This is a genomic window from Amphiplicatus metriothermophilus (assembly GCF_900199215.1).
In the GTDB taxonomy this organism is placed as follows: Bacteria; Pseudomonadota; Alphaproteobacteria; order Caulobacterales; family Parvularculaceae; genus Amphiplicatus; species Amphiplicatus metriothermophilus.
This window is the reverse complement of sequence record NZ_FZQA01000007.1, coordinates 1-54,576: the sequence shown is the minus strand read 5'-3', so window position 1 is coordinate 54,576 and position 54,576 is coordinate 1. Positions and strand designations below refer to the sequence as shown.

Below are 54,576 nucleotides of genomic sequence, written 5' to 3'. Positions count from 1 at the left end.
GGTGCGATGGGCGAAGACCGTGACGGGCAGGCCGACGCCTTTGCGCGCCAGCAACTGGAGGCTTCTCAGCTTGTCGCGCGAGCGCGTGATGGCGACGGACTCGTTCACAGGATAAACGCCCATCACCTCGAACTGACGCAGCACCGCCGCCCCATAGAAGGTCACTGACGCGCCGATGCGCGGGATGACGGCGTCGTATTTGGGCAGATCCCTGCCCTGATAGCGCACCGAGGGCCGATGCGAGGTGATGTTGATATAGCATCGAAGATGATCGACCACTTCGATCTCATGCCCGCGCGCCGTCGCGGCCTCCGCCAGACGGCGATGGGAGTAAAGATTCGGATTGCGGCACATCAGCGCCAGTTTCATAGAGGTCTCCCGATTGAGAGCGCGCAGGATGGCGCGCTCTAACCACCACGCGCCCTCACTTGCCAAGCAGAAAAGACGCGCTCGGATCGACGATGAATCGCCGACGCAGGGCGTCGCGGCCAATGAGAAGCCGAAATCCCATCTCGTCGCGGTTCGTGAGCGACAGGTCGATGGGCCATTCCTTCTCTCCCAGCCGCAGCATCGTGCGTACGACGATGCGCTCCTCGGACTTGCCGTTAGAACTTTTGATCCGCCGCCGGTCGACGATCGGCGCCGCGCAGAAGATCTCCGGACGGCGACGCTTCTGCACGGGGTGCAGATAAAATTCCGCCCAGAGCGTTCCGTCCTCGCGCGTCATGGTCTTCACCTTGAAGGCATGGATGGCGGACGTTTTCGCGCCGGTGTCGAGCTTCGCCTTGATCCGCTCCACGCCCAGCGCCGGAAATCCCGCCCATTCCCGCCAGCCGGCGACGGCGAGCGGGGCCTTTTTCCGCCGGCGCTTTTTCGGCGCGGGCGGGTCAAATGTGGAGCGCGTGTCCAAGAGTTCTGAGGCTCGCTTCGTGGAACGCTTCGCTCTGCGTGGGGTGAGCATGAATGGTTCCCGCGATGTCCTCAAGGGTCGCGCCCATTTCGAGAGCGAGCGCGAAGGCGGCCGACAGCTCGGCGACGCCCTTGCCGACCGCGTGCGCGCCTAGGATAAGGCCGTCCCCGGCGCGCGCCGTCACGCGCACGAAGCCTTCCTCGGCCTCCGTCGCCATGGCTCGCCCGTTGGCGGAGAACGGAAAGAGCGCGCTCTCGACCTCATGGCCTTCCGCCTTCGCCTCTTCAGGCGCGAGGCCGACGGCGACGACCTCCGGATCGGTGAAGCAGACCGCCGGAACGGCGCGCCGATCCCAGCGCCGATTCCGCCCGGCGATGATCTCCGCGACCATTTCGCCCTGCGCCATGGCGCGATGGGCGAGCATCGGCTCGCCCGCGACGTCCCCGATGGCGTAGACGCCGTTCATGGAGGTCTGACACCGATCGTCGATTTTGATGAAGGGGCCGTCCATATCGAGAACGAGGTTTTCCCGTCCCCAGCCTTCGGTCAGCGGCTTGCGCCCGACGGCGACGAGAATTTTGTCCGCGGGCAACGTTTCCGTCTCGCCGTCGCCGTTTTCAATCTCGAGGCTCTTGCCGTCCTTGCCCGGCCCCTTGGCCTTGGCGCCGAGATGGACGGCGACGCCCAACGCCTTCAGGCGCTTCGTGACAGGACGGGTCAGCTCGGCGTCATAGCCCGGCAGAATCCGGTCGAGCGCCTCGACCACGGCGACCTTCGAGCCGAACTTGGCGAAGGCGATGCCGAGCTCGAGCCCGATATAGCCCGCCCCGACGACGACGAGATTCTTCGGCGGGGCGTCGAGGTCGAGCGCCTCGGTGGAGGAAATCACGTCGCCGCCGAATTTCAGAAACGGCAGCTCGACCGGCGTCGAGCCCGTCGCGATGACGACGTTCTCGGCGCGGATGGTCGTCGGGCCGTCCTTCGTTTCGACCTCGATCGTCTTGCCGTCGATGAACGTCGCCCAGCCTTCGACGACGCGAACTTTCGCCTTCTTGAGGAGCGCGCCGACGCCGCCTGTGAGTCGACCGACGATCCCGTTTTTCCATTCGACGGTTTTCGCAAGGTCGATCTTAGGCTTCGAAGCGGAAACGCCGATGGCCGCCTTGTCGGCGGAATTCATCGCCCTCTCGAATTCATCGGCGACGTGAATGAGCGCTTTCGATGGAATGCAGCCCACATTGAGGCACGTCCCGCCGAGCGCCTCCGCTTCGACTATGATCGTGTCGACGCCGAGTTGGCCGGCGCGGATCGCGCAGACATAACCGCCCGGCCCGGCGCCGACGACGAGGAGTTTGCAAGCGATATCCTTGGCCATCTCAGCTCTCTCCCGGCATCCCTGGACCGCTGAATTCCGGCGGCGAGGATTCCATTTCTGACGGCGGTGAAACTCGTCCCTTTGCGACCGCTCCAGCCACAGACGCGCCGAAGCGCGCGACGCCGTTGCAGCCTCAATCCTCAATGAAAATCATCGCCGGATTTTCCAGCAGTCCCTTGATGCGCTGGACGAACACAGCCGCGTTCCAGCCGTCGATGATGCGGTGGTCGAAGCTCGACGACAGATTCATCATCTTGCGCGGAACGAAGCCGTTACCGTCCCACTGCGGCAGCACGCGGATCTTGTTGACGCCGACGATCGCGACTTCGGGGTGATTGATGACCGGCGTAGTGACGACGCCGCCAAGCGCGCCCAGCGAGGTGATGGTGATCGTCGAGCCCGTCAGCTCCTCGCGCGTGCAGCTCCCCGCCCGCGCGGCTTCGGCGAGACGCGCAAGCTCCGCCGCGCAGTCCCACAGACCAAGCGCCTCCACATGGCGCACGACTGGCACGACGAGCCCGTTATCGGTCTGCGTCGCGACGCCCATATGCATCCCGCCATATTGATAGATAACGCCTTCGTCGTCGTCGTAGCGGGCGTTGATCTCGGGCTGCTCTGCGATGGCGCGCGCCATCGCGCGCATCAGAAAGGGCAGGAGCGTGAGCTTCGGCCTGTCGCCGCGTTCGGCGTTGAGCTTGCCGCGCAGCTCTTCGAGCGCGGTGACGTCGACCTCGTCCACGTAGGTGATATGGGGTATGCGCGATTTTGCAACCGCCATCCTTTCGGCGATCTTCCTGCGCAAACCGACGACCTTGATCTCCTTCACCGACATGTCGGGCGCGCGGGCCGCGCGCAGGATGGCTCCGCCGCCGCTTTCTATGAAGGCGTCAAGATCTTCATGGGTGATGCGGCCCGCCGGCCCCGAACCCGGCACCCGGCGCAGATCGATCCCGAGATCAAGCGCGCGCTTCCTGACCGCCGGCGCGGCGAGCGGCTTTTCGCCGGGCGGGCGCGGCAGGCCAGTCTTCGCCGGCGCGGACGGTCTGGCGGCCGCCTTTGCTGCAGAAGGCTTCGCCTCGGCAGAACGGGCAGGCGCCGGCGCAGGTTTCTTCTCGATCTTTTTCGCCGGTTCGGCTTTATCTTCATTGTCGCCTTCAGAAGGCTTATCCGCAAGCGGCGCTTCTTTCTCGCGCGTCGCCGCCTCGACAGCCGCGCCGGGGGCTTCGTTGCCTTCTCCGTCGACCTCGAGGCGGATGATCGGCGATCCGACCGCAACCACCTCGCCCACCTTCGGGCCGCGCCAGACGACCTTGCCCTCCACCGGCGAGGGAATCTCCACCGTCGCCTTGTCGGTCATGACAGAGGCGAGCACCTCGTCTTCTCGGACGTTTTTTCCTTCCTCCACCAGCCATTCGACCAGCTCGGCCTCGGCGACGCCCTCGCCGACATCGGGCAGCTTGATGACGTAAACGCCCATGCTCAGCCCTCCATGACTTTTTTGAGCGCCGCGCCGACGCGCGCCGGGCCGGGGAAATAGGTCCATTCATGCGCATGCGGATAGGGCGTATCCCAGCCGGTGACGCGGATGACGGGCGCTTCGAGGTGATAAAAACAGCCCTCCTGCACGACCGCCATCAACTCTGCGCCGAAGCCGCAGGTTCTTGTCGCTTCGTGCACGATGACGCAACGGCCGGTCTTGCGCACCGACGCCTCGATGGCTTCGAAGTCGAGCGGCACGATGGTTCTGAGGTCGATGATCTCCGCGTCGACGCCGGTCTCCTTCGCCGCCGCTTCTGCCACATGGACCATCGTCCCGTAGGCGAGCACGGTCACGTCCTCTCCCTCGCGCCGGATCGCAGCCTTGCCGAGCGGCTCGACATAATGGCCGTCCGGCACCTCGCCGAGCGGATGCTTCTTCCAGGGAGTCACGGGCTGGTCGTAATGACCGTCGAAGGGCCCGTTATAGAGGCGCTTTGGCTCCAAAAAGATCACCGGATCGTCGTCCTCGATCGCAGCGATGAGAAGACCTTTAGCGTCGTAGGGGTTCGACGGAATGACCGTCTTGAGCCCGCACACATGGGCGAACAACGCTTCGGGGCTTTGCGAATGGGTCTGGCCGCCGAAAATGCCGCCGCCGGTCGGCATGCGCACGGTCATGGGCACGGTGAAGTCATTGTTGGAGCGATAGCGGATGCGCGCGGCTTCCTGCGTGAGCTGATCGTAGGCCGGATACATATAATCGGCGAACTGAATTTCGACGCAGGGTCTCAGCCCGTAGACCGCCATGCCGATCGCCGTGCCGACGATGCCGCTTTCGTTGATGGGGCTGTCGAAGCAGCGATGCTTGCCGTATTTCTTCTGAAGCCCTTGGGTGCAGCGAAAGACGCCGCCGAAATAGCCGACGTCCTCGCCGTAGACGACCACTCGCTCGTCGCGCTCCATGCATACGTCCATGGCGCTGCGGATCGCCTCGATCATGGTCATGCGCGCCATGGCCTAGACCCCCGCTTCCTGGCGCTGACGGACGAGATGGAGCGGCATTTCCTTGTAGACGTCCTCGAACATCCTTCTTGGCGGCGGCTTCGGCCCGGAATGGAGCGTGCCGTTCTTCTCCGCCTCTTTCTGAAGCTGGGCGATCTCGCTTTCGATCTGCGCCTTGGCCTGGGCATGACGTTCTTCGGACCAGACGCCCTTGCGGATGAGATAGTTTTTCAGCCGCTCGACCGGATCGCCAAGCGGCCAGGCGTCGGATTCCTTCTGCGGACGATAGGCGGACGGGTCGTCTGACGTGGAATGCGGCCCGACGCGATAGGTGACATATTCGATGAGCGTCGGCCCATGGCCGCGGCGCGCGCGCTCGACCGCCCATTTCGCCACGGCGTAGACGGCGAGATAATCATTGCCGTCCACGCGCAGCGACGGCAGACCGAAGCCGAGGCCGCGCGCGGCGAAGGTCGCGGCCCGTCCGCGCGCGATGCCCTGATAGGTCGAGATCGCCCACTGATTGTTGACGATGTTGAGAACGACCGGAGCGCGATAGGTCGAGGCGAATACGAGGGCCGCATGGAAATCGGACTCAGCCGTCGAGCCGTCGCCGATCCAGCCGGCCGCGATCTTCGTGTCGCCTCGGATGGCCGACGCCATCGCCCAGCCCACCGCCTGCACGAACTGCGTCGCAAGGTTGCCGGAGATGGTGAAAAACCCATGCTTTTTTGAGGTGTACATCACCGGAAGCTGCCGGCCCGCGACCGGATCTTTCGAATTCGAATAGACCTGATTCATCATGTCGAGGATCGGGTAGCCGGCGGTGATGAGCAGCCCCTGCTGGCGATAGGTCGGAAAGTTCATGTCCCCTGGCGACAGCGCGCGCTGGAAAGCGCAGGCGATGGCTTCCTCGCCCAGCGAAAGCATGTAAAAGGAGGTCTTGCCCTGGCGCTGGGCGGTCAGCATTCGCGCGTCATAGGCGCGCACCGTCATCATATCGCGCAGGCCCTTAAGCGCCTCATCGTCGTCGAGATAACCCGCCCACGGACCGACCGCCTCGCCTTCCCGGTTCATCACCCGGATGATCGAATAGGCGAGGTCGTGAATCTCCTCAGGATCGACGTCGATCTCGGGCCGGCGGACCGAGCCCGCCTGAGGGATTTTCACGCCGCTGAAGTCGGGTTCGTCGCCGGGGCGAAATTCCGGCTCCGGAACATAAAGACTGAGTGGCGCGACGTCGTTCATGCGTTCACTCCCTGGGCCGATCCGCTCGCGCGCGGCGGCTTTTGTTTTATTGACGCGGCCCTGTCGACGCGAAGCCGCGGGCGCAAAGGGTCTAATCCCAGGAGCGCCGATCATGCAATGCCGGGCGGGCCTCTTTCGCAAGGCGATCGCACGCCCGGACGGCGGCAGGCGCCGGCGCGCTTGGCCTAATTCGCCAAGAGCGCACTCGGGCATGATGGAAACTGGCCGGTCCTGCGGCGCTTTTGGTCAGTTATCGCTTTCCTCGAAGCCGTATATTTCGCGCGCCGCTTCCGGCGAAATAAGTCCGGCGCGCAGGTCTTCCGCCGCAGCGGCGCGCGCGCGCGTCGTCGGATCGCCCTTGCCGCCCCCGCCCGGCGTTTCGATCACGAGTCGGCGCCCGACAGGGACGACGTCGCGGCCCATGCCGGACAGGACGGTTCCATCGTCGAGCCGCACCGCGCCAGGCGCGCCGGGCCCGCCTCCGTCGCGCCCGCGCGCGGGATGACGCACGCGCTCGAACATCTTGGAGACCGCCATCGCGCGCCTCTCGGCGTGGGCAAACTCCATCACCTGGCCGAGCCCGCCGCGAAATCGTCCCGGCCCGCCCGAGTCGGTCCGATACTCTTTGCGCCATATGAGGATCGGCGCCGTCGCCTCATTGATCTCGACCGGCGTGTTCCTGACGCCGGATGGAAACGCTGTGCAGGAAAGCCCGTCCTTGCCGGGCCGGGCGCCGGTCCCGCCAGTGTAGAACGGATTGACGACGAAAGCCTCGCCCGCGGTCTCGCCGGCCACGCCCGGCCCGCCCAGCAGAACGGGCAGGTAAAGGCACGAGGCGCCTTCCGCAGGAACCCGGTCCGGGATCGCTTTCGCCAGCGCGCCGAGCACAACGTCGGGCAGCATCTGGCCGACCGTATGGCGCGCCGACACCGCGCAGGGTCTGGGGGCGTTGAGAATGCAGCCCTCAGGCGCCGTCACTTGCACGACGCTGAGCGAGCCGGCGTTGTTAGGCGTGTCGTTCCCGACGACGCAGCGCACGCCGAAAGAAGCGTAGGCCTGGGTATAGGCGAGCGGCACGTTCACCCCGCGCGGCGATATCGGCGACGTCCCCGCGAAGTCGACTGTGATCGCATCGGCCCCGATCGTCACGGCGCAGACGAGATCGATCGGCGAATCATAACCGTCGATCCGCATGCTGTTTTCATAGGTCCCGCGCGGAAGCTTCGCGATCTCGGCGCGCATCGCGCGCGCCGAGTTCTCGATGATGAGGCGGCCGACCGCATCGAGGTCGCCGAGGCCGAATTCGTCGAGCGTTTCGAGCAGTCGCCGCGCCCCGGCGTCATTGCAGCCCGCAAGCGAGTAAAGGTCGCCGAGCGCGGCCGTCGGATCGCGCACATTGGCGCGAATGATGTCGAGCAGCGTCTCATTCGGCGCGCCGCGACGGAAAAGATAGCCGATCGGAACGAGGAGGCCTTCTTCATAGACTTGGCGCGCGTCCGGCCCGAAGCCGAGTCCGCCTACATCGGCCACATGCGACGTCGCCGCAAACAATGCGATGGGGCGGCCTTCGCGAAATACCGGCGTCACGACGGTGAAGTCGTTCAGATGGCCCGTGCCGTCCCAAGGATCATTGGTGAGGAGAACATCGCCTTCCTCTAGCCGGTCGAGCGGGTATTTTCTCAAAAAAGCGCCGACCGACGCGGCCATGGCGTTGACATGGCCCGGCGTGCCGGTGACGGCCTGGGCGAGCATGCGGCCCTCAGCGTCGAAGACGCCGGCCGAAAGATCGCCCGCCTCGCGCACGGTGGTCGAAAAGGCGGTGCGCACGAGCGTCTGCGCCTGCTCCTCCACGACGGCGAGAAGCCGGTTCCACAAAAGCTGCAGCCGCAGCTGATCGAGCGCTCCCGTCATTGTCCGCCGTTCCGCGTAAGGATGAGATTCCCGCGCGCGTCGACGCGCGCGTCATAAGCGGCCGAGATTACCGTCGTCGTCTGGTCTTCGACGATGAGCGCGGGACCCGACAGGCGCGCGCCCGGCCCAAGCCCGGTCCGTTCATAGACGCCGTAATCGAGCACGCGACCGCGGCTTGCGTCGAAAACCGGCCGCGTCTCTTCGGGCTCGGCCCGGCGCGCCGGCGCCGCGCCCGCCGGTTCAGGCAGGCGCGGAGCGGCGCCGGCGAGTCTGAGCGACCAGGTGAGCGCCTCGGCCGTCACGCCGGGCACGGCGCGCCCGTAAAGCGCGCGATAGGCCTGCTCGAAAGCCGCCGCCAGCGCGGCAAGCCCTTCCCGCAAGGCGAGGCCGCCTTCGGGAACAGGCGTCGGAATCTCATGGCCCTGGCCGCGATAGCGCATATAGGCGAGTCGGATCTCGCCGACGGGATCCTCGCCGGTGGCGGCGCGCACGACCGCCGCGGCTTCCTCGTACATCTCGGCGAACAGCGCGTCGATCGCCGCGCCGTCGAAGTCGTCGAGCCGCATCGGCCGCGAACGGACGACTTCGTAAGCGGCCGGCGCTAGCAGAAACCCGATCGCCGAGCCGACGCCCGCATCGGCCGGCACGACGATCGTCCCGACGCCGAGCTTTTCGGCAAGACGCGCCGCATGAAGGGGCGCCGCCCCGCCGAAGGCGATCATCGCGCGGGCCGCGACGTCATGACCGCCTTCAATGGCGTGGGCGCGCGCGGCTGCGGCCATGTTCTCATCGACGATCTCCGAGACTGCATAAGCGGCCATATCGTCGTCGAACTTCATCGCTGCGCCGATCTCGCGCGCGACCGCCGCGCGCGCCGCCTCGATGTCGAGCGCGATAGACCCGCCGGCGAAACGCTCCGCGGCGATTTTTCCCATCGCCGCGTCGGCGTCCGTCACCGTCGGACGAACGCCGCCGCGGCCGTAGGCGACGGGCCCCGGCTCGGAGCCGGCGCTTTCGGGTCCCACCTGAAGCCGACCCAATCGATCGACATGGGCGATGGAGCCCCCGCCCGCACCAATCTCCACCATTTCGATCACCGGAATGCGCACAGGCAGGCCCGAGCCCTTCTTGAAGCGATAGCTCCGGTCGACCTCGAAAGCGCGCGCGGTCTGCGGCTCGTAATCGTCGATGAGGCAGAGCTTGGCGGTCGTGCCGCCCATATCGAAGGAAAGGACGGAGTCGAGCGACATCGCCCGCGCGACGGCGGCGGCGAGCACCGCCCCGCCCGCGGGCCCGGACTCGACAAGGCGGATGGGGAACTTCGCCGCCGTCTCCAGCGTCGCAAGCCCGCCGCCCGACGTGATCAGCAGAAGGCCGCACGCGAATCCGGCCGCGCGCAGCGCCTGATCGAGCCGGCGCAGATAACGCTCCATCAGCGGACGGACATAGGCGTTGGCGACCGCCGTCGACAGGCGCTCATATTCGCGGATCTCCGGCGCGACCTCGCTGGCGAGCGTGATCGACAGGTCGGGCCTGACTTCGGCGAGAATCTCGGCCGTGCGTCGTTCGTGCTCGGGATTGGCGTAAGCGTGGAGATAGCCGACGGCGACGCTTTCAATTCCTTCCGCCTCGAGCGTCGACAGATGCGCGCGCACGCTGTCTTCATCCAGCGGGACGAGCGCCTTGCCGTCGCGGTTCATCCGCTCGCGGACCGGCAGGCGCAGCCAGCGCGGAACGAGCGGCTTCGGGCGGTCGATATTGATGTCGTACTGCTCGAAGCGGTTCTCGTAGGCCATTTCGAGCGCGTCGCGATGGCCTTCGGTCGTCAGAAGCGCCGTCCTCGCCCCCCGCCTTTCGATGAGCGCGTTGGTGGCGAGGGTCGTTCCGTGAATGACGAGGCCGATGTCGGCGGGGGCGAGCCCCGCTTTCTCCAGCGCCTCTTTCACGCCGCGCATGACGCCCTCTTCGGGCGCGGCGGGCGTGGTGAGCACCTTCGCCGTCACGCGCGCGCCGGCGCGTTCGAGCGCGACGTCGGTGAACGTGCCGCCGATATCGACCGCGAGCCGGGCTCTGTCCTTCATGCTTCCTCGGGCGCCGGAACGACGTAGTTGAGCGCAAGCCGTCCGCCGTCGACGTAGATCGTCTCGCCCGTGACGTAAGACGCCATGTCGCTTGCGAGAAACAGCGCGACGGCGGCGACTTCTTCCGGATCGCCGATGCGGCCCAGCGGCGTGCGCGACAGGATCTTGCGGCGCGCCGCCGCATCCCTCGCCACGGACTTCAGGATATCCGTCATGATCGAGCCGGGCCCGACGGCGTTCACCCGAATCCCATGGGGCGCCAGCTCCAGCGCCGTCACCTTGGTGAACTGCTGCAGCCCCCCTTTCGACGTCACATAGGCCGCCTGGTTCGCAATGGCGACGACGGCGTTGATCGAAGACATGTTGACGATCGCGCCGGGGATCTTTCTTTCTATCATGCTGCGCGCGGCGAGGCGGGTCAGCATGAAAGCCGCGCGCAGATTGACCCGCAGGACGCGATCGAAATCCTCCGGGTCGAGATCGAGCGCGCCGCCGGCGGCGACGATCCCGGCGTTGTTGACGAGCGTGTCGACGCGTCCGAAGCGCACGAGCGCGGTCTCGACGAGGCCGGCGCAGTCCTTGTCGTCGGCGACGTCGCAGGCGACGGCCTCGACCGCCGCACCGGTCGCGGCCGCGATGTCGGCGGCGGTTTTCTCATTCCGCCGTCCGTCGATGTCGGCCATGACGACCGCCGCGCCGCGCTCGGCGAAGGCCCGCGCCACAGCCGCGCCGATGCCCGCCGCCGCGCCGGTGACAAGCGCCGTCTTCCCTTCGAAGTTCAGATAATCCCGCGTCATCGACCGTCCTTTCCGCCCCCCGGAAGCTTAGGCCCGCCCTCCCCGCATGGGCAATGGCGGCGGATCGGAAGGGCGCAGCCCCGCCCAATATCAGCGAGACCGACCTGACTTTCGTCACGGGCGCGCTCGCGCAGGCGTCTCTAACTAGATCGTCGGGGACGAGAACCGTCCCTGAAAAACGACAGAAAAGGAGAAAAGAAAATGGCCAACGTCTTCAACAAACCGTTTCGCCGGACGGCGCTCGCCGTCCTGATCGGATCGACCCTTGCGAGCGGCGCGCCCGCCGCAACGGCCGCAGAAACCGAGATCGACGCGGACACCGCGCTGCGCGAGATCAACGCGCATCTCGACGAGAGCTACGCCCGTCTGTCCCAGCGCACGTTGCTCATCGCGGAAGCGCGTATGGCGAGTCTCGCATCCGACAGGGACGGTCAGACGAACGAAAAGCCCGCGGACGGGTCGCGCGATACCGCCGTCGCGGCGCTCGCCTACTGACCGACCCGTTCCCGCTGATCCTTCGCCGACATCGGAGAATTCGAGATGACAGCCGTACTTACAGCCCTCCTGGCGGGCGCCGTATTTCTGTGCGCCGCGCTCGCCGTCAGCGGACTCTTCACGCTGGAAAAGTGAAAGAGCAGCCGCCCAGGGAACGGCCGCGCGCCCGCGCCGCGGCCGTTCTCATACCGGGGGGTCGGCGCGCATCGGAGAAAGTCTGGAGCGGGTAGCGGGAATCGAACCCGCATCTTCAGCTTGGAAGGCTGCGGCTCTACCATTGAGCTATACCCGCGCCGGCCCCCTAGATAGACGAAATGACCGCGCGCGCAAGACCGGCTCAGGCCCCGGGCCCGCGGGGGCGGCCGACCTTGGGCGAGCGGATGTCGAAAAGAATGGCCGCGGCTCGGATCGCGAAGGTCGCAAGCGCCGCCGCGATCGCGGCCGGCCCCGTCGCCAGTCCCGCCGCCAGCAGGCCCGCGTAAACGCCGGCGCCGATGAGCGCGGCGGTCGCATAAATCTCCTCGCGCAGGATCAGCGGCGTTTCGTTGCACAGGACGTCGCGGAGGACGCCGCCGAAAGTCGCGGTGACAGCGCCCATGAAGACCGCGATGAGCGCCGGAGCGCCCGCCGCGAGGGCGGCCTGCGCCCCGATGATCGCGAACACTGCAAGGCCCGCCGCGTCGGCCCAGATGAGCGCCTTGAGCCGCGAGGCGATCGCCGGCTGGGCGACGACGGCGACCGCCGCCCCCGCCGCGCAGATCGCGATCGCGAGGGGATCGGCGATCCACCACACGGGAAACGAGCCGAGCAGCACGTCGCGGATCGTGCCTCCGCCGACGCCGGTGACGAGGCCGATCATGGCGACCCCGAATATGTCCATGTCGTTCCTGAGCGCGGTGAGCGCGCCGGAGACGGCGAAGACGAACAGGCCGATATAGCTGAGGACGACGAAAACAGGCGCAGGATCCATGAAACGATCGGCATGCGATTCAATTTCCCGCGCAAGCCAGATCGTCCCTGAAAAGCGGAATCAGTTTTCGGCGTCCCGCCTGTCCCGCGCGCCCGCTTCAAGCCGCGCGCGAATCGTCACAGCGTCCGCGCGATCAGGAGCTTCATGATTTCGTTCGTGCCGCCGTAGATGCGCTGGACGCGCGCGTCGGCGTACATGCGGCTGATCGGATATTCGTCCATATAGCCGTAGCCGCCGAAAAGCTGCAGGCATTCGTCGATGATCTCGTTCTCGAGGTCGGTGAGCAGCATTTTCGACATGGAGGCGGTCGCCGCGTCGAGCCTGCCCTCGATCAGCAAGCCGGTGCAGTAATCCACGAACACCCGCGCCATGGTCGCCTTCGCCTTTGCTTCGGCGAGCTTGAACTGGGTGTTCTGGAAGGCGATGACCGGCTTGCCGAACGCATGGCGCTGCTTGACGTAATCGACCGTCAGCTCCAGCGCGCGCTCGATCGCAGCGATGGAGAGAACGGCGATCTGCTGGCGCTCCTGTGGAAGCTGCTGCATGAGCTGGATGAAGCCCTGACCCTCCTCCGTGCCGAGAAGGTTTTCCGTGGGCACGCGCACGTCGTCGAAGAAAAGCTCGGAGGTATCCTGCGCCTTCATGCCGAGCTTCTTGAGATTGCGCCCGCGGCGAAAACCTTCAACCTCGTCGGTCTCGACAACCATCAGCGAGACGCCCTTCGCCCCTTCCCTGGGGTCGGTCTTGGCCACGACGATGACGAGATTGGCGGTCTGGCCGTTGGTGATGAAGGTCTTCTGTCCGTTTATGACGTACTGGTTGCCGTCGCGGATCGCCGTCGTCTTGACGCCCTGCAGATCGGAGCCCGTGCCCGGCTCGGTCATGGCGATGGCGCCGACGAGCTCGCCTTTCGCCATGCGGGGAAGCCAGCGCTTCTTCTGCTCCTCCGTGCCGTAATGGAGGATGTAGGGCGCGACGATGCAGTTGTGCAGCCCTGCGCCGAAGCCCTCGACGCCGGCTTTCACCTGCTGCTCGCAGAAAATCTGTTCGTGCGCGAAGGTTCCGCCGGCGCCGCCGTATTCCTCAGGCATGGACATGCACAGGAGTCCCGCCTCGCCGGCCTTCTCCCACGCCCAACGGTCGACGCAGCCCTGCTCGCGCCACTTCTCGACATGGGGGCTGAGCTCCCGGGAGAAGAACTTGTATACCTCTTCCTCGAACAGGACGAGATCGTCGGTCTTCCAGGCCGGACGGGCCGTGTCGATGACGGGCATGGCTCAACTCCTCGAACGTCGCGCCGATTGTCTCCGCACCGGCGGCGCGAGGCAATCGCCGGACGCAGTTCTCATGCGCCGGCGTCTTTCGGCCTCGTTTCTCGACCGCGCGGTCCGGGCAGATATTCGACGCCGCCCGCCGCCCGGACCGGCTGGGGAAATAGGGTCATCAGCTCGAGAACCGTTTTCGGCATGTCCGTGCTGATTCGCAGCCCCAGCTCGCGCGCTTCGTTCGCCGAGATGGGATAGTCGTGCGTCCAGGCGCCGGAAGAAAGAAGTTCGGCCGCCTGCGCGGCTTTCTCTTCAGGCATCTGATCGCTCAGAAAGTGCTTGGCCTCCGCCCTGATCTGCGCCAGCGCGCGACGCGCCACATGGGCCTGGGCGATGGTGTGATCGTCGATCTGACTGATCGGCTTATCCTCAATGATCTTGAGCAGATTGACCGCGGAAAGACCTCCGATTTGCGGATCTATCGGTCCGAGCACGGAATGCTTGCACATGACGATTTCATCGGCCGCCAATGCGATCAACGTTCCTCCAGACATCGCGTAGTGGGGTATGAAAACCGTGACCTTGCCTTTGTGATCCTCGATCGCGCGCGCGATCTGCAACGCCGCCAATACGAGCCCGCCGGGCGTGTGCAGCACGATGTCCAGCGGCATTTCCGGGTCGGTCAGATGAATCGCGCGCAGGACTTCTTCCGAATCATTGACGTCAATGTAGCGCACGAGAGGAAAGCCCAGAAGCCGCATGGTCTCCTGACGATGCACTAACAGAATCACGCGGGAGCCGCGCTGCTTTTCGATCTCGGCGATCTTGCGGGCGCGCATCGCGTTCAGCAGCCGCTGATGCAACACGGGCTGAAGCGTCGTGATGATCAGAAACAGCCAGAAGATCTCGGCTATTCCCATAAATCTCTTCTCCAATGTCGTCGCCCGTCGGGCGTAAAACCGAAAACCCCCTCATCTTGAAAATACGGCCGGTAACCGCGGGGGCGGCGGCGCAACGCCGGGCCAAGCGCCCAGCCGGCGGCGAACCCTCCGATATGCGCCCACCAGGCGATCCCGCCGGCTTCGCCTGGAATCAGCAGCGTGATCAATCCTGGAACGAGCTGCATCGCCAACCAGACCGCGCTGAAAAGAATCGCCGGCGCCTCGACGAACACCGGATAGAACAGCACCGGCACGAGCAGAACAAGCCGCGCGAACGGAAACAGCCGTACATAGCAGCCCATGACCCCCGCGATCGCGCCCGATGCGCCGAGCGCCGGAATAAGCGAGTTTGCGTTGAAGAATGCATGCGCCAGAGAGGCCGTCCAGGCGGCAATCAGATAGAATCCGAGAAAAACGCGCGATCCCAGGCGATCCTCAACCGAAGGACCAAAGATCAAAAGGGACCACATATTGAACGCCAAGTGCAGAAAACCTGCATGCAGAAAGGCGTTCGTCAGCAAAGGGTAGAACGCTTCGACCAAGGCGCCGGCTTCCAGCAAGGCGAAGAACCGGGCCGGAACAAGAGAAAAAACGTAAACGAACGTTTCCTGACCGCGCGGCGTCAGCGCGGCCTGAAACAGAAATACGGCGCAGTTCGTCGCCAGCAAGGCCCATGTCACGACAGGCGGATAGCGGTTCGCTACGCTGTCTCTAACGGGGATCATGTCACTCGAAGCCTGCGAACGGTCGACCGCGCACCTCGCCTAATCCGCATCCGTCAGTCTACGGATGAGGCTCGACGTGTCCCAGCGCCCGCCGCCCATGGCCTGCAGGTCGGCGTAGAACTGGTCGACCAGGGCCGTGACGGGAAGCCGCGCGCCGCTGGCGCGCGCCTCATCGAGCGCGATGCGCAGATCCTTGCGCATCCAGTCCACGGCGAAACCGAAGTCGAATTCGTCGGCGACCATTGTGCGCGCGCGGTTGTCCATCTGCCAGGACTGCGCCGCGCCGCCGGAGATCGCTTCGAGCACGCGCTCGATGTTGAGCCCGGCGCGGCCGGCGAAATGCATCCCTTCGGCGAGCGCCTGAAGAAGGCCGGCGATGCAGATCTGGTTGACCGCCTTGCAGAGCTGGCCGTGCCCGGACGGGCCGATATGAACGATGCGCGCCGCGTAGCTTTCCATGGCCGGGCGCGCGCGCTCGACATGCGCCGCCTCGCCGCCGCACATGATCGACAGCGCGCCTTTCTCGGCGCCCGCCTGACCGCCGGAGACCGGCGCGTCGACGAAGCCCTTGCCGGCCGCGCCGGCTTCCTCGGCGAGCCGGCGCGCGAGCGCCGGCGAGGCCGTGGTGTGATCGACGAGGACCGCGCCTTCGGGCAGGACGGGGAGAACCTCGCGCGCCGCCGCCGCCACGTCCGGATCGTCGCCGAGGCACAGGAAGGCGAGCCTGGCGCCTTCGACCGTTTCGGCGGGGCTCGCCGCCACGCGCGCGCCGTGCGCCCGACCGTGCTCCTCGTACCAGGCTTCGGCTTTGGCCGCCGTGCGGTTGTAGGCCGCGACGTCAAATCCTGCGCGCGCGAGATGACCCGCCATGGGCGCGCCCATCACGCCAAGACCCAGAAAGGCGACTTTCATTCCTCAATCTCCGGACCGGTCGCGTAGCGCCGAGCGAAATACAGGAGCGGCCGCCCCGCCGCCGCGCGAAACTTCAGCACCTCGGCGACCATGATGACATGATCGCCTGCTTCGTGCCGGCTGACGACCCGGCAGTCGAAGGCGGCGAGACAGTCCTTCAGGACCGGCGCGCCGGTCTCCCAGATCTCATATTCCTCCGGCGCGAACGGCTCGGGCGCGCGCAGGGCGTAACGCTCCGACAGATGCTGCTGGTCGGCGCGCAGGACGTTGATGGAATAGCTGTCGGCCCGCATGAAGGCGGGAAAGGACGAGGTGCGCCGCTCGATGCACCAAAGCACCAGCGGCGGGGCGAGCGAGACGGAAGCGAAAGAGTTCACCGTGATCGCCACCGGCTTCCCGTCGGGCCCGACGCAGCCGGCCAGCGCCACGCCCGTCGCGAAACGGGAAAACGCGTCTTTGAGGGGCTTGTACGGATCGCTCATCAGCTTCCTCGATTTCGCAGGTGGGCGTTCTCCCATCCGCCCAATCGTTAACGCATTGAAAAACTTGGTCTTGTGCGGGTAACACCAATCATCGAAAATACAAAGCCGCTCTCCGCACGAGGCCCGCGCGCGGCGGCGGTCCGCGCCCATTCTGGAGCCATTTCACAGCGACATCATGGACCTGGCGGCGGCAGCACCCTGGCAGATGTGGGCGACGTTTGCGATCATCCTCGTGACGATCGTCCTCTATGCGCTCGACCGCTTCTCGCTGGAGCTGGTCTCGGCGGGCTCGCTCGCGGCGTTCCTCATTCTGTTCCAGCTCGCCCCGCTGGTCGACGAGAACGGGCGGGAGCTTCTCTCCCCGCAGGTCCTCTTCTCCGGCTTCGCGAGCCCGGCGCTGATCGCCATCATGTGCCTGCTCATCATCGGGCAGGGAATCTTCCAGTCCGGCGCGATGGAGCTGCCCACGCGCTATCTCGTGGAAGCCGTCGACCAGCGCCCCGCCGTCGTCACCGTAACCATTTTCGCCCTCGCCCTCGCCATCAGCGCGTTTCTGAACGACACGCCGGTCGTCGTGATGTTCATTCCCATCGTGTCGGCGATCGCCGCGCAGGGAAAGATCCCCGCTTCGCGGCTGATGATGCCGCTGTCGTTCATCGCGCTCTTCGGCGGCATGACGACGCTGATCGGCTCGTCGACCAACATACTCGCCGCCGGCTCCTATACGGCGATCACCGGCCGGCAGATCGGCTTTTTCGACCTCACGCCCCTTGCGCTCGTGCTGGGGACGGCGGGGATCATCTATCTCGCCACGGCGGGACGGCTTTTGCTGCCGCGCCGGCTGAGCCCGGACGAAATCCGCGGCGAACGGGAAAGCAAGCAGTTCATCGCCCAGATCGAGATCACGCCCGGCCATCCGCTGGTCGGCAAGGGCGCAGTGTCGGGCCTTTTTCCGGACCTGCCGGACATCACCGTGCGCATGGTCCAGCGCGGCGGGCAGGCGATCCTGCCGCCTTTCGACAACTTCTCCTTCCGTCCTCATGACGTAGTCATCGTCGCCGCCACGCGCCAGGCGCTCACCAATCTTCTCAAATCGACGCCGGAAATCCTCGACAGCATGATGGCCGAGACCACGCTCGACGTCGAAGGCGCCGGCGCGCGCGCCCAGCAGCTCACCATGGTCGAGGCTGTGGTCGCGCCGGGCTCGCGCATGATCGGGCGCTCGATCGCTCAGATCGGCCTTCACTACCAGACCAACTGCGTCGTGATAGGCATCGAGCGGCGCAGCCGCATGATCCGCGCGCAGATGAACACCATCCGCCTCGAAGCCGGCGACGTGCTGCTGATCGTCGGGCCGACGTCGAGCGTGCAGGCCCTGCGCGCGGACCGCGATCTTCTGGTGCTCGAATGGTCGATGACCGGCCTGCCGGCGATCCGCCACGCCCGCACGGCCAGCGCGATCTTCGTGGGCGTGGTGGCGCTCGCAGCGAGCGGTCTTGCGCCGATCGCGGTGGCGGCCTTCATCGGGGCCATGGCCATGGTGGCGACAGGCTGCCTCAACGTGCGTCAGGCCTCGCGCGCCATCGACCGGCGCATCTTTCTGCTCATCGGCTCGTCCCTCGCCATGGGCGCGGCTCTCGAAGAGACCGGCGGCGCCCTGGCGATCGGCGGGCTCATCGCCATGATCGGGGAAAGCCTCGGCCCCGCCGCGCTGCTGTCGGCGATCTTCATCATCTCCGCGGCGACGACCAACGTCCTGTCGAACAACGCCACCGCCGTGCTGTTCACGCCCATCGCCGTGAGCGCGGCCAATCTCGCCGGCATCGACCCGGAGGCGGCGGTGCTGTCGGTCATCTACGGAGCCAACTGCCCCTTCGCCACGCCCATCGCCTATCAGACGAACCTGCTCGTCATGACCCCCGGCCATTACAAGTTCCGCGACTACATCGTCGTCGGCGGGCCGCTGATCGTGCTGATGTGGATCGTCTACACCATCGCCGCGCCGTTCTATTTCCGCATGATCGGCGCGATATGAGGGACGCGGGACGCATTGTTGCGGGCGCGATAATCGGCCGCTAAGACTTCCGTGACAGGATACCGCGATGCGTAACGAGGACGTCACCCGCCGTTTCGGCGTCGAAGGCGGCGAGTTTTTCGTCACCGCCCCGGCGCCGTGTCCGTATCTCCCAGGCAAGACCGAGCGCAAGGTCTTCTCCCATCTTAACGGCCCGGCCGCGCCGGCGATGAACGCCATGCTCACGCGGCGCGGATTCCGGCGTTCACAGAACATCATCTATCTCCCCGCCTGCGAGCGCTGCCAGGCCTGCGTGCCGGTGCGCGTCGTGACGGAGGATTTCGCGATCACGCGATCGCGCCGGCGCGTTCTTGCGCGCAACGCCGATCTCGTCCGCCGCATCCGGGCCCCGCGCGCCACCGGCGAGCAGTTCTCGGTGCTGCGCGCCTATCTTGACGCGCGCCACCATGACGGCGGCATGGCCGACATGACCGTGCTCGACTACGTCTCGATGGTCGAGGAGACCGCGGTCGACACCATGATCGTGGAGTATGCGCTGCGCGAGCCTTCCGGCGAGGAGCGCCTCGTCGCCGCGGCGCTCACCGACCGGCTCACCGACGGGCTCTCCATGGTCTATTCCTTCTTCGAGCCGGAAGAAGCGCGCCGCAGCCTCGGCCAGTTCATGATCCTCGATCACGTAGCGCTCGCGCGCGACTTCTCGCTGCCTTACGTCTATCTCGGCTACTGGGTCGAAGGCTCCCCCAAAATGGACTACAAGAAAGCCTTCCAGCCCCTTGAAATGCTGACCGCATCCGGCTGGGTCCGGATGGATCGCCGCAAAGCCTGATCCGCCCTCGCCCCGGGCCTTTTCCGCTGACCATGCAGGAGCGCGCCATGCCTCAGACCAGTCCCGCGGCCGTCGCCGCAAGTCTCGCGCTATTCTTCGCCGCAGGATGCGCGGGCGAGCCCTTCGGCTATGCGGAAGACCGCTGCTATGGCGCGCATAATCAGTGTCAGGCCGCCTGCGCGGATCTGCGCGACGGGCCGGCGCGCGCCGCCTGCCAGGAGCGCTGCTACGCGCAGGAGACGCAGTGCTACGCCACGGGCGACGCCGAGACGGGCTCGTCTCTCGCCGAGCAGAGCCTGATCCGGGACCTGCGCTCGCGCCGGGACAAGGAAGCCGCCTTCCAGCGCTGGAAAGCCGCCAAGGAGCGCGAGCGCGCCGAAGCGGACGCGCAAGCCGAAGCTGAAGCGCAAGCCGACGCCGCGCCGGCCCCGCAGGAAACGGAATCGCCGCAGGAATAACGCGCCGGACTTGTTCCCCGCCGCCGGGGCGGTTTAAGCGGAACAGGCGGAAGACGTCGACGGATCCGGGGCCGAACCCCGGGCCTGGTCTGCAACCGGATCGGCGGTCGGGAGGCGTTTCATGATCGGACGGCGCAAGCTTCTCGCCGGGGGAGCGCTCGGCGCGGCCGCGCTCGCATCGGGCTGCGACTGCGGCGACATCGCGAGGGGCGAGATCGGCCCCGTCGCAGGCCGGCGCCGGCGCGAACTCAAGATGGTCACCACCTGGCCCAAGGACTTTCCGGGCCTCGGGACCATGGCCGAGCGCACCGCGCGCTTCATCACCGAGATGAGCGGCGGCGCCCTGCGCGTGCGAGTCTTCGCGGCCGGCGAGCTCGTGAGCGCCTTCGAGGCCTTCGACGCGGTCTCGACCGGCGCGGCCGACCTTTATCACGGCGCGGAATATTACTGGGTCGGCAAGAGTCAGGGCTTTCCCTTCTTCACCGCCGTGCCGTTCGGCATGACCGCGACCGAGATCATGGCCTGGACGGAGTTCGGCGGCGGGCAGGAGCTGTGGGACGAGCTCGCCGCGCGCTTCCGCATCAAGCCCTTCGCGGCGGGCAACACCGGCCACCAGCTCGGGGGCTGGTTCAAGCGTCCGATCGAGTCCCTCGAAGACATGCGCGGGCTGAAGATCCGCATGCCCGGCATCGGCGGCGAGGTGCTGCGCCGCGTCGGCGCTTCGGCGGTCGCGCTCGCCGGCGGCGAGATCTATCAGGCGCTGCAGTCGGGCGCCATCGACGGGACCGAATGGGTCGGGCCCTGGAACGATCTCGCCTTCGGCTTTTACCGCGAGGCGAAATATTACTACTGGCCGGGCATTCACGAACCGGGCGCGCAGCTTTCCGTAGGCGTCAATCTCGACCTGTGGGAGGAGCTGACCCTGCAGGAGAAAACCATCATCGCCAGCGCCTGCCACCGCGCCAATCATCTCGCCATCGCCGAATACGGCCATTACAACGCCGTCGCGCTTGAGCAGCTCGTCAAGGAGCACGGCGTGGAGCTGCGCCAGACGCCTCAGGACGTCCTTCAGGCCCTCGCCGAGGCGACGCGCGCGGTGCTCGCCGAGCTCGCCGCCGGCGACGACATCACGCGGCGCATCTTCGAAAGCTACAAAGCCTCCCTCGCCCGCTCGCAGGAATGGGGCCGCATCTCCGACGAGGCCTATATGGCCGCGCGGCGGGCGGTGTTCTCGCTGTGAGGCGCGCGCGCGCTCCCTCGGCGATCCCGTCTCATCCCCCCTTTGCAGGAGGGGGAGGGAGCGAGCCGCAGGTCCGGGCCCTAACCCTCCCCCATGCAAAAGGGGGACGGGGGGGGATCCGGCCCAAGGATGAACCGTCTCAGCTGGTCCGGTCATGCTGACCCTCGTCGGCGACATGCTGAACTGGCTGGCGGCGGGGGTTCTGTTCCCGCTGATGCTGCTGCCGCTCGCAGGGCTGGCGAGCGCACGCCGGCTCGCCGGAACCGCGCTCTGGCTCGCGCTCGCCGCGGGCCTCGTCGCCGGCGGCGCCGCGTTCGCCGCGCTCGCGCCTGATCTCGCCGGTCAGGCCGCGCGCGCGCCCCTCGCCCGCCGCGCCGCCTTTTTCGCCGGCTTTCTCGCCGCCGGCGCCGTCGCGGTCGCCGCCCTCGGCGGGCCGCGCCGGGCGAGCGCGCGGCTCGCCCCGCTCGCGGGCGCGATCAGCCGCGCCGCCGGCCGGGCGGCCATGTGGCTGGTTCTGGCCATGGCGCTGGTGCAGTTCGTGGTGGTGATCCTGCGCTACGTCTTCGGCGTGAACTTTCTCGCCATGCAGGAGTCGATCACCTACATGCACGGCGCGGTGTTCCTGCTCGCGGCGGGTTATGCGCTCCTCACGGACGATCAGGTGCGCGTCGACATCTTCTACCGCGACGCCAGCCCGCGGCGGAAAGCGCTGGTCGACTTTCTGGGAACCTATCTCCTGCTGTTTCCGGCCTGCCTGCTCATCCTGTGGAGCGCCGCGCCCTATGTGGCGCAGTCCTGGGCGGTGCGCGAAGGCTCGAACGAGCAGTCCGGCATCCAGGCTGTTTTCCTTCTCAAGTCGCTCATTCCGGCCTTCGCCGCGCTGCTGGCGCTCGCCGGCTTTTCGATCGCGACGCGCGCCGGCGAGACCCTGCGCGAACGCGCCGGCGGGAAGGGGGCCTGAGCGATGGAATGGCTCGAAGCCCACGGGATCTGCGTGTGCGCGGCGGCGGGCTGGCTCGACATCGCGATGATCGTCGTGCTGTGCGCGATGCTGATGTCCGGCTATCCGGTGGCGTTCAGCCTCGCGGGGACGGCGCTGATTTTCGCCGTTCTCGGCCTTTCCTTCGGCGTTTTCGATCCGGGCTTTCTGGCGCCCTTCCCGCAGCGCATCTTCGGCGCGGTCGCCAACACCACGCTCATCGCGGTGCCGGTGTTCATTCTGATGGGGGCGATCCTCGAAAAGTCGAAGATCGCCGAGGAGCTGCTCGACGGGATGGCCAAGCTCTTCGGGCGTCTGCGCGGCGGGCTCGGCTTCTCGGTGACGGTCGTCGGCGCGCTGCTCGCCGCCTCGACCGGCATCGTCGGCGCGACGGTCGTGGCCATGGGCCTGCTCAGCCTGCCGACCATGCTGCGGCGGAACTACGATCCCGCCTTTGCGGCGGGCTCCATCGCGGCGGCGGGCACGCTCGGCCAGATCATCCCGCCCTCGATCGCGCTCATTCTCCTCGGCGACGTGATTTCCAACGCCTATCAGAAGGCCCAGCTCGAGCAGGGCGTGTTCGCGCCGGAAACAGTTTCCGTCGGCGACCTCTTCGCCGGCGCGCTCATTCCGGGGCTCATGCTGGTCGGCTTCTATCTCGCCTATCAGATCTTCGTCGCCGCGACCCGGCCCGCGGCCGCGCCCGCCATTCCGGCCGAGGAGATCGGCCCGCGCGCCGAGGCGTGGAAGTCCGCCCTGAAGACGCTGCCGGCGCCGCTGCTCCTCATCGTCGCGGTGCTCGGCTCGATCCTCGCCGGGGCGGCGACGCCCACCGAAGCGGCGAGCGTCGGCGCGGTCGGCGCGCTGCTCATCGCCGGGGCCCGCCTCGCGCCCAAAGGCGCGGGCCTGCTCGGCCGGCCCGCAGTCTTCGCCGCGGCCGCGGCGATCGTCGGGCTGATCGCGCTCACGAGCTTCCTCGATCTTCGGCTCGGCCGCGCCGCGCCGGCGCCGATCGAGCGGGTCGGCATCATCCTCGCCTTCCTTCTGTGCGCGATCATTCCCTGGGGCGCGCTGGCGAGCCTTCACCGGCTTGCGCGGGAGAAAGCGCTCGCCCCCATCGTCGACCAGACGGCGCGGGTGACGACGATGGTGTTCACCATCCTCATCGGCGCGGCGCTGTTCTCGCTGGTCTTCCGCGGGCTCGGCGGCGACGAGACGGTGGAGCGCGCGCTCGCCGCCGCGCCCGGGGGCGTCGTCGGCGCGGTGATCGCCGTCATGCTGGTGATGTTCCTGCTCGGCTTCTTTCTCGACTTCATCGAGATCACTTTCGTGGTCGTGCCGCTGGTCGCGCCGGCGCTTCTCGCCATGGGCGTTTCGCCGGTGTGGCTGGGCGTGATGATGGCGGTCAATCTCCAGACCTCCTTCCTCACCCCGCCCTTCGGCTTCGCGCTCTTCTATCTGCGCGGCGTCGCCCCGCCCGAGGTGAAGACGACCCACATCTATCGCGGCGCGATTCCGTTCATCGCGATCCAGCTCGTCATGCTCGGCGTGCTGGCGGCCTTCCCCGGCCTTGCGACCTGGCTGCCGCGGGTTCTTTATCAATAGCGCCCGCCCGGCGGCGGGAGCGAAACGGCTCGCAAGGGCGGCCTGCATGGGAGCTTCCTCCTGACGGTCGAAACCTTCGCGCGACAGGATAAGCCGGGGCCGAAAGGCGGGGATAAGTTGTGAATAGTTATCCACGTTTGAAGAAAAACCCGTTTTATTTCAAACGGTTGGTTTTTCGCCCGGAAGGCGAAACGGGCGCGTTTTGAAGCGCCGGGCGAAGGTTTTCGGGCTCGAGAGGCCTTGCCGCGTTCGGCGTGTCGATCCGCGCGGCGTAAAATTCGCCTGGCGCAGTTGGAACCCCGCTTCTCCTGCGGAGAAAATAAATAGCCTTTATACGGAGAATTTATCGGCGTTCATGCGACCTCGCGGCGGCAGAAGAGCGGCGATCTTACCGCTCTGTCCGTGTAATGAGACTGTGTACAGAATAATATCCGCTAGAGTAGCGAAAATGTTCTCGCGCCGCTCCGCGGCCGATCATAAGGGCGGCGACGTCCTCGCCGGACGGCAAAAAACACTGGCCGACGATTCGCCCGTACCGGTCCGTATCGACATGTTTGCAGCTGATCCTTCGATCAGCGGCGATCTCCGCGAGCGCGCGCGTCGCTTCCGCGCCGCCGGGCGCGCCGCGTTCGGGCGCATCGACGCCCCAGAGGCGGATGCGCGCGTCGACGCCGCTCAGGTAAAACGTGTCGCCATCGACGATGCGGACGACGGTTCCCTCGATCCGCTCGTCGGCCGTCGCTATGCGCGGCAGGCCGCTCGCAGCGATCATTCCTGCGACGAGCGCAAGAACGGCGAAGAGTTCGGTCCGCGCCCTGCGGAAGGCCCTCGCCTTGCCGCTTTTTCTCGAATAACGCAGCCGCGTCCCCTGGCGAGGACGCCGCGCGACCGGGCGGGAGCCGATGCGCGCCATGAACGCAACCCTTGCACGCAACTATTCGCGCGCACGCTACGGCCAGGAGGATTGCGCTCTCATTAACACAGCCCGCTGTATTTGATGCAGGATGCATCCTGCGCCTCACCGCTGTCCGCCGGCGTAAGCCTGAAGCGCGCGGATGCGCTTCTCGACGGGCGGGTGCGTCGCAAGCAGGCCGGCGAAGCGGCGGGAATTATCGAGCATCATCTGGCGCACGTCGTCCGGCGCGTCCACGTCGCTGCGGCGGGATATTTTCTTCAGCGCCGAGATCATCGCGTCCGGATTCTTGGTGAGATCGACCGCGCCGGCGTCGGCGAGATACTCGCGCTTCTGCGACAGGGCGAAGCGGATGACGAGCGCCAGCAGATAGGCGATCACGACGATCGCCACGGCGAGGAGGATGAGCAGCCCGCCGCCGCGGCTGTCGCCCTTATGCCCCGACGCGCGCCCGCTCGTGCGCAGCCCGGCGCGGAACATGTTGCGGAACACGATCTCGCCGAAAAACGAAAAGATCCCCACGAAGATCACCGCGATCACCAGAAGCCGCACGTCGCGGTTTCGGATATGGGTGAGCTCGTGCGCCATCACCGCTTCGATCTCCGCGGGCTCGAGCCGCTCGATGAGGCCGCGGGTGAGCGTGACCGCATAGGTCCGCTCGCCGATCCCGCTTGCGAAAGCGTTGAGCGCGTTCGTCTCGATGACGTTGAGCTTCGGCATGGTCATCCCGCGCGCGATGCAGAGATTTTCGAGCATGTCGTAAAGCTCGGGCGCCTCGCGGCGCGACAGGCCGCGCGCGCCGACCGAGGCCTCGATAATCTTCTGATGGAACGCCCAGGCGATCGCGAACCAGACCGCCGCGCCGACGAGCGCGAAAGGCCACGTCTCCCCCAGACGGCTCCAGGCGAGCGCGAGCCCCTCCTGCGCCGTCGCCGGCGCCTCGACGAGACCGACATAGCCGACATGCAGTCCGTACAGCAACAGAACGAGCAGAACCGGAAAGCCCGCGAGCAGCAGCGCGGACTTCAGATTGTTGTTCCAGATATGCGTCTGAAGCCCGAAGGCGCCCATCATCGGGCTCCGCCGAGGGCGTAGTCGAGGCACGCCTCGACATGAATAGCAGCGGTGTCGAAAAGCGGCAGATCGATGTCGCCCGCTTTCAGGAGCATCCCGATCTCGGTGCAGCCGAGAATGACGCCGTCGGCGCCGTCCTTGCGCACGTCCTCGACGATCTTCAAAAAGGCCCGCTTAGAGGCCGGCGAGACGACGCCGCGGCACAGCTCTTCATAGATGACGCGGTGAATGGCGTCGCGATGATCCTTGCTCGGAATTATGATTTCGGCGTCGGCTTTCTCCGCGATCCGCTCGCGCAGGAAGGGCTCCTCCATCGTGTAGCGCGTGGCGAAAAGCGCCGGCCGGCCGACGCCCGCGGCCTTCAGCGCGGCCGCCGTCGCGTCCGCGATATGGATGAGCGGCGCCGCGCCCGACGCCTCGATCGCAGGGGCGCATCTGTGCATGGTGTTGGCGCAGATGACGAGCGCGTCCGCGCCCGCCTGCGTCAGCCGGCGCCCGGCCTCGACGAGGGCGGCGTCCGCCGCCGCCCAGTCGCCCGCCGACTGCATCGCCTCGATCTGCGCGAAATCGAACGAGCGCATGAGCAGCGACGCCGAATGCAGGCCGCCGAGGCGCGCCCGCGCCCCCTCGTTGAGAAGGCGGTAATAGATCGCCGTCGACTCCCAGCTCATGCCGCCGATGAGGCCGAGGGTTTTCATCGGTCCGCTCCGCCGCCCGCGCCGAAAGCGAAGTCCGCCGCCGCGGCGGCGTGGATGCGCGTCGTGTCGAACACCGGAAGGTCCGTGTCGTCCTGCGAGAGGATGAGCGCGAACTCGGTGCAGCCGAGAATGACGCCGTCGGCGCCGGCGCGGCGCGCCTTCTCGATCATGGCGCGCAGCCTGGCGCGCGAGGAGTCCTTTATCTCGTTGCGCACGAGCTCTTCGAAGATGATGCGCCGCGCTTCTTCCTGATCTTCCGCATCGGGAACGATCGCGTCGGCGCCGAATCGGCGCGCAAGCTCCGGCCGGTAGAACGGCCCCGACATCACGAAGGGCGTGCCGAGCAGGAGCGGCTTCCTCACGCCCTTTTCCTTCAGCGCCGCAGCGAGCGCGTCGATGAGGTGGACGAGCGGTAGGCCGGTGGCCTCCCGCGCGGCGTCGGCGGCGAGATGTGTCGTGTTCGAACAGATCATTAGCGCTTCGGCGCCCGCCGCCTTGAGGGCGCAGGCGGCCTCCACCACCAGCGCGCGATACCGGTCCCAGTCCGCCGCCGCGTAGGCTTCGTCGATCAGCGCGAAGTCGAACGACCAGACGATCAGCCGCGCCGAATGGGCGCCGCCGAAGCGCGCCCGCGCCGCGTCGTTCAGCAGGCGGTAGTAAAGCTGCGTGCTCTGCGGGCTTACGCCGCCGATGAGGCCGAGCAGCTTCATCGCCGCCCTCTCCTTCAGAACTTCACCTCGGGCGCGGCCTCGAGCTGGGCCCGGCTCGACTCCGGAATTTCGAAAAACGCGCGCGGCTTGAAGCCGCCCATCGGGGCGATGAAATTGCCCGGAATCTGCTGGATGATGGTGTTGAATTCCTGCACCGCGTTGTTGAAGAAGCGCCGCGCGGCGGCGATCTTGTTCTCGACGTCGGCGAGCTCGCGCTGCAGTTCGAGGAAGTTCGTGTTCGCCTTGAGATCGGGATAGGCCTCGGCGAGCGCGAACAGCCGGCCGAGGGCGGCGGTGAGAGCGCCTTCGGCCTCGCCCTGCGCGGCCGGCCCGTGCGCGGCGGCGGCGGCGTTGCGCGCCTGGATGACCTCTTCGAGGGTCTGGCGCTCATGGCCGGCGTAGCCCTTCACCGTCTCGACGAGATTGGGGATGAGGTCGTGACGCTGGCGCAGCTGCACGTCCACGTCGGCGAAGGCTTGATCGGCGCGCTGATTGAGCGCCACGATGCGGTTGTAAATGACGACGGCGAAAAGGACGAGGACGGCGATCACGCCGAGAACGATCATCAGGCCGGACATTCGCATCTCCCCTGTTAGGTCTCGCAAGGCGCGCGGCGGCGCGCACTGTAGAGGCGCCCGCCGCAAGCGGCAATGTTTAACAAACGCCGAAAAGGAGCCGGAGAAACATGGAAATCGTCGCCGAAGGACTGGAATTTCCCGAAGGGCCCGTCGCCATGCCCGACGGCTCGGTCATTCTCGTCGAGATCAAGCGTCAAACGCTCACGCGCGTTCGCGCCGACGGCCGCAAGGAGATCGTCGCCGAGCTGCCGGGCGGGCCGAACGGCGCCGCGCTGGGCCCCGACGGCAAGATCTATGTCTGCAACAATGGCGGCTTCGAGTGGATCGAGGTGATGGGTCAGACCATCTCCGGCCATGCTCCGGCCGACTATCGCGGCGGCGCCGTCCAGCGCGTCGATCCCGAGACCGGCGCAGTCGAAACATTGTATACGGAATGCGACGGCCATCCGCTCAAGGGGCCGAACGACATCGTCTTCGACAAGGCCGGCGGCTTCTGGTTCTCCGACCTCGGCAAGACCTATCGGCGCACGCGCGATCACGGCGGTGTTTATTACGCCCTGCCGGACGGCTCCAAGATCGTCGAGGCCGCCTATCCGATGCTCTCGCCCAACGGCGTCGGCCTGTCGTCGGATGAATCCGTCCTTTATGTCGCCGACACCATGTCGGGCCGATTATGGGCGATGGATCTCGACGGGCCAGGCCGGATCAGGCCCTCGGACCTTCCCATTCCTGGCCGCGTCGTGGCGACCCTGCCGGGCCTTCAGTTTCTCGATTCCCTCGCCGTCGAAGAAGACGGCCGCATCTGCGTCGCGACGCTGCTCAACGGCGGGATCACCATCTTCACGCCGGAGGGCGGACATGAGCACCTGCCCCTGCCCGATCTTTTTCCGACGAACATCTGCTTCGGCGGGCCGGACATGCGCGACGCCTGGGTCACGCTGTCGGGCACGGGCCGGCTCGCGAAACTGCGCTGGCCGCGGCCGGGGCTGAAGCTCAATTTCGTAGATTATCCGTAAGCGTTTCACTTTCTTCTGTCTGCGGATCGCGCACGGCGTAGACCACAAGCCCTTCCCGCGAGGCCTCCGGCAGCGGCGCGAGCCAGTCTGGCGCCTCGCCCTCGGCGAGGCGAGCGAGGAAGCCGCCCGGCGCCCAGCCGGCGAAGGAGCCGGTCTCGCCGTTTCCGGGGCAGACGAGCACGTAATCGACGCCATGCCGGCGCGCGATCGACCGCGCCTCTTCCGGCGTCCCGAGAAAGGCGTCGAGCGCGGCGAGGTTGCCCGCCTGGTTGCGGTGATAGGGCCCCGCCAGCGCGCGATGATGCGTATGGCGAAGAACGGGCGCGCCAAGATTGGAGATGGCGAGAACGCGCCCCGCCGGCAGCGCGGCGAAGCCCTCATAGACGGCGGGCCCGTAGCAGGCTTCTTTCTTCTCACCGTCGCCGAAGGCGGGATGGTCCGGCGCCACGAGCTTCAGCGCGCCGGCCGCCGCCAGCGCCCAGACCAGGTTGAGCGAGCCGGCCCAGGCCAGCGTCATCCGCGCGAGCGCCGTCGCGGTCGGCTTTTCGCCTTCGGGAACGCGCCAGGCGGCGGCCCAGCCCGCCAGCGCCGGCGTCGACAGCGCGAGCGAAAAGAGCGCGCCGCGCACCTGCCAGAAGCTCGTGGCGAGCGCGGCGAGCATCAGCGCGCCGAGCACGCTCTCCTGAATCCGCCAGCCCGCGCCCCGCGCGCGCAGGGCGACGATCAGCATGCCGATCATCGGCGGGACGTAATAGAAGGCGAACTGGATGGGATTTTTCGCAAACACCTCGAAGACGGATTGCGCTTCCGTCACATTGTCGAGCCAGTAGCGCTTCAGCCGGGGGTCGAGATCGCCGTAAGGGCCGGCGAGGCACTGCGGAAAGAAGACGAACGCGAGAAGAACGAGCCCGGCGCCGAGCGCGGCCAGCGCGAAAAAGCGGCGACGGAAGTCCGCCGCGATCTGCGGCGTCCGGGCGATCGCGGCAAGACCGAGCCCGGCGATCAGCGCGCTCGCGCCTTGCGCGGCCGAGTACGCGTCGCAGACCGGGACGAGCCATCGGCCCGGCGGAACGGTCGCGAGAAAGGCGAGCGCCGCCGCGCCGGCGAAGCCCGCCCCGTAGCGCGCGGCGAGTCCGGCCCGCTGCGCGCCGCCGAGGAGGAACGCTCCCGCCGCGACGAGACCGCCGGCCGCCGCATAGGGCAGCGCCTCCATGCCGATCGCCAGCATCAGCCCCGCCGCCGCGCCCGCGACGCAGGCGGCGACAGGCGCGCGCGCGCCTTCTCCTGCAGCCGCCGTCAGCCGCTCAGCCATAAGCAGCGTCAGGACGACCTGAACATTATGATGGTCGATCGATCCGGGATCGAACTGTTTGGTCATGTAAAGACCGATCCCGCCGATGGCGAGCGCCGGCAGAACGGCCCTGTCGCCGATCGCGCCGCGAGCCAGCCGCGAAATGAGAAACAGCGCCGCCGCGTACAACGTCAGCGGCCAGACGGTCTCGGCGATCGCCTCGCCCAGCGCCGCGTCGCCGGTCAGCGCCGTGAACAGCCAGACGAGCCCGGCGATCGGCGCATCGACGAGGCGCGACCAGTGCATTTCAAAGCCGCCCTCAGGCCCCATGCGGGTCTGGGTGAGATCGAACCAGCTCTGGCCGGCCAGCAGGTCGCGCACCTGCGCCATGCGCAACAGACTGTCATTGTCTCCGCCCGGCTCGGCGAGCGAGGAAAAGCCCTGGGCGGCGTAGACCGCGAGCGCGATCATCGCCGCCGCGACCGCGCCCGCCGCGTCGCGCGCGCAGGGGCCGAGGCGCGCGAGAGCGCGCAAGAAAGCGGCGGGGGCGTGCGTCGCAGACCGCGATGGCGCAGACTCGTCGGCCAAACTCTGCTCCTCAGGCGCTCAGGGGCGCCCAAACCATGCCCCATCGCGCTTCAGAAAAGGTAAAGGGGCCGCGGCGGCAGGCCCGTCACGCGTCGCGCATCATGTCCTTGACGATGTCGGCCAGGCCGATCTGACGGCGACGGCGCAGGCGCTCGGCGAGCAGGATCGAGCGCAGCATGTGCTCCGACTGATCGAGGTCGTAATTGACGATCACGTAATCATACTCGGCCCAGTGGGAGATTTCGGCGTCCGCCTTGGCCATCCGGGCGCGGATCACTTCCTCCGGATCCTGCTTGCGCTCGCGCAGGCGCCGTTCGAGCTCGGTCCGCGACGGCGGCAGGATGAAGACCTTCACCACGTCGCCGCCGGCCACCGCGTCGAGCTGCTGAGCGCCCTGCCAGTCGATGTCGAACAGAACGTCCACGCCTTTGGCGAGCTTGTCGAAGACGCTCGCCCGCGGGGTTCCGTAATAATGGCCGAAGACATAGGCCCATTCGAGAAAGCCGCCCGAGTCGCGCATGCGGAAGAACTCTTCCTCCGACAGGAAGGTATAGTCCTTGCCGTCGACCTCTCCGGGCCGGGCCTTGCGCGTCGTTGCGGAGACCGACAGGACGAGGTCTTTCTCGGTCGCGAGCAGGCGGCTGGCGAGCGTCGTCTTACCCGCGCCCGACGGGCTCGACAGGATGAACATCAGCCCCCGGCGGGGCACTTTCAGCTCGCCGCCCGTCATCGCGCGCCCGGCCTTTTCGCCCGTTCCTTCATTCGACGTTCTGCGCCTGCTCGCGCATCTGGTCGATCACCGTCTTGAGGTCGAGGCCGATGCGCTTGAGGCCCATGTCCTGGGCCTTGGAGCATAGGGTGTTCGCCTCGCGATTGAACTCCTGCGTCAGAAAGTCGAGCCGCCGCCCGACGGGCTCGCCGCTCGCCAGCAGCGCGCGCGCGGCCGCCGCATGGGCCGAAAGCCGGTCGAGCTCTTCGCGGATGTCCGCCTTGACCGCCAGCATCGCCGCTTCCTGGGCGAGGCGCTCTTCGGGGATCGGCGCGCCGGCCAGCAGCTCCTGAAGCTGCGCGGCGATCCGCTCGCGGATCGCCGCCGGCGCCGCCTCGGCGCTCGTCCGGGCGCGCGCGACCAGGGCTTCGATCTCGTCGATCTGCCCGGCGAGCGCCGAATGAAGGCTCTCGCCCTCGCGCCGGCGGGCCGCGCACAGAGCCTCGGCGGCGTTGCGAAAGCTTTCGAGCAGCCGGTCGGCCAGCGCTTCGCGCTCGTCCGCTTCGCCGGCGCCTTCGTCGGTCTCGATCACCCCCGGCAAGGCGAGCACCCCGTCGGCGCGCGGAAAGGCGCAATCGGTCCGCCTGCGCACCGCCTCGACCAACCGCACCGCTTCATCGAGGGCAGCCTCGTTGACGCGCAGCCCCGCCGCGCCGCGTCCTCGCTCGAAGGCGAGGCCGGCCGCGATCCAGCCGCGCGCGAAATACGTCCCAGCCGCCTTGCGCAGCGCCGGCTCCAGAAAATCGAAGCCGCCCGGCAGGCGGAAGCGCAGCTCCAGGCCGCGCCCGTTGACGCTTTTGATCTCCCAGGTCCAGCGCGTCTTTTCATGCGCGCCGTCGACGCGGGCGAAGCCGGTCATGGAGGAAATCGTCATCAGCCGCGCCTGTCCTTTTTCCGCAACCGCATGCGCTCAGCCGCCTTGCCGGCGTTCGCGCTCGACGCGGCGCCAGCGCGCCACGTTGCGGTTATGCTCCTCCAGCGTCGAGGCGAAGGCGTGCCCGCCCGTGCCGTCGGCGACGAAGAAGAGCTCGTCCGTTTCGGGCGGATTCAGCACCGCCTCGATCGAGGCCCGGCCCGGATTTGCGATCGGCGTCGGCGGCAGGCCGTCGATGATGTAGGTGTTGTAAGGCGTCTCCTGACGCAGCTCGCTCACCCGAAGACCGCGCCCCAGCGGCTCGCCCCCGGTCAGCCCGTAAATGATCGTGGGATCGCTTTCGAGCCGCATGCCCCGCTTCAGGCGGTTGACGAACACCGCGGCGATCCGCCCGCGCTCCGACGGCACGCCGGTCTCCTTCTCCACGATGGAGGCGAGAATGATCGCCTCCTCTCGGGTGTCGAAGGGAAGATCGAGCGCGCGATCGTCCCAAAGCTCGTCAAGCAGCGCGTCCTGCGCCTTCATCATCATGCGGATCATGCCGTCGCGGGTCGCGCCGCGCGTGAAGCGATAGGTCTCTGGCAGAAGCTCGCCTTCGCCGGGCCTCAGGGTGATCTCGCCGACGAGCACCGGATCGGCTTCGAGAAGACGCAGGATCTGCGCCGTGGCGAGCCCTTCAGGCGCGGTGAAGGAATGCAGGATGCTCTTGCCCTCGACCAGAAGGTCGATGACTTCGAGCACGCTCGCGCCGGGCGGAATGCGGTACTCGCCGGCCTTGAGCTTCGTCTGCACGCCCTTGACGCGCGCGGCGGCGGCGAACAGCTGCGCGTTGCGCACGACGCCTTCTTCCTCAAGCTTTTCGCCGATGGCGGCGACGCTCGACCCGGGCGCGAGCAGCACCACCTTCTCCGCGGCGAGGGGACCGGGCCGCGCCGCCTCGCGATAGGCGAAATAGCCGCCGGCCGCGAGCGACGCGGCCGCCAGCAGCGCCAGCACGCAGGCGAACAGAATCACCGAGCGCACGACGCCGCCCCGTTCGTCGTGCATGCTGCGATCCCGCCTTGAGCCATGCGGATTGGTGCTCGCCGCCATTCGCCCTCTTCCCTTCGCCCGCCGTTGAGCTTAGCCGTCCGCGCGGCGCATCACCAGACAGGCGTTGGTTCCCCCGAAACCAAAGGAATTGGAAAGAACGGCGTCGATCCGTTTTTCCACAGGTTTGTTCGGCGCGAGGTTGATCGGCGTGTCCACCGACGGATTGTCGAGATTGATCGTGGGCGGCGCGATGTTATCACGCATCGCCAGGAGGCAGAAAATCGCCTCCACCGCGCCGGCCGCGCCGAGCAGGTGGCCGATCGAGGATTTCGTCGAGGACATGACGAGGCCCTCCGCGGCCTTCCCGAACAGGCGTTCGACCGCCCGCAATTCGATCTCGTCGCCCTTCGGCGTCGATGTTCCGTGGGCGTTCACATAATCGATGTCGTCGGGCTTGAGGCCGGCGCGCTCCAGGGCCATGCGCATGGCGCGAAAGCCTCCGTCCCCGTCCTCGGCCGGCGCGGTGATGTGATAGGCGTCGCCCGACAGGCCGTAGCCGACGACCTCGCCGTAAATCTTCGCCCCGCGCGCCTTCGCGCGCTCATACTCCTCGACGACGACGATGCCGGCGCCCTCGCCGATAAGAAACCCGTCGCGGTCGCGGTCATAGGGCCGCGAGGCGAGCTTTGGACGGTCGTTGAAACGGGTCGTGAGCGCCTTGCAGGCCGAAAAGCCCGCCACGCCGATAGGGCTGATCGCGGCTTCCGTTCCCCCGGCGAGCATGACGTCCGCATCGCCCAGCATGATCATCCGCGCCGCGTCGCCGATGGCGTGCGCGCCGGACGAGCAGGCGGTCACCACTGCATGGTTCGGCCCCTTGAGGCCCAGCCGGATCGACACCTGACCCGAAGCCAGATTGATGAGCCGGCCGGTGATGAAGAAGGGCGACACCCGCCGCGGGCCGTTCTGCGCGAGATTGAGCGATTCCTTCTCAATGCCCGGCAGGCCGCCGATGCCCGAACCGATCATCACGCCGGCGCGCTCGCGCTCCTCGTCCGTCTTCAGCGAGACGCCGGAATCGTCGAAAGCCATCTGCGCGGCCGCGACGGCGTAGACGATGAAGTCGTCCATGCGCCGCTGCTCGCGCGGCTCGACCCAGTCGTCCGGATTGAACGCCGCTTCCGGCTCGCCGGCTTCGACAAGCGCCGCGCCGCCGGCGTAGCCGTCCGCGCGCGGAACTTCCGCGGCGATCTGGCAGGCCATCTCGGAGGCGTCGAACTTTTCGATGCGGCCCGCGCCGGACTCCCCGGCGAGAATCCGCCGCCATGTCGGCTCGACGCCCGAAGCGAGGGGCGTCACGAGGCCGAGCCCGGTGATGACTGCGCGCTTCATCGGGGCGTCTCCCTACCCTGCGGACGGACCGCAGCCGGCCCGCCCTGAAGAAAGGCGACGGAACGGGCCTCGTCCGCAACTTTATTTGGGAACGATTTCAGCGGATGGAACCGCTCGGAGAGCGTCGCGTTCCGACCCTCGGCGGGCCGGGCGATCACGCTCGCGCGGCGCAAGACGGGTCCGCCTTACTTCTTCTGTTCGGTGATGAAGTTGATGGCGTCGCCGACCGTCTGGATGGTCTCGGCCGCGTCGTCGGGGATTTCGACGTCGAACTCCTCCTCGAAGGCCATGACGAGCTCGACAATGTCCAGGCTGTCCGCGCCCAGGTCGTCGATGAAGCTCGCCTTCGGCTCGACCTTGGCCGGGTCGACGTCGAGATGCTCGACCACGATTTTCTTCACGCGCTCAGCAAGATCAGACATTGAAGGCTCCTTACGTTATCGGCGCGCCGGCCCGTCAGGCGTCGGCGGATTGAGATTCTGGTCGGCGTTCCGGACCTCCCCGCGTCCGGGGCCGCTTGCGCGGCGCGTGCGGCGATTACGGCAAATCGCGGCCCGTTGCAACGCCCCCCGCCGCGAGCCTGCGAATCGGCCGCCAGCCCCCCGCGGCCGTCAAATCATGGCCATGCCGCCGTTGACGTGCAAGGTCTGGCCGGTGACGTAGCGCGCCTCCTCGGAAGCGAGATAGACCGCGGCGGCGGCGACGTCCTCCGGCGCGCCCATTTCGCCGGCGGGGATTTTCGACAGAATCGCCTCTTTCTGCTGGTCGTTGAGCGCCCCCGTCATGGCCGTGGCGATGAAGCCCGGCGCGATGCAGTTGACCGTGACATTGCGCGAGGCGACCTCGGCGGCGAGCGATTTGGTCATGCCGATCATGCCGGCCTTGGAGGCGGCGTAGTTCGCCTGGCCCGGATTGCCGGTGACCCCGACCACCGACGCGACGGCGATGATCCGGCCGAATCGTTGCCTGGTCATGCCCCTGAGCGCCGCCTTCGCCAGCCTGAAATAGGCGGTGAGATTGACCCGGATCACCTCGTCCCACATCTCCGGCTTCATCATCAGCATCAGCCCGTCGCGCGTCACCCCGGCGTTCGACACGACGATGTGCAGCCCGCCCATCGCCTCGGCGGCCTGTTTGGGCAGGGCGTCGACGGCGTCGAGATCGCCGAGATCGCAGGGCGCGACATGGGCGCGCTCGCCGAGCTCGCCGGCCAGCGCTTCGAGCTTTTCCGCCTGGCGCCCGGACAGCGCCACCGTCGCCCCCTGCCCATGAAGCGCGCGCGCGATCGCCCCGCCGATGCCGCCCGTCGCGCCGGTCACCAGCGCGCATTTTCCTGAAAGATCGAACATGGTCATTCCCTTCGGCTGTTCGGCCGGCTTATGCGGTCGCTCAAAACTTTACAAACGCATCGATATCGGCCGGCTCGCCGACGCTGACGACGGCGGCGTCCCTGGCGATGCGCTTGATCAGGCCGGCGAGCACCTTGCCCGCGCCGATCTCGACGAACTTCTCGCAGCCCTTTTCCGCCATATAGGCGACGCTCTCGGTCCAGCGCACGCGCCCCGTCACCTGCCGCACGAGGAGATCGCGGATTTCCTCTGGCGAAACAGTCTCCTGCGCGGTGACGTTGGCGACCAGCGGAACCTTCGGCGCGCGGATTTCCGCTTCGGCGAGGGCCTTCTCCATCGCCTCGGCGGCGGGCGCCATCAGGGAGGAATGAAAGGGGGCGGAGACGGGCAGGAGTTTCGCCAGCTTGGCGCCGAACGCCTTGGCGCCCGCGCAGACCGCCTCCACCCGCGCCTTTTCGCCGGAAATGACCGCCTGGCCCGGCGCGTTGTCGTTGGCGATCTCGCAGACGCCCGCGCCCGGCGCGGCGTCGATGGCCTTCTGCGCGGTTTCGAGATCGACGCCGATGAGCGCCGCCATCGCGCCCTCGCCGGCCGGAACCGCCGCCTGCATCGCCTCGCCGCGGATGCGCAGAAGCCGGGCGGTCTCGGCGAGGCCGAGCGCCCCGGCCGCGCACAGCGCCGAATACTCCCCGAGCGAATGGCCGGCGACGAACATGGCGTTCTCGATCTCGACCCCGGCCTCTTTCTCAAGGACGCGCAGCATGGCGATCGAATGCGCCATCAACGCAGGCTGGGCGTTGGCGGTGAGGGTCAGCTCCTCCATCGGCCCTTCCCACATGAGCTTCGAGAGCTTCTGCTTCAGCGCCTCGTCGACCTCCTCGAAGACCTCCCGCGCGGCGGGAAAGGCTTCGGCCAGCGCCCGGCCCATGCCCACGCTCTGGCTGCCCTGGCCCGGAAACACGAAAGCGCGCGCCATGACGATGATTCCTCCGCTTGAAAACCGCCTTGCGCCGGCTCGATAGCGCCGCGCGGGCGCGAGGGCAATCTATCCGCGGCGCAGGACCCGGCGGGCGAGCGCGGCGGCCTCGCGCAAAACCGGCGCGCGGTCGAACCAGCGCGCGCCCTCCACGTCCGAGCGCGAGCTGCGCTGCACGGCGAGCGGCGGCGCGGCCGCGAAGGTGGCGAAGGCCGGATTGTCCCTGCGGAACCAGCCATAGGCGCCGTCCACATGCATCGGCCCGCCTTCGGGCGAGCCGCGCGGGCGCGCGAGCATCGCTTCGAGATAGCGCCGGGCCGGGCCGATCGCCGGGCCGTTGAGGCAGATGAAATGCGTCGCGCCGACCCCGCGGGCGGGCGGGACCTCGACGAGCCCGGCCGCGCCGGTCTCAAGCCCTCGATGGCCGCCATAGAAGACGCCCCAGTCCCGGCGCGCGAGCGCGTCGAGCAGCGCGGGCGCGCGCGCGGCGAAGTCGGGCGCGAAAGCCGCGTCGTCCTCAAGAATGGCGATCGCGCCCTCGCCGCGCGCTTCGGCGTCGGCGAGCACGCCCAGATGGCTCATGAAGCAGCCGCGCGCGCCGAGGCTCGGAAACGGCCCCGCGTCCTCCGGCCGGACCGCGGAAAACAAGCTCGCCGCGGGATGGTCGAAGGAAAGCCCGATGCGCGCGAGCTCGCCCGCCATCTCGCGCCGGCGGTCGGGCCGCGATTCGAGATTGATGACGTATATGCGCGAGAAAAGCGTATGCAGCATCCCCGGCTCCGGCGGCGCCGGCGCTCCTGGCCGGCGGCTTCATCCCTAACGGGTTTCGCCGCCCCTTGCATCTCCCGCGCCGCCGGGCTATCAGCCGCGGCCTTGGAGCGACGGTCGGCGTCGCCGCGCCCTTGCCCGCGCAAGGCGCGGTTCGCGGGATGGTCCCGTCAGACGTCGAGCCGAAGGCCGCACGCGCCGCCAGCAGGCGCGCAGCGGTCTCCGTCGCCGGATGAGGAGCTGGCCTTCATGGCGTATTACGAACATGTGTTCATCGCGCGGCAGGACATGTCCCCGGCGCAGGTCGAGGCGTTGACCGAAACCCTCGCCAAGATCGTCACAGATAATGGCGGCAAGATCGCCAAGTCCGAGTATTGGGGCCTCAGAAACCTGCAATACCGGATCAGGAAGAACCGCAAGGGCCATTACAGCCTGTTCAACATCGACGGCCCGGCCGGCGCGATTCAGGAGCTCGAGCGGCAGGAGAAGATCAACGACGATATTCTCCGCGCCCTGACGGTGCGCGTCGAAAAGCTCGATCCCGAGCCCTCGCCCGTCCTCAGCCGCCGCGACCGCGGCGACAAGGGCGATCGCGGCGATCGCGGCCGGCGCTAGCAGACAGGAGAACGATCATGGCGAGACCTTTCATGCGCCGTCGCAAGACCTGCCCCTTCTCCGGGGCCGATGCGCCGAAAATCGACTACAAGGATCCGAAACTTCTGCAGCGCTTCATCTCCGAACGCGGCAAGATCGTGCCGTCGCGGATCTCCGCGGTGTCGTCCAAAAAGCAGCGCGAGCTGGCGCGCGCCATCAAGCGGGCGCGCTTCCTCGCTCTTCTGCCCTTCGTGTCGGAGTAGAGCGATGCAGGTCATTCTTCTCGAACGCGTCGAAAATCTCGGACAGATGGGCGACGAGGTGAAAGTGCGCGACGGCTACGCGCGCAACTATCTCCTGCCGCGCAAGAAGGCGCTGCGCGCCAACGACGCCAACCGCGCCCTCTTCGCCGCGCAGCGCGCCGAGCTCGAAGCGCGCAACCTCGAACGGCGCAAGGAAGCCGAGGCCGCCGCTGCCAGGCTCGACGGGCGGTCCTTCGTCGTCATTCGCCAGGCGTCCGAAACGGGCCTCCTTTACGGCTCGGTCACGACCCGCGACATCGCCGTCATCGCGGCCGAAGACGGCGTGCAGATCGAGCGCGCGCAGGTGCGCCTCGACAAGCCGCTCAAATCGCTCGGCGTTTTCCCGGTGCGCGTCGCGCTTCATCCGGAGGTCTCCGCGACCATCCAGATCAATATCGCGCGCTCGCCCGAGGAGGCCGAGCGCCAGGCCCGCGGCGAGAACGTGCTCGCGCCGGAGGAGGAGCGCGCGGAGCCCGTCGTCGATGCGACGCAAGCGGAATTTTTCGACCCCGGAGCGAGCGCTCCGGCAGGCGAAGCCGAAGCCGGCCAAGAGGAGAAATCCCAGGGCTAGGTTTTTGCGCAACCGGCGCGCTGGCGCTTTCGCGCCTGCGCAGTGGAAAATTAGAAAAGCCGGCCAGCTTCACGGCCGGCTTTTCTTGTGCTTAAGCTCGCGCATGGCGGACGGCGCGGACATCAAGAAAGCCCCCCAAGGCGGGCCGAATAAGCCGGATACGGAAGAAAAGATTCCTTTCAGCATCGAGGCCGAGCAGGCGCTGCTCGGCGCGATCCTCTTTGATAATGAAGTCTATTATCGCGTCGCCGCCTACCTGAAGGCGGAGCATTTCTACGACCCCGTCCACGCGCTGATCTACGACGCCTGCGAGCGGCTCGTCACATCGGGCCGTCTCGCCGCGCCGACCATCATCGACTCCTTTCTCGCAAGCTCGGAAGGCTTCCGCGAGGCGGGCGGGCGGCGTTATCTCGAAGAGCTCGCGCGCAACGTGCCCACCACCGCCGGCGCGCCCGACTACGCGCGCGTGGTCTTCGATCACGCCGTGCGGCGCGGCCTCATCAACATCGGCGCGGAGATGATCGAGCGCGCGCGCGAGGCCACGCTCGACGACGAGCCGGCCCGCCAGCTTCAGGACGCCGAGCAGTCGCTCTACAAGCTCGCCGAGACCGGCAAATACGGCGGCGGCTTCAAGACCTTCCGCGCCGCCATCACCGAGGCGATCGAAATCGCCGACGCCGCGATCAAGCGTGACGGCGGGCTCGCCGGAATCGCCACGGGCCTGCGCGATCTCGACATGATGCTGGGAGGGCTGCACCCGTCGGACCTCATCATCCTCGCAGGACGGCCCTCGATGGGCAAAACCTCGCTCGCGGTGAACATCGCGGTGAACGCGGCGCGCGCCTACAAGCCCGAGCGCCTTCCCGACGGCTCGGTCAAGGCCGCCGAGGGCGCGGTCGTCGGCCTGTTCTCGCTGGAGATGGCCGCCGAGCAGCTCGCCACGCGCATCATCTCGGAGTTCTCGGGCGTCCCGTCGAACGAGATCCGCCGCGGGCGCGTCGACGCCGAGCAGTTCGACCGCATCTATCACGCCGCGCGCGAGCTCGAGGCGCTGCCGCTTTACATCGACGACACGGGCGGCCTGTCGATCGCCCAGCTCGCCGCGCGCGCGCGCCGGCTCAAGCGCCAGCACGGGCTCGGCCTCCTCGTCGTCGACTATCTCCAGCTCGTGACCGGCTCGGGCCGACGCGCCAGCGACAACCGCGTGCAGGAGATCACCGAGATCAGCCAGGGCCTCAAGGCGCTGGCCAAGGAGCTCAACGTGCCGGTGCTCGCGCTCTCGCAGCTGTCGCGGCAGGTCGAGAACCGGGACGACAAGCGCCCGCAGCTCGCGGACCTGCGCGAGTCCGGCTCGATCGAACAGGACGCCGACGTAGTGCTGTTCGTGTTCCGCGAGGAATATTATCTCAAGCGCTCCGAGCCGCGCGAAGGCACGCCCGAACACGCCGAATGGCTGCAGAAATGCGAGGAGGTTCGCGGCGTCGCCGAGGTCATCATCGGCAAGCAGCGCCACGGCCCTATCGGCAAGGTCGACCTCTATTTCGACGAAAGCCTGACCAAGTTCTCCAATCTCGACCGCGGCATCTACGACGAATACCGGCGCGACTGAACGACTGGAGCAAGCCGCTTTGGCGTTGAATCGCTTGAACGCCGCGCGCCCCATCGCAACGCGCTAGGATCAAAGCGCGATTATCGCGCCGGCCAGGCTATTTGATCCGCTTACGGAGCCATTCGGCGAGCGCGGCGGCGTTGTTGCGCTCCGCTCCTTTCGAGGCGTGAAGCAGCGTCACCGGACCCTGCTTCAGCCGCGCCGCGATCGCGTCGATCTGCGCGCGGCGCGCCTCGGCCGCCGCGTCTTCGGCTTCGAGCTCCTTTCGATAGGCGGCCTCGAACGCCTTCCAGCTTTTCGCCTCGTCCGGAAAGCCGGGCTCGGCGTGCGCCTTGCGTCGCAGCTCATGGCTCGGCGCGAGCGCTTTCGCCCACAGGTCGATCCGCGCCTGCGCCTTGGCGAGCCCGCGCGGCCAGAGGCGGTCCACGAGAACGCGAAAGCCGTCGCCCGCAGCGGGCGGATCATAGACCCGCTTGACGCCAAGCCCGCCCTCTTTGCGCGCCGCGCTCATCGCCTTCCCTTCCGTCTCTCGGTCGCGACCGGACAAGCCGCTTTCGCCGTCACGCTGGCCCGCGCCGGGCGGCGGGGCAAGCCCTCGCCGCGTCGCGCGTCGTCAAATCTTCGCCAGCCCGCCCTCTTTGCGCCCTCCGCCCGCCTTCCGGCCGGCGGCGAATGCGCCTATTGCTCGCGCCATGAGCCCGCCCGCCCGCGACGACTTTCGCCCGCCCGCGACGCGTCCGCTCGTCGAGATCGACCTCGACGCGCTGTGCGCCAATTTCCGCACGCTTGCCGCCGCCTCGGCGGGCGCGACGCCGGCGGCGGTGGTCAAATGCGACGGCTACGGCCTCGGCGCGGCGCCCGTCGCCCAGGCGCTGGCGATCCAGGAGAAATGCCGCACGTTCTTCGTCGCCTATCCGCATGAGGGCGCGCGGCTGCGCGCCGCGCTCGCCCGCTGCGCGCCCCACGCGACGATCTATGTCTTCAACGGGCCGCATGAGGAAACCCTGGCCGCTTTCGACGCGCACCGGCTGATCCCGGTGGTCAATAGCCTCGAACAGGCGCGCCTGTGGGCGCGCGCCCGGCCGGGCGCGCCGGCGGCCCTGCACGCGGACACCGGCATGAACCGGCTCGGCGCGCCGGCGTACGAGCTCGACGACATCGCCGCGCTCGACGGTCTGTCGGTCGTTCTGGTCCTGAGCCACCTCGCCTGCTCCTCCGACCCGCCCCATGAAATGAACCCGCGCCAGCGCGCGCTTTTCGAGAAGGCCGCGGCGCGTTTTCCCGGCGCGGCCCGCAGCCTTGCGGCGTCGAGCGGCGCGCTGCTGCCCGCGTCCTATCATTTCGAGCTCACCCGGCTCGGCGTCGGGCTCTATGGCGTCAGCCCGCTCGACATTCCCGACGGGCGCATCGCGCCGGTCGCGCGCCTCACCGCGCCGGTCATCCAGCTTCGCAACGTCGCCGCCGGCGAGAGCGTCGGCTACGCTCGCGCCCATGTGTTCGACGCGCCCCGTCGGCTGGCTACGCTCGCGCTCGGCTATGGCGACGGCCTGCCGCGGATCATCGGCGACCGCGGCGCGGCCTTTCTGGGCGGGGCGCGCTGTCCCATCGTCGGCCGGGTGTCGATGGACCTTGCAGTGCTCGACGTCACCGAGGCGCCCGAGCCGGTCCGGCTCGGCGACCGGGCGGAGCTTTTCGGCCCCCGCCTGCCCATTGAGGAGACGGCCGCGGCCTGCATGACGATCGGCTATGAATTGCTCACAAGCCTTGGCGGGCGCGTTCCGCGTCGCTACCTGTGGCGGGCGGCGCCGGCCGGCTGGCGCGCGCCCGACGACGAGGGGATGTAAGGCATGAACGTTTTCGCCGCCACGGGCCGGGGGACCCTCGCCGTCGTCCGCGAGGTCGGCCGGATCGCGCAGTTCGCCGCGCGCGGCGCCGTCGGCTGGGCGGCGGGACCGTTCTATTGGCGGGCGTTTCTCAACGCGCTGATGCGCATCGGTTTCAATTCCCTGCCGGTGATCGGGCTCACCGCGATCTTCACCGGCGCGGCGCTCGCGCTCAACATCTACGAAGGAGGCGCGCGCTTCAACGCCGAGACCTTCCTGCCGCAGATTCTCGGCGTATCGATCGTGCGCGAGCTCGGCCCCGTCCTCGCCGCGCTCATGGTCTCGGGCCGCTCGGCCTCGGCCATGGCGGCCGAGCTCGGCGCGATGCGCGTGTCGGACCAGATCGACGCGATGTCGACCCTCGCGGTCGATCCGTTCAAATATCTCGTCTCGCCGCGGATGCTCGCCGCGACCATCGCGCTGCCGGTTCTCGTGCTCGTCGCCGACATCATCGGCGTGTATGGCGGCTATCTCGTCGCGGTGCACGCGCTCGACTTTTCGGGGACCGTCTTTATACGGAATTTGTGGGAGTTTCTCACCAATGACGATATCGTCAGTGGCCTGATAAAGGCGGCCGTCTTCGGCTTTCTGCTGTCGGCGATGGGCTGCTATTACGGCTACAACAGCCGCGGCGGCGCGCAAGGAGTGGGCGCGGCGACTCGCTCGGCGGTGGTCGGCTCGGCAGTGCTGATTCTCGCCGCCAACTATCTTCTCACTTCCCTGTTCATTCGGGTCTAGGAGGCTCGCGGTGCCGGGCGACACGCCGAAAATCTCCATCCGCGGCCTCGAGAAGGCGTTCAACGGCAAACCCGTGCTGCGCGGGCTGGATCTCGACCTTGCGCCCGGCCGCTCGCTCGTCGTCATCGGCATGTCGGGCACGGGAAAGTCCGTGCTCCTCAAATGCGTTCTCGGCGTCATCCAGCCAGACCGCGGGCGGATCGCGATAGACGGCGTCGACATCGTTCGCCTTTCCGAATCGCGGCGCGCGCGCATGACCCGTCAGATCGGAATGCTGTTTCAGGGCGCGGCGCTCTTCGACAGTCTGAAAGTATGGGAGAACGTCGCCTTCCGGCTGATCTACGGCGAGCGCCGCCCGCGCCGCGAAGCCCGTCAGACGGCCGTGGACTGTCTCGCCCAGGTCGGGCTCGCGCCGGAAGTCGGCGAGCTTTCTCCCGCCGAGCTTTCCGGCGGCATGCAGAAGCGCGTCGCGCTCGCGCGCGCCATCGCCGCCGAGCCCTCCATTCTCTTCTTCGACGAGCCGACCACCGGGCTCGATCCGATCACCGCCGACGTCATCAATTCGCTGATTTCCGATCGCACGCGGGCGCTCGGCGCGACCGCGATCTCGATCACGCACGATCTCGTCTCCGCGCGGAAGATCGCCGACGAGATCGCCATGCTGCATCAGGGGCAGATCATCTGGCGCGGACCGGCCTCTGAGATCATGAACACCGGCAATCCGATGGTCGACCAGTTTGTGCACGGACGGGCAGACGGGCCGATCCATATGACCATGCGCCGGGCGTGAGCGCGCCATTCAGCGCGCGGACAACCGCCGCTGGCGACGCCCGCTACGCCGTCAGCACGTCATAGTCTCCGCGGATAAAGGCTTCCGCGAGCCTGAACTTCTGGATTTTGCCGGAGCCGGTGAGCGGCCAGGCCTCCACCCAGATCCAGTAGACGGGCGTCTTCTGCGGCGAGAGACGCTCACGGATGAATTTCTTGAGCGCAGCCGGGTCGGGGCGCGCTTCTCCCTTCGCGCGCATGAAGCAGGCGACCTGTTCGCCCCATTTCTCGTCCGGCACGCCGACGACGGCGACTTCCGCGACGTCGGGGTGCTCGAGCATGGCGTTCTCGATCTCCGCCGGAAACAGATTCTCGCCGCCGCGGATGATCATCTCCTTCACCCGGCCGGTGATGGAGACATAGCCGCGCGCGTCCATGCGGCCGAGATCGCCGGTGTGCAGCCAGCCTTCCGCGTCGATCGCCTTGGCCGTCGCTTCCGGATTGTCGTTATAGCCCAGCATGACGAGATAGCCGCGCGCGCAGATCTCGCCCTGCGCGCCGACGGGAAGAACTTCATTCGTCTGCGGATCGCGGATCGAGACTTCGACATGCGGCAGGGGCTGGCCGATGGTCGTCGTCAGATCCTCCATCGCGTCATCGGCCCAGGTCTGGGTGATGACCGGCGAGGCTTCCGTCTGTCCGTAGATGATCTGGATCGGCGAGCCGAGCACGCGCTCGGACTTGCGCACCAGCTCCGGCGCGACCATCGATCCGCCCGACATGACGCGCATCACCGAAGAGACGTCCCGTCCGGCCCGCTCGACCTCTTCCATGAGGGCGAAAAGCATCGTCGGCACGCCGAGAACGAATTTCATTCTTTCGCGCTCGATCGCTGCCGCCGCGAGCGCCGCGTCGAAGTTGGGCAGCAGAAACATGCTCGCGCCCACGCCGAGTCCGCCCAGGGCGAGAATCGCGCAGCCGGTCGTATGGAAAAGCGGCATGTAGTGCACGAAGGCGTCGCCCGGACCGACGCCGCCGCGCCGGATCGTGTCGCGCGCATTCTGAACGAGCCCGGCGTGGTGCAGGAGCGCGCCTTTGGGAAACCCCGTCGTGCCGGAGGTGTACTGAATCTGCGCCGGGTCGCGCGGCGCGACGTCAGGCAGAACGCCCTGCTCGGCGCCGGCGAACAGCGCTCCATGATCGGTGAGCAGAATCAGGCGCCGCACCCCCGGCAGGCCGGCGCATACCTGCCGCGCGATCTCGGCCAGCGGGTTGCCGCGCACGTTTTCGACGAGGTAAAGCGCTTCGGCGCGCGACTGTTCGAGCACGTATTTGAGCTCGCGCGCCTGATAGGACGGATTCACGGTGACAAGGGTCAGCCCAGCCATCGCCGAAGCGAGTTCGAGCAGGATCCATTCAGGAACATTGTTCGCCCAGACGGCGATCCGCGCGCCCTTGTCGTGACGGCTCGCGAGCGCCCGCGCCAGGCGCTCGCAGTCGGCGAGCAATTCCGCATAGGTCCACGCGCGCCCGTAATCGCCGTTCGCCAGGACTTCCCGCAAGGCGGGCGCGTCGCCGTAAGCTCCGACCGACCGACGGAGCATGTCGCCGATGGTCAACTCTTCGAGAACGCCGTCCGCCTGCGCCGGAAAATAAGACTCCTTCAGTTCGACAGCGTACATGCGTCCTCCCGTCCTCGCCCCCTTTTCGATATTATTCGCCCCCGGACTTTCTGATCAGCTGCGTTTGCGTGACGATCGCGGCCAGCCGGCCTTCGCCGTCGTAAATGTCCGTCTTCCACACCTGAATCGCGCGGCCGAGCTTGACGGGCGTGGTCACGGCCTTCGCCGTCTGGCCGACCGGCACCGGCCGCAGGAAATTGGTTTTTGACTCGATCGTCGTCGTCAGCGCGCCTTCAGGCATATTGAGGAAGGCGCCGACACCGCCGAGATTGTCCGCGAACGCCATGATCGCCCCGCCGTGCAGCGTGGCGGGAATGGTGCAATGCTCGGGCGTCACGCGCAGCTCTGCTTCGATCCGCTCCTTCGAGGCGGCGGTGATCTTCACGCCCATCATTTTCGCGAAGGGCGCGTTATTCTTGTTCAGCGCCGCGACGAGCTCATCCCCGGTCATGTTCATCCCGCATTCATCAACACCGCGACGAGCAGCGCCGTTTCCTTCCCATGATTGACCCAGGCGTGGTTGGTCGCGCGCTGGATGACGACGTCGCCCGGCTTCAGCGATCTCGCCTCGCCGTCGTCGAGCAGAAGATCAACCTCGCCGCGCACGAGCACGATGACGTCGAGCGTGTCGGTCTTGTGCATCATCGGATGGCGAGCCGTATCGACCCGCGCGTGGCTCGCCCCGGCGGCGGCGAATCCGAAGGCGGCCTGCGCCTCGCGCTCTTCCGGCGTTTTCGACTCCTCTTCGGGCGGAACCGTGAACCAGCGGACCTTGACCGTTCCTTTGTCGGGTTCGAGCCGCACGTCCTCGCGCGCGAGCCGGTCCTCCCCGGCGAGAAGTCCTGCGGATGACAGCGCCGCCGTCCAGATCTCGGCGAGCCCCGCCTCCTCGACGGCGAGCAATCTGGCCGGGCCGCCGTCGATCGCCACATGCGAGCGGCCGGTCCGGTCATCCCCCGTCACGATGCGGCGCAGCGCCGCCCAGTCCATCACGCGCCTCCGGCCGCGCCGATACGCGCGCGGACCGTTTGCGTCACTTCCAGCGCGTCATAGACCTCTTCATCTTCAGGCGGCTCGCCCTCGCCGAAGATGACTTCGAGCCGGGCGGTGTAAAATTTCCGCGCCCCGATCGTACCGAGATCGCCGCCGACCCCGACGCTGACGCCCGAGCGCCGCCCGTAAGAGCCTGTACCGAATCCGGCGCCGACGCCGACCCCGCCCTTTTCCGCATAGTCGAGGCTGCGCCCGACGACCCGGAACCAGTCATAGCCGTTCTGAAGCGCCAGCTCGGCAGCCCGCAGAAGGGCGAAGTCCTCCACCGCCTCCGGCGGCGTCGCGCCGTCGCCAGCGAAGACGACTCTGTACCGGTCCCGTTCGATGCGGGTCTCCGAATAGCCGTAACCCTTCGTGTCGACCGGCTGATAAGCGGTGCCGACCGCCGTCGCGCAGGCGGCGAGCAAAACCGCCGCCCCAGCGGCCCCGAGCAGTCTCATGGCGTGCTCCCTGTCCTGTTTTCCCGTCCCGGCCGCATCAAGGCTAGCATTGTCCTTGTCGGCCCGCAAAAACGTCGTGCAGGCTCGCCGGCCGGCGCGAACGCCGGATTCTCCTCCGCGAACAGGCGCATTAAATCACCGTAATGCGCGACGACGCGCCGGGCGGGCTCTTGAACCGCTTCCGGTTCGGAGCGACGATGTCCGTCCAGTTGCGTATCGGGGAGAACTGGTCTGGCGCATGAAGGGCCTGACGGCGAAACGTAGCCCGCGCCGGCCACAATAGACGGGGAGACAGCATGAAATATCTCACGCCACGCCTTGCGGGCGCGGCCGCTTGCGCGCTCGCATGCGCCGGCGCGTCCGCCTACGCCCACAGCCCTGTGGGCGGCGCCGAGTCCGGCGCTCTCGCGCATCTCGCCGAGGAAGCCAATCTGGTCTTTCGCGGCCGCGTCGCCAAGGTCGAGTACAGGCTCTCGGAGCCGACCGATGAGGAGCCCGGCCTGCCGCACGCCATCGTCACCTACCGCGTCTCGAAGACATACCGCGGCAAGACCGAGGCCGATACGTTCTCCATGCGGTTTATCGGCGGGCCTGACGGCATGGGCGGATTTCTCGATCTCAGCGGAGTTCCGTTCTTCGAAGAAGGGGAAGAAGACATTCTTTTCGTCAGGCATGCGGGCCAAGAAGGCTGCCCGCTTGTTCTGTGCGAGTACGGACGATTTCGCGTCTATCAGGGCGGCGTTTACAATACGCATGGCTCGCCCGTGCGCGCGATCATCGACGACAACGCCATCGCGCGCGGCCGACCGCTTGAGGAATTCCTCCGCGTCAGCTTTCCTGCGCCGACATTCGACGGACTGATGCGCAATCCGGAGGCCCGCGATCTGCTGAAACAGATGGATCTTACCGAGGAGGAGGCGCGCCGGCGCTACGAGCAGGAGGCGCCCAAGACGATCCAGCTCATCGCCGCATTTCCCGAGCCTTCGGCCGAAAGCGGCGCGGACGCCGAAACCGAGGCGCCTGACCGCCCGATCATTCGCGACCCGCGGCTGCGTCGCCTGGACGACGTAAAGCCGCAACGCGAAGGGGCGTTACGCCGACAACAACCCGGCCAGCCGCAGATTCAGCCTGAATCGACCGCGCCCGTCCGGATCGATCCTTCGATCGCCGCGCGGCAGGCTCTCTCCCGGCCGGCGCTCGCGATCGCCCAGGGCGAGCGTGAGATTCCCGAAGGCCCCCTCGCCGTCGAGGAGTTCGAAGCGGCCGTCGCCCGCGTCATCGAGAAGACGCAGCGCGCGCCCGCTGAGATCCGGCCGATCGACCTCGACGCGCCGTTCACAGCCAGGCCTTTCGTTCTTCTGCAACCGCAGGCGATCGAAAGCCCGCCGCCGAGGATCGAGAGAGACGCGAACAAGCAGGAGCAGGAAGAGCTTCGGCTGTTCAACCAGAAAGACGGCGATCCCGTCATCAGGCGCTAGCGCGCGAGCCGGCGACAATCACGGAGAAACGATCATGAAACTGACCCGCATTCTTCTGGGCGCGGCGCTGGCGCTCGTGACGACGAACGCCGGCGCTTTCAGCTATTCGACCTGTCTGGGCGAAAAGCTGAAATGGCCTTCGAACTCCAAACAGCTGCGCGTCAACCTGACGAGCTTTCCGGCCGGATACTGGCTGAACGGCGTGTAGGACGGCGTCAGCAAGTTCAATCTCAATCCCAGCAAGTTCCGTTACACCCTGGCGACCGAAACCGGCGGAGTCGGCCGCGGCAACGGCCAGAGCGAGATCTGGGGCTGGCCGGGATCGGAGATCGACGGCGCGCCCGCCGTCGCCTCGTCCCGCTGGGACTGCTACTGGTTTTTCGGCAATCATGTGAAGATGAAGGAAGTCGACGTCATCTTCAATTTCGACGATCCCTGGCGGTGGACGGCCAACACCAACAAGGAGGCGATGTTCATGTACCGCACGAGCGGCGGTCTGCGCCCGTTGCAGACGACGCTCGCCCATGAACTCGGCCACGGCCTGCGGCTTAATCATGTGAATTACGAGTACAATGTGATGGGCACGGATTTCGAGCACATCCATGTGAACGGCTCGAACGCCCGCGCTTATGGCGGCGAGGATGTCGCGGACGGCATGGTCTTCCTCTACGGCGCGCGTTCTGGCGCCTGGGAGGACGTCGGCGTCGTCCACTGGCGCTACAGCGGCGCGTCCGGCGAGTACAGCGACCACCGCAAGACCCGCATCTTCAATTCGTCGATGGGAAACCTGCCGACGGTCACCATCAATGGCGAAACGGGGTACCGCGTGAACCGGGGGCAGACCGTTCGCGCCGAGTTCACCTATGAGAACAACGGCAAAAGCTATCAATCGAACGTGAAGGTCGGTTACTACGTCTCCACGAACGATCTCATCACCACCTACGACCGCCGCATCGGCGGCTCCACTTTCACACTCGGCCGGAATGACGTCTACACGACGACCAAAACGCTCGTCATTCCGAATGACCTTTCCGCAAACACGAATTACTGGCTCGGCGTGATCGTCGACGAGGATAACTCGATCAGCGAAGCGGTCGGCTGGAACAACGCCGCCTACATCCCCATCAGGGTGCAGTAGCCCTTCCCGTCGGCGCGAAGCCTGGCTTCGCGCCGCGCATCATCCGAAAAACCGCGTCGCTGCGTCCGGACGCATGAGAAGCGTGAGAACGAGCCCGCCCAGCGCGCCGCCGAGATGGCCTTCATGGGCGATGCGCCCGCCCTGAGCGCCCATCATCCGCGCCGAAATCAAAATGAACAGCGCGCCGTAAATGACTGCCGGGATGCCGAACGGGATCGGAAAGATATAGATCGGCGCGAGCGGAAAGAAGACGCAGAAAGACAGCACCACGCCGGACACCGCGTCCGAGGCGCCGATCGAGCTGTAGGACGGCTCGCGCCGGCGTACGATGAGGCTGGTGATTCCGCTCGCGACGACGGCGCCGAAATAGACCACGAGAAAGCCGAGCTTGCCGAGCAGGCGCTCCATCGTCGGGCCGAAAAACAGCAAAGTCAGCATGTTGAACGACAGATGGATCAGCCCGCCATGCAGAAAGGAGGACGTGATCACCCGGTAATGCTGTCCGCCGCGCGCGACCGCCTCCACATTGAAGGCGAAATGCCCGATGAAGCGCCGGTCCGCATACAGCGCATAAAGGCTGACGATCACGTTCGCCGCGATCAGCGCGTAGGTCGCAGGCGCGTTGGGAAACTCCACGAATGCTCCCTTTCCTGTCGTGCGAGAGGCGCCGTCGTCATTGGCCCGTTTCGCCCGCTTCCGCCGGCGTCAGCGCGGTCATCGCCAGCGCGTGCACCGGACCGGCGAGCTCGTCCTTCAGCGCGGCGTTGACGGCCCGCTGGCGCGCCAGACGCGACATGCCCTGGAACGCGTCGGCGACGATCAGGATCCGGAAATGCGACTCCCCGCCGGGGCGCGCGCCGGCGTGGCCTTTGTGAAGATGCGATTCGTCGCGCACCTCGAGGCGCGCCGGCGAAAAGGCGGCGGCCAGCTTTTCCCTGATGGTCTCGGCGACGGCCATGACGCGCGCTCGTTCAAATTCCGGGGACGCCCTTCATCCCGGGCGTTTCGCCGGCCTGTCAAGATTGTTTCAACCGGCGCACGCCACCATACTTAGCCCATGAGCGACTACGCCTACAGACCCCGTCTGGGCTTCGACATCCGCGTCCGCCCGCCTCGCGAGGAGGCGGAGGAGCCGCCCGTCTGGGCGGCGGCGAGCGGACGTCTGTGCGACGCGCCGGATTGCCGCCGGCGCGCCAGCGTGCGCGTCGCCAAAAGCCCGCGCGAGATGCACGACAAGCTCTGGCTGTGCGCCCAGCACGCGCGCGAGCACAACCGGCGATGGAACTTCTTCGAGGGCCTTTCCGACGCGGAGGCCGAGGCGATCCGCCTCGCCAGCCTCTATGGCGACCGGCCGACCTGGGCGATGGGCGGAAACGAGCGGGCCCGCGCCGCCGCGCGCGCGCGCCGGCCTTCGGACTTCGAGGACGCTTTCGGTCTCTTTCGCGGCGCCGCGCCGCCCGCGCGCGAGACCGGGCCGACGCGCAACGGCCGGCCGGTGCCGCGCCTGCAGGCGCAGGCCTTCGAGACGCTGGGCCTTGCTGTGACGGCCTCGGCCGCCGAGATCCGCCGGCGTTACGCCGAGCTCGTGCGGCGCTTTCACCCGGACGCCAATGGCGGCGACCGCAGCGCCGAGACCCAGCTCATCGCGGTCGTGCGGGCCCATCAGATTTTGAAGAAGGCCCGGATCTGCTGACGCCGCCGCCCCCTGCCGGCGGCCCTTGAATTTCGCCGTCTTTCGCGCGAGGGTCCGCCGCGCCGCAGCATCCATAGTGGTCAGAAAGCCGCCCAGACATGGCCGTCATCACCGACGAGAAGTTCTTCGACAAGCCCGAGCGGACCGTGAACGCCCGCGCCGTCTTCAAGGTCGATTTCGACATGGACGTCCCGGCCTTCGCCGAGCCCAATGAATACGTGCCGGCGATCGACGACGCTTACCGCTTCGACCCGCAGACCACGCGCGCGATCCTCGCCGGCTTCGCCCACAATCGGCGCGTGATGGTGCAGGGCTATCACGGCACGGGCAAGTCGACCCATATCGAGCAGGTCGCCGCGCGGCTCAACTGGCCCTGCGTGCGGGTGAATCTCGACAGCCATGTCAGCCGCATCGATCTCATCGGCAAGGACGCCATCGTGGTCGAGAAGGGCGTGCAGGTGACCGCCTTCAAGGAAGGGATTCTTCCCTGGGCGTTCCAGCGCCCGGTCGCGCTCGTCTTCGACGAATACGACGCCGGCCGGCCGGACGTGATGTTCGTGATCCAGCGCGTGCTGGAGGCGGAGGGGCGCCTCACCCTGCTCGACCAGAACAAGGTGCTCACGCCCCATCCCTATTTCCGGCTGTTCGCGACGACCAACACCATCGGCCTCGGCGACACGACGGGCCTTTATCACGGCACGCAGCAGCTCAATCAGGGCCAGCTCGACCGCTGGTCGATCGTCACGACGCTGAATTATCTGGAGCGGGAAGAGGAAGTCGAGATCGTCATCGCCAAGGCCCCGATCTACGACTCCAAGGAAGGCCGCGCGGCCGTCGACGCCATGGTGCGCGTCGCCGACATGACCCGCAACGCCTTCATCAACGGCGACATCTCGACCGTGATGAGCCCGCGCACGGTCATCAACTGGGCCCAGAACGCCGAGATATTCCAGGACATCGGCTACGCTTTCCGGGTGACGTTCCTGAACAAGTGCGACGAGCTCGAGCGCCCCACGGTGGCCGAGTTCTACCAGCGCGCCTTCGGCGAGGACCTGCCCGAAGCCGCCCCCCAGGTCAGCGTGGCGTGAGGGCTTCCGCCGGGTGCGTTTCCGCTTTCAAAAGAGCCGAAACGTTTGATTCCGGGTCCGCCAGAACTTCGGTGACGTCCTTGACGTCGTACACATAATGGTCGTTGCGAAATACGACTGATCTTTGGTCAGTTACGAGCGGGATCTCCAAGCTTGCAATCTTTGAAAAGATTATTCGCCAGTTATTTATCGGGGTTTGCGTCAAATAAGGGCGACCGTAACGGCTGCTGTCCCAATAAATGGCGTTCAATATGCCGAACTTCATACGCATCTCGTCAAGGCCAAATCCGTGCATATTCATAAAGGGCTGCTCCCTTAGCCGTCGTGGATAAGGCCCCTCGTCAGATTGAATGACAAATATCATGCTTCGGCCCCTATCTACCGATCTGTTGGCGTCAAATATTTCAAGAATCCTGCGATTAAATTGCTCTACATACGCGACATAATTTCCTTTAAACTCACCCCAAGATATTCCTGAACCCGGGTACGAGACGGGCTTGATGCAATTTCCTTCCGCATCCATCGTAATAGGATCATGCGGGATGGTGAGATGCGCAAACACGAATATAGGGCCGTCCTCTGCGCGCGCCCTTATCTCCTCAAGATAATCAAGTTGAGACCGAAGTCGGCGGCATTCTTTAGTTTGGCCCTTCCCAAAATGGCGCTCGACCCACGGCAAGGGCGTCGTCGCAAGCAAGGTGCGATCAAACTCGCTGAGATTAGAGAACCCTCTCTGCCCGTAGTAATTTTTATGGGCGTTCTTGTTGATTCGCGTCGGCTCCCACCAATTGCCAAGATGAACATACTGATACCCAATTGATCTCAGGACTCGTTGAACAGCATTATCCTCGATCATTACGTGCAGTGGGCCTCGGTCGGTGGAATCGGCGGGCATGACTTGGAAAAGAGGCTCCAAATCCGTCATATTCAAGGTTGAGGCAAGTGATTCCACCGTCTTGGCATAATTCGCCCGAGCGTTTTTTACATAATGAAATCCTCGCTGTTCTAGGGCATTCAAAAACACCTCGCTGTCGAAACCAAACGCTTCTCGCAACACAGTTGAGGAGGCATACCTGTCAGGTACGATGTATATGATATCGGGCAGATCGTCGTCCGCGGCAGCTGTCGGCGTCGCGATGACCTTCGTCAATTCCTCGGCGACCATGAGTCCGATTGGTTTGCGTTTGATGATCTCATATAGGGAGAAAGTCATCGACGCCGCCGCGGCGGCGCCGGAAACGACGAAAACGAATAAAATAATTCGCTCTCTATTCACACGACGGAACGGCGCAGTGCTCGCTGCACAGACAAATAAAAGTCCAATGACTGCGGCTGATACCGCTACCGAATCTTTCAAACCAAGAAAAATAGCGGCCCCATAAAACCCTAAGAACTTAAAGAACGCGAAAAGCATAATAGGGAATGCAAGCGCTATCCTTTCTCCCAAGGAGCCTAATCGATAAAAAAAGACAGGAACCGTCAGCGCGACAGATATGAGCACGGCCATTGAAGGAGCAAGGTCAGAAAGGTCCGCCGCCCCTGGGTTGTCGAGGAATATGCCGAGCGGTCCTATTACCGCAACGGAAACAGCTGCGCCCAAAGCGAACAACAGCTCTCTGGGCTGCCGCAAAATCCAGCCCATGTCGAGTTTTCTAGATTCGTTCTGACCTGCTCCCCTGGAACCTCCCCACTCTGAGGTTAGTCTGTTCCTCGACAGAGGAGACGGACGATGAAGCGCAGCAGGTTCAGCGAAGAACAGATCATTGGCATTCTGA

The 54,576-nt window shown here is 66.7% G+C and carries 56 protein-coding genes, 1 tRNA gene and 1 pseudogene (1 of these 58 only partly in view); 20 read left to right on the top strand and 38 right to left on the bottom strand.

Annotated features, from left to right (window positions below; genetic code table 11):
• The 9 genes from rimK to CHB64_RS12695 form a co-directional block, all read right to left on the bottom strand.
• On the bottom strand, positions 1-369 hold the start of the coding sequence (rimK, locus tag CHB64_RS12735; protein WP_089413009.1) for a 30S ribosomal protein S6--L-glutamate ligase. The gene continues 537 nt to the left of window position 1, outside the view; the window shows 369 of its 906 coding nt (coding positions 1-369); its start codon is at positions 367-369; the stop codon falls past the left edge of the window.
• A gap of 55 nt (positions 370-424) precedes the next feature.
• Positions 425-910 carry an ATP-dependent zinc protease family protein gene (locus tag CHB64_RS12730; RefSeq protein WP_200815373.1) on the bottom strand — a complete coding sequence of 162 codons (486 nt, stop codon included), beginning with the start codon at positions 908-910 and terminating at the stop codon, positions 425-427.
• Positions 888-2,285, bottom strand: coding sequence for a dihydrolipoyl dehydrogenase (lpdA, locus tag CHB64_RS12725; RefSeq protein WP_089413007.1), 1,398 nt, complete (start codon positions 2,283-2,285; stop codon positions 888-890). The genes CHB64_RS12730 and lpdA overlap by 23 nt, the downstream gene beginning before the upstream one ends.
• A gap of 133 nt (positions 2,286-2,418) precedes the next feature.
• Positions 2,419-3,762 carry a dihydrolipoamide acetyltransferase family protein gene (locus CHB64_RS12720; protein WP_089413006.1) on the bottom strand — a complete coding sequence of 448 codons (1,344 nt, stop codon included), beginning with the start codon at positions 3,760-3,762 and terminating at the stop codon, positions 2,419-2,421.
• Between the two features lie 2 nt (positions 3,763-3,764).
• Positions 3,765-4,778, bottom strand: coding sequence for an alpha-ketoacid dehydrogenase subunit beta (locus tag CHB64_RS12715; RefSeq protein ID WP_089413005.1), 1,014 nt, complete (start codon positions 4,776-4,778; stop codon positions 3,765-3,767).
• A 3-nt stretch (positions 4,779-4,781) separates the two neighbouring features.
• Entirely contained in the window at positions 4,782-6,014 is a 1,233-nt protein-coding gene (locus CHB64_RS12710) for a 3-methyl-2-oxobutanoate dehydrogenase (2-methylpropanoyl-transferring) subunit alpha (RefSeq protein WP_089413004.1), read from the bottom strand.
• 246 nt (positions 6,015-6,260) lie between these two features.
• Positions 6,261-7,925 (bottom strand): hydantoinase B/oxoprolinase family protein, encoded by a 1,665-nt coding sequence (locus tag CHB64_RS12705; protein ID WP_089413003.1) that lies wholly within the window; start codon positions 7,923-7,925, stop codon positions 6,261-6,263.
• A complete protein-coding gene (locus CHB64_RS12700; protein ID WP_089413002.1) occupies positions 7,922-10,006 on the bottom strand; it encodes a hydantoinase/oxoprolinase family protein in 2,085 nt (694 codons plus the stop codon). The genes CHB64_RS12705 and CHB64_RS12700 overlap by 4 nt, the downstream gene beginning before the upstream one ends.
• The gene (locus CHB64_RS12695) at positions 10,003-10,803 is read right to left on the bottom strand and encodes an SDR family NAD(P)-dependent oxidoreductase (protein WP_200815372.1); all 801 of its coding nucleotides are present in this window, start codon (positions 10,801-10,803) and stop codon (positions 10,003-10,005) included. The genes CHB64_RS12700 and CHB64_RS12695 overlap by 4 nt, the downstream gene beginning before the upstream one ends.
• Before the next feature lie 201 nt (positions 10,804-11,004).
• Between CHB64_RS12695 and CHB64_RS12690 the strand changes: the two genes are divergently transcribed.
• Positions 11,005-11,298: a hypothetical protein gene (locus tag CHB64_RS12690; RefSeq protein ID WP_089413001.1), complete on the top strand. Its 294-nt coding sequence runs from the start codon at positions 11,005-11,007 to the stop codon at positions 11,296-11,298.
• A gap of 218 nt (positions 11,299-11,516) precedes the next feature.
• On the opposite strand, the gene CHB64_RS12685 is transcribed toward CHB64_RS12690, so the two are convergent.
• From CHB64_RS12685 to CHB64_RS12655, 7 genes are all read right to left on the bottom strand, one after another.
• Positions 11,517-11,590: transfer RNA gene (locus CHB64_RS12685), tRNA-Gly, on the bottom strand.
• A 45-nt stretch (positions 11,591-11,635) separates the two neighbouring features.
• Positions 11,636-12,268, bottom strand: a complete 633-nt coding sequence (locus CHB64_RS12680; RefSeq protein ID WP_089413000.1) for a trimeric intracellular cation channel family protein — start codon at positions 12,266-12,268, stop codon at positions 11,636-11,638.
• A gap of 116 nt (positions 12,269-12,384) precedes the next feature.
• Positions 12,385-13,542, bottom strand: a complete 1,158-nt coding sequence (locus CHB64_RS12675; RefSeq protein WP_089412999.1) for an acyl-CoA dehydrogenase family protein — start codon at positions 13,540-13,542, stop codon at positions 12,385-12,387.
• Between the two features lie 71 nt (positions 13,543-13,613).
• Positions 13,614-14,453 carry an SDH family Clp fold serine proteinase gene (locus CHB64_RS12670; RefSeq protein WP_089412998.1) on the bottom strand — a complete coding sequence of 280 codons (840 nt, stop codon included), beginning with the start codon at positions 14,451-14,453 and terminating at the stop codon, positions 13,614-13,616.
• On the bottom strand, positions 14,444-15,142 hold the full coding sequence (locus CHB64_RS12665; RefSeq protein ID WP_234993361.1) for a rhomboid family intramembrane serine protease: 699 nt from the start codon (positions 15,140-15,142) through the stop codon (positions 14,444-14,446). The genes CHB64_RS12670 and CHB64_RS12665 overlap by 10 nt, the downstream gene beginning before the upstream one ends.
• A gap of 96 nt (positions 15,143-15,238) precedes the next feature.
• Positions 15,239-16,111, bottom strand: a complete 873-nt coding sequence (locus CHB64_RS12660) for an NAD(P)-dependent oxidoreductase (RefSeq protein ID WP_089412996.1) — start codon at positions 16,109-16,111, stop codon at positions 15,239-15,241.
• Positions 16,108-16,593 carry a flavin reductase family protein gene (locus CHB64_RS12655; protein WP_159462500.1) on the bottom strand — a complete coding sequence of 162 codons (486 nt, stop codon included), beginning with the start codon at positions 16,591-16,593 and terminating at the stop codon, positions 16,108-16,110. Before CHB64_RS12655 ends, CHB64_RS12660 begins: the two co-directional genes overlap by 4 nt.
• A gap of 175 nt (positions 16,594-16,768) precedes the next feature.
• On the opposite strand from CHB64_RS12655, the gene CHB64_RS12650 reads away from it, so the two are divergent.
• The 6 genes from CHB64_RS12650 (at position 16,769) to CHB64_RS12625 (ending at position 23,736) form a co-directional block, all read left to right on the top strand.
• Positions 16,769-18,628: an SLC13 family permease gene (locus tag CHB64_RS12650; RefSeq protein ID WP_089412994.1), complete on the top strand. Its 1,860-nt coding sequence runs from the start codon at positions 16,769-16,771 to the stop codon at positions 18,626-18,628.
• A 67-nt stretch (positions 18,629-18,695) separates the two neighbouring features.
• Positions 18,696-19,454 carry an arginyltransferase gene (locus tag CHB64_RS12645; RefSeq protein WP_089412993.1) on the top strand — a complete coding sequence of 253 codons (759 nt, stop codon included), beginning with the start codon at positions 18,696-18,698 and terminating at the stop codon, positions 19,452-19,454.
• A gap of 47 nt (positions 19,455-19,501) precedes the next feature.
• Positions 19,502-19,912 carry a hypothetical protein gene (locus tag CHB64_RS12640; RefSeq protein ID WP_089412992.1) on the top strand — a complete coding sequence of 137 codons (411 nt, stop codon included), beginning with the start codon at positions 19,502-19,504 and terminating at the stop codon, positions 19,910-19,912.
• Between the two features lie 121 nt (positions 19,913-20,033).
• The gene (locus CHB64_RS12635; protein WP_089412991.1) at positions 20,034-21,152 is read left to right on the top strand and encodes a TRAP transporter substrate-binding protein; all 1,119 of its coding nucleotides are present in this window, start codon (positions 20,034-20,036) and stop codon (positions 21,150-21,152) included.
• 154 nt (positions 21,153-21,306) lie between these two features.
• A complete protein-coding gene (locus tag CHB64_RS15430; RefSeq protein ID WP_200815371.1) occupies positions 21,307-22,113 on the top strand; it encodes a TRAP transporter small permease subunit in 807 nt (268 codons plus the stop codon).
• Positions 22,114-22,116: 3 nt separating this feature from the next.
• Positions 22,117-23,736, top strand: a complete 1,620-nt coding sequence (locus tag CHB64_RS12625) for a TRAP transporter large permease (RefSeq protein ID WP_089412990.1) — start codon at positions 22,117-22,119, stop codon at positions 23,734-23,736.
• A gap of 388 nt (positions 23,737-24,124) precedes the next feature.
• Here CHB64_RS12625 and CHB64_RS15810 read toward each other — a convergent pair whose 3' ends face one another.
• The 5 genes from CHB64_RS15810 to CHB64_RS12600 form a co-directional block, all read right to left on the bottom strand.
• Complete coding sequence (locus CHB64_RS15810; protein ID WP_407640862.1) at positions 24,125-24,508, bottom strand: thermonuclease family protein; 384 nt, start codon at positions 24,506-24,508, stop codon at positions 24,125-24,127.
• A 246-nt stretch (positions 24,509-24,754) separates the two neighbouring features.
• Positions 24,755-25,723, bottom strand: coding sequence for a M48 family metallopeptidase (locus CHB64_RS12615; RefSeq protein ID WP_089412988.1), 969 nt, complete (start codon positions 25,721-25,723; stop codon positions 24,755-24,757).
• The gene (locus tag CHB64_RS12610) at positions 25,720-26,421 is read right to left on the bottom strand and encodes an aspartate/glutamate racemase family protein (RefSeq protein ID WP_089412987.1); all 702 of its coding nucleotides are present in this window, start codon (positions 26,419-26,421) and stop codon (positions 25,720-25,722) included. The genes CHB64_RS12615 and CHB64_RS12610 overlap by 4 nt, the downstream gene beginning before the upstream one ends.
• Positions 26,418-27,131, bottom strand: coding sequence for an aspartate/glutamate racemase family protein (locus tag CHB64_RS12605; protein ID WP_089412986.1), 714 nt, complete (start codon positions 27,129-27,131; stop codon positions 26,418-26,420). Before CHB64_RS12605 ends, CHB64_RS12610 begins: the two co-directional genes overlap by 4 nt.
• Before the next feature lie 14 nt (positions 27,132-27,145).
• Positions 27,146-27,709, bottom strand: coding sequence for a LemA family protein (locus CHB64_RS12600; RefSeq protein WP_089412985.1), 564 nt, complete (start codon positions 27,707-27,709; stop codon positions 27,146-27,148).
• A 107-nt stretch (positions 27,710-27,816) separates the two neighbouring features.
• Here CHB64_RS12600 and CHB64_RS12595 point away from each other — a divergent pair, with 107 nt between their 5' ends.
• Positions 27,817-28,725 carry an SMP-30/gluconolactonase/LRE family protein gene (locus tag CHB64_RS12595; RefSeq protein ID WP_089412984.1) on the top strand — a complete coding sequence of 303 codons (909 nt, stop codon included), beginning with the start codon at positions 27,817-27,819 and terminating at the stop codon, positions 28,723-28,725.
• Here CHB64_RS12595 and CHB64_RS12590 read toward each other — a convergent pair.
• The 9 genes from CHB64_RS12590 to CHB64_RS12550 form a co-directional block, all read right to left on the bottom strand.
• Complete coding sequence (locus CHB64_RS12590) at positions 28,703-30,604, bottom strand: hypothetical protein (RefSeq protein WP_089412983.1); 1,902 nt, start codon at positions 30,602-30,604, stop codon at positions 28,703-28,705. The two genes, CHB64_RS12595 and CHB64_RS12590, sit on opposite strands and share 23 nt — an antisense overlap.
• Positions 30,605-30,689: 85 nt before the next feature.
• Positions 30,690-31,334, bottom strand: coding sequence for a guanylate kinase (gene gmk, locus CHB64_RS12585; RefSeq protein ID WP_089412982.1), 645 nt, complete (start codon positions 31,332-31,334; stop codon positions 30,690-30,692).
• A gap of 28 nt (positions 31,335-31,362) precedes the next feature.
• Entirely contained in the window at positions 31,363-32,247 is an 885-nt protein-coding gene (locus CHB64_RS12580; protein ID WP_089412981.1) for a YicC/YloC family endoribonuclease, read from the bottom strand.
• Between the two features lie 36 nt (positions 32,248-32,283).
• The gene (mltG, locus tag CHB64_RS12575; protein ID WP_200815369.1) at positions 32,284-33,294 is read right to left on the bottom strand and encodes an endolytic transglycosylase MltG; all 1,011 of its coding nucleotides are present in this window, start codon (positions 33,292-33,294) and stop codon (positions 32,284-32,286) included.
• 75 nt (positions 33,295-33,369) lie between these two features.
• Positions 33,370-34,671, bottom strand: coding sequence for a beta-ketoacyl-ACP synthase II (gene fabF, locus CHB64_RS12570; RefSeq protein ID WP_089412979.1), 1,302 nt, complete (start codon positions 34,669-34,671; stop codon positions 33,370-33,372).
• Positions 34,672-34,856: 185 nt separating this feature from the next.
• Complete coding sequence (locus CHB64_RS12565) at positions 34,857-35,093, bottom strand: acyl carrier protein (RefSeq protein ID WP_089412978.1); 237 nt, start codon at positions 35,091-35,093, stop codon at positions 34,857-34,859.
• 189 nt (positions 35,094-35,282) lie between these two features.
• Complete coding sequence (fabG, locus tag CHB64_RS12560) at positions 35,283-36,020, bottom strand: 3-oxoacyl-[acyl-carrier-protein] reductase (RefSeq protein WP_089413084.1); 738 nt, start codon at positions 36,018-36,020, stop codon at positions 35,283-35,285.
• 40 nt (positions 36,021-36,060) lie between these two features.
• Entirely contained in the window at positions 36,061-36,996 is a 936-nt protein-coding gene (gene fabD / locus CHB64_RS12555; RefSeq protein ID WP_089412977.1) for an ACP S-malonyltransferase, read from the bottom strand.
• A 69-nt stretch (positions 36,997-37,065) separates the two neighbouring features.
• Entirely contained in the window at positions 37,066-37,767 is a 702-nt protein-coding gene (locus CHB64_RS12550; RefSeq protein ID WP_089412976.1) for a glycosyltransferase family 25 protein, read from the bottom strand.
• 246 nt (positions 37,768-38,013) lie between these two features.
• Here CHB64_RS12550 and rpsF point away from each other — a divergent pair, with 246 nt between their 5' ends.
• The 4 genes from rpsF to CHB64_RS12530 all read left to right on the top strand — a co-directional run bounded on the left by rpsF (position 38,014) and on the right by CHB64_RS12530 (position 40,840).
• The gene (gene rpsF / locus CHB64_RS12545) at positions 38,014-38,379 is read left to right on the top strand and encodes a 30S ribosomal protein S6 (protein WP_089412975.1); all 366 of its coding nucleotides are present in this window, start codon (positions 38,014-38,016) and stop codon (positions 38,377-38,379) included.
• A gap of 17 nt (positions 38,380-38,396) precedes the next feature.
• Entirely contained in the window at positions 38,397-38,621 is a 225-nt protein-coding gene (gene rpsR, locus CHB64_RS12540) for a 30S ribosomal protein S18 (RefSeq protein ID WP_089412974.1), read from the top strand.
• A gap of 4 nt (positions 38,622-38,625) precedes the next feature.
• Positions 38,626-39,231, top strand: a complete 606-nt coding sequence (gene rplI / locus CHB64_RS12535; RefSeq protein ID WP_089412973.1) for a 50S ribosomal protein L9 — start codon at positions 38,626-38,628, stop codon at positions 39,229-39,231.
• 103 nt (positions 39,232-39,334) lie between these two features.
• Entirely contained in the window at positions 39,335-40,840 is a 1,506-nt protein-coding gene (locus CHB64_RS12530) for a replicative DNA helicase (protein WP_200815368.1), read from the top strand.
• A 97-nt stretch (positions 40,841-40,937) separates the two neighbouring features.
• Here CHB64_RS12530 and CHB64_RS12525 read toward each other — a convergent pair whose 3' ends face one another.
• Positions 40,938-41,351, bottom strand: coding sequence for a DUF488 domain-containing protein (locus tag CHB64_RS12525; RefSeq protein ID WP_089412971.1), 414 nt, complete (start codon positions 41,349-41,351; stop codon positions 40,938-40,940).
• Between the two features lie 181 nt (positions 41,352-41,532).
• Between CHB64_RS12525 and alr the strand changes: the two genes are divergently transcribed.
• The 3 genes from alr to CHB64_RS12510 are packed head-to-tail and all read left to right on the top strand — an operon-like array spanning position 41,533 to position 44,251.
• Positions 41,533-42,684, top strand: a complete 1,152-nt coding sequence (alr, locus tag CHB64_RS12520) for an alanine racemase (RefSeq protein ID WP_089412970.1) — start codon at positions 41,533-41,535, stop codon at positions 42,682-42,684.
• A 3-nt stretch (positions 42,685-42,687) separates the two neighbouring features.
• Positions 42,688-43,461 carry an MlaE family ABC transporter permease gene (locus CHB64_RS12515; RefSeq protein ID WP_089412969.1) on the top strand — a complete coding sequence of 258 codons (774 nt, stop codon included), beginning with the start codon at positions 42,688-42,690 and terminating at the stop codon, positions 43,459-43,461.
• A 10-nt stretch (positions 43,462-43,471) separates the two neighbouring features.
• The gene (locus CHB64_RS12510; protein ID WP_089412968.1) at positions 43,472-44,251 is read left to right on the top strand and encodes an ABC transporter ATP-binding protein; all 780 of its coding nucleotides are present in this window, start codon (positions 43,472-43,474) and stop codon (positions 44,249-44,251) included.
• Between the two features lie 43 nt (positions 44,252-44,294).
• Here the strand turns inward: CHB64_RS12510 and CHB64_RS12505 are convergent, their stop codons facing one another.
• The 4 genes from CHB64_RS12505 to CHB64_RS12490 are packed head-to-tail and all read right to left on the bottom strand — an operon-like array spanning position 44,295 to position 47,404.
• Positions 44,295-45,911: an AMP-binding protein gene (locus CHB64_RS12505; protein WP_089412967.1), complete on the bottom strand. Its 1,617-nt coding sequence runs from the start codon at positions 45,909-45,911 to the stop codon at positions 44,295-44,297.
• A 31-nt stretch (positions 45,912-45,942) separates the two neighbouring features.
• On the bottom strand, positions 45,943-46,362 hold the full coding sequence (locus tag CHB64_RS12500) for a PaaI family thioesterase (protein WP_089413083.1): 420 nt from the start codon (positions 46,360-46,362) through the stop codon (positions 45,943-45,945).
• A gap of 2 nt (positions 46,363-46,364) precedes the next feature.
• Positions 46,365-46,901 carry a cupin domain-containing protein gene (locus CHB64_RS12495; protein WP_089412966.1) on the bottom strand — a complete coding sequence of 179 codons (537 nt, stop codon included), beginning with the start codon at positions 46,899-46,901 and terminating at the stop codon, positions 46,365-46,367.
• On the bottom strand, positions 46,901-47,404 hold the full coding sequence (locus CHB64_RS12490; protein WP_089412965.1) for a CC0125/CC1285 family lipoprotein: 504 nt from the start codon (positions 47,402-47,404) through the stop codon (positions 46,901-46,903). The genes CHB64_RS12495 and CHB64_RS12490 overlap by 1 nt, the downstream gene beginning before the upstream one ends.
• A gap of 296 nt (positions 47,405-47,700) precedes the next feature.
• Between CHB64_RS12490 and CHB64_RS12485 the strand changes: the two genes are divergently transcribed.
• The 3 genes from CHB64_RS12485 (at position 47,701) to CHB64_RS12480 (ending at position 50,020) form a co-directional block, all read left to right on the top strand.
• A complete protein-coding gene (locus CHB64_RS12485; protein WP_089412964.1) occupies positions 47,701-48,882 on the top strand; it encodes a hypothetical protein in 1,182 nt (393 codons plus the stop codon).
• A gap of 34 nt (positions 48,883-48,916) precedes the next feature.
• The gene (locus tag CHB64_RS15290; protein WP_159462499.1) at positions 48,917-49,090 is read left to right on the top strand and encodes a hypothetical protein; all 174 of its coding nucleotides are present in this window, start codon (positions 48,917-48,919) and stop codon (positions 49,088-49,090) included.
• Between the two features lie 189 nt (positions 49,091-49,279).
• Entirely contained in the window at positions 49,280-50,020 is a 741-nt protein-coding gene (locus CHB64_RS12480; RefSeq protein ID WP_089412963.1) for a hypothetical protein, read from the top strand.
• Positions 50,021-50,059: 39 nt separating this feature from the next.
• Here the strand turns inward: CHB64_RS12480 and CHB64_RS12475 are convergent, their stop codons facing one another.
• On the bottom strand, positions 50,060-50,656 hold the full coding sequence (locus CHB64_RS12475) for a rhomboid family intramembrane serine protease (RefSeq protein WP_089412962.1): 597 nt from the start codon (positions 50,654-50,656) through the stop codon (positions 50,060-50,062).
• Positions 50,657-50,693: 37 nt separating this feature from the next.
• Complete coding sequence (locus tag CHB64_RS12470) at positions 50,694-50,978, bottom strand: BolA family protein (protein ID WP_089412961.1); 285 nt, start codon at positions 50,976-50,978, stop codon at positions 50,694-50,696.
• Positions 50,979-51,077: 99 nt separating this feature from the next.
• Here CHB64_RS12470 and CHB64_RS12465 point away from each other — a divergent pair, with 99 nt between their 5' ends.
• A complete protein-coding gene (locus CHB64_RS12465) occupies positions 51,078-51,713 on the top strand; it encodes a J domain-containing protein (RefSeq protein ID WP_089412960.1) in 636 nt (211 codons plus the stop codon).
• 98 nt (positions 51,714-51,811) lie between these two features.
• Positions 51,812-52,801, top strand: coding sequence for a cobaltochelatase subunit CobS (gene cobS, locus CHB64_RS12460; protein WP_089412959.1), 990 nt, complete (start codon positions 51,812-51,814; stop codon positions 52,799-52,801).
• On the opposite strand, the pseudogene CHB64_RS15120 reads toward cobS, so the two are convergent.
• Positions 52,788-54,576: pseudogene (locus CHB64_RS15120) on the bottom strand (hypothetical protein); the annotation flags it as partial. The gene cobS and the pseudogene CHB64_RS15120 sit on opposite strands and share 14 nt — an antisense overlap.

What these genes read in the sequence shown, in the direction of transcription:
- lpdA (WP_089413007.1), bottom strand. Translation starts at nt 2,285, where the DNA reads ATGGCCAAGGATATCGCTTGCAAACTCCTCGTCGTCGGCGCCGGGCCG.
- CHB64_RS12720 (WP_089413006.1), bottom strand. Translation starts at nt 3,762, where the DNA reads ATGGGCGTTTACGTCATCAAGCTGCCCGATGTCGGCGAGGGCGTCGCC.
- CHB64_RS12715 (WP_089413005.1), bottom strand. Translation starts at nt 4,778, where the DNA reads ATGGCGCGCATGACCATGATCGAGGCGATCCGCAGCGCCATGGACGTA.
- CHB64_RS12710 (WP_089413004.1), bottom strand. Translation starts at nt 6,014, where the DNA reads ATGAACGACGTCGCGCCACTCAGTCTTTATGTTCCGGAGCCGGAATTT.
- CHB64_RS12705 (WP_089413003.1), bottom strand. Translation starts at nt 7,925, where the DNA reads ATGACGGGAGCGCTCGATCAGCTGCGGCTGCAGCTTTTGTGGAACCGG.
- CHB64_RS12700 (WP_089413002.1), bottom strand. Translation starts at nt 10,006, where the DNA reads ATGAAGGACAGAGCCCGGCTCGCGGTCGATATCGGCGGCACGTTCACC.
- CHB64_RS12695 (WP_200815372.1), bottom strand. Translation starts at nt 10,803, where the DNA reads ATGACGCGGGATTATCTGAACTTCGAAGGGAAGACGGCGCTTGTCACC.
- CHB64_RS12690 (WP_089413001.1), top strand. Translation starts at nt 11,005, where the DNA reads ATGGCCAACGTCTTCAACAAACCGTTTCGCCGGACGGCGCTCGCCGTC.
- CHB64_RS12680 (WP_089413000.1), bottom strand. Translation starts at nt 12,268, where the DNA reads ATGGATCCTGCGCCTGTTTTCGTCGTCCTCAGCTATATCGGCCTGTTC.
- CHB64_RS12675 (WP_089412999.1), bottom strand. Translation starts at nt 13,542, where the DNA reads ATGCCCGTCATCGACACGGCCCGTCCGGCCTGGAAGACCGACGATCTC.
- CHB64_RS12670 (WP_089412998.1), bottom strand. Translation starts at nt 14,453, where the DNA reads ATGGGAATAGCCGAGATCTTCTGGCTGTTTCTGATCATCACGACGCTT.
- CHB64_RS12660 (WP_089412996.1), bottom strand. Translation starts at nt 16,111, where the DNA reads ATGAAAGTCGCCTTTCTGGGTCTTGGCGTGATGGGCGCGCCCATGGCG.
- CHB64_RS12655 (WP_159462500.1), bottom strand. Translation starts at nt 16,593, where the DNA reads ATGAGCGATCCGTACAAGCCCCTCAAAGACGCGTTTTCCCGTTTCGCG.
- CHB64_RS12650 (WP_089412994.1), top strand. Translation starts at nt 16,769, where the DNA reads ATGGACCTGGCGGCGGCAGCACCCTGGCAGATGTGGGCGACGTTTGCG.
- CHB64_RS12645 (WP_089412993.1), top strand. Translation starts at nt 18,696, where the DNA reads ATGCGTAACGAGGACGTCACCCGCCGTTTCGGCGTCGAAGGCGGCGAG.
- CHB64_RS12640 (WP_089412992.1), top strand. Translation starts at nt 19,502, where the DNA reads ATGCCTCAGACCAGTCCCGCGGCCGTCGCCGCAAGTCTCGCGCTATTC.
- CHB64_RS12635 (WP_089412991.1), top strand. Translation starts at nt 20,034, where the DNA reads ATGATCGGACGGCGCAAGCTTCTCGCCGGGGGAGCGCTCGGCGCGGCC.
- CHB64_RS15430 (WP_200815371.1), top strand. Translation starts at nt 21,307, where the DNA reads ATGCTGACCCTCGTCGGCGACATGCTGAACTGGCTGGCGGCGGGGGTT.
- CHB64_RS12625 (WP_089412990.1), top strand. Translation starts at nt 22,117, where the DNA reads ATGGAATGGCTCGAAGCCCACGGGATCTGCGTGTGCGCGGCGGCGGGC.
- CHB64_RS15810 (WP_407640862.1), bottom strand. Translation starts at nt 24,508, where the DNA reads ATGATCGCTGCGAGCGGCCTGCCGCGCATAGCGACGGCCGACGAGCGG.
- CHB64_RS12615 (WP_089412988.1), bottom strand. Translation starts at nt 25,723, where the DNA reads ATGATGGGCGCCTTCGGGCTTCAGACGCATATCTGGAACAACAATCTG.
- CHB64_RS12610 (WP_089412987.1), bottom strand. Translation starts at nt 26,421, where the DNA reads ATGAAAACCCTCGGCCTCATCGGCGGCATGAGCTGGGAGTCGACGGCG.
- CHB64_RS12605 (WP_089412986.1), bottom strand. Translation starts at nt 27,131, where the DNA reads ATGAAGCTGCTCGGCCTCATCGGCGGCGTAAGCCCGCAGAGCACGCAG.
- CHB64_RS12600 (WP_089412985.1), bottom strand. Translation starts at nt 27,709, where the DNA reads ATGTCCGGCCTGATGATCGTTCTCGGCGTGATCGCCGTCCTCGTCCTT.
- CHB64_RS12595 (WP_089412984.1), top strand. Translation starts at nt 27,817, where the DNA reads ATGGAAATCGTCGCCGAAGGACTGGAATTTCCCGAAGGGCCCGTCGCC.
- gmk (WP_089412982.1), bottom strand. Translation starts at nt 31,334, where the DNA reads ATGACGGGCGGCGAGCTGAAAGTGCCCCGCCGGGGGCTGATGTTCATC.
- CHB64_RS12580 (WP_089412981.1), bottom strand. Translation starts at nt 32,247, where the DNA reads ATGACGATTTCCTCCATGACCGGCTTCGCCCGCGTCGACGGCGCGCAT.
- mltG (WP_200815369.1), bottom strand. Translation starts at nt 33,294, where the DNA reads ATGCACGACGAACGGGGCGGCGTCGTGCGCTCGGTGATTCTGTTCGCC.
- fabF (WP_089412979.1), bottom strand. Translation starts at nt 34,671, where the DNA reads ATGAAGCGCGCAGTCATCACCGGGCTCGGCCTCGTGACGCCCCTCGCT.
- CHB64_RS12565 (WP_089412978.1), bottom strand. Translation starts at nt 35,093, where the DNA reads ATGTCTGATCTTGCTGAGCGCGTGAAGAAAATCGTGGTCGAGCATCTC.
- fabG (WP_089413084.1), bottom strand. Translation starts at nt 36,020, where the DNA reads ATGTTCGATCTTTCAGGAAAATGCGCGCTGGTGACCGGCGCGACGGGC.
- fabD (WP_089412977.1), bottom strand. Translation starts at nt 36,996, where the DNA reads ATGGCGCGCGCTTTCGTGTTTCCGGGCCAGGGCAGCCAGAGCGTGGGC.
- CHB64_RS12550 (WP_089412976.1), bottom strand. Translation starts at nt 37,767, where the DNA reads ATGCTGCATACGCTTTTCTCGCGCATATACGTCATCAATCTCGAATCG.
- rpsF (WP_089412975.1), top strand. Translation starts at nt 38,014, where the DNA reads ATGGCGTATTACGAACATGTGTTCATCGCGCGGCAGGACATGTCCCCG.
- rpsR (WP_089412974.1), top strand. Translation starts at nt 38,397, where the DNA reads ATGGCGAGACCTTTCATGCGCCGTCGCAAGACCTGCCCCTTCTCCGGG.
- rplI (WP_089412973.1), top strand. Translation starts at nt 38,626, where the DNA reads ATGCAGGTCATTCTTCTCGAACGCGTCGAAAATCTCGGACAGATGGGC.
- CHB64_RS12530 (WP_200815368.1), top strand. Translation starts at nt 39,335, where the DNA reads ATGGCGGACGGCGCGGACATCAAGAAAGCCCCCCAAGGCGGGCCGAAT.
- CHB64_RS12525 (WP_089412971.1), bottom strand. Translation starts at nt 41,351, where the DNA reads ATGAGCGCGGCGCGCAAAGAGGGCGGGCTTGGCGTCAAGCGGGTCTAT.
- alr (WP_089412970.1), top strand. Translation starts at nt 41,533, where the DNA reads ATGAGCCCGCCCGCCCGCGACGACTTTCGCCCGCCCGCGACGCGTCCG.
- CHB64_RS12515 (WP_089412969.1), top strand. Translation starts at nt 42,688, where the DNA reads ATGAACGTTTTCGCCGCCACGGGCCGGGGGACCCTCGCCGTCGTCCGC.
- CHB64_RS12505 (WP_089412967.1), bottom strand. Translation starts at nt 45,911, where the DNA reads ATGTACGCTGTCGAACTGAAGGAGTCTTATTTTCCGGCGCAGGCGGAC.
- CHB64_RS12500 (WP_089413083.1), bottom strand. Translation starts at nt 46,362, where the DNA reads ATGACCGGGGATGAGCTCGTCGCGGCGCTGAACAAGAATAACGCGCCC.
- CHB64_RS12495 (WP_089412966.1), bottom strand. Translation starts at nt 46,901, where the DNA reads ATGGACTGGGCGGCGCTGCGCCGCATCGTGACGGGGGATGACCGGACC.
- CHB64_RS12490 (WP_089412965.1), bottom strand. Translation starts at nt 47,404, where the DNA reads ATGAGACTGCTCGGGGCCGCTGGGGCGGCGGTTTTGCTCGCCGCCTGC.
- CHB64_RS12485 (WP_089412964.1), top strand. Translation starts at nt 47,701, where the DNA reads ATGAAATATCTCACGCCACGCCTTGCGGGCGCGGCCGCTTGCGCGCTC.
- CHB64_RS15290 (WP_159462499.1), top strand. Translation starts at nt 48,917, where the DNA reads ATGAAACTGACCCGCATTCTTCTGGGCGCGGCGCTGGCGCTCGTGACG.
- CHB64_RS12480 (WP_089412963.1), top strand. Translation starts at nt 49,280, where the DNA reads ATGAAGGAAGTCGACGTCATCTTCAATTTCGACGATCCCTGGCGGTGG.
- CHB64_RS12470 (WP_089412961.1), bottom strand. Translation starts at nt 50,978, where the DNA reads ATGGCCGTCGCCGAGACCATCAGGGAAAAGCTGGCCGCCGCCTTTTCG.
- CHB64_RS12465 (WP_089412960.1), top strand. Translation starts at nt 51,078, where the DNA reads ATGAGCGACTACGCCTACAGACCCCGTCTGGGCTTCGACATCCGCGTC.
- cobS (WP_089412959.1), top strand. Translation starts at nt 51,812, where the DNA reads ATGGCCGTCATCACCGACGAGAAGTTCTTCGACAAGCCCGAGCGGACC.